General features: G+C 29.4%; 48 protein-coding genes (1 of these 48 running past the window's edge). 8 read left to right on the top strand and 40 right to left on the bottom strand.

Annotated elements, in window-relative coordinates; genetic code table 11:
- Positions 1-980: the 5' portion of a hemolysin family protein gene (locus CHL78_RS11470; RefSeq protein ID WP_094368062.1), read on the bottom strand. It extends 331 nt beyond the left edge of the window; 980 of the gene's 1311 nt are visible here — the first part of the coding sequence; the start codon lies at positions 978-980; its stop codon lies off the left edge, out of view.
- 303 nt (positions 981-1283) lie between these two features.
- Here CHL78_RS11470 and CHL78_RS11465 point away from each other — a divergent pair, with 303 nt between their 5' ends.
- Positions 1284-1643 carry a hypothetical protein gene (locus CHL78_RS11465; protein WP_094368061.1) on the top strand — a complete coding sequence of 120 codons (360 nt, stop codon included), beginning with the start codon at positions 1284-1286 and terminating at the stop codon, positions 1641-1643.
- A gap of 45 nt (positions 1644-1688) precedes the next feature.
- On the opposite strand, the gene CHL78_RS11460 is transcribed toward CHL78_RS11465, so the two are convergent.
- From CHL78_RS11460 to cspBA, 16 genes are all read right to left on the bottom strand, one after another.
- Positions 1689-2984, bottom strand: a complete 1296-nt coding sequence (locus CHL78_RS11460; protein ID WP_094368060.1) for an MFS transporter — start codon at positions 2982-2984, stop codon at positions 1689-1691.
- A 27-nt stretch (positions 2985-3011) separates the two neighbouring features.
- Positions 3012-3632, bottom strand: coding sequence for a DUF4004 family protein (locus tag CHL78_RS11455; RefSeq protein ID WP_094368059.1), 621 nt, complete (start codon positions 3630-3632; stop codon positions 3012-3014).
- Between the two features lie 12 nt (positions 3633-3644).
- On the bottom strand, positions 3645-4415 hold the full coding sequence (locus CHL78_RS11450) for a polymer-forming cytoskeletal protein (protein WP_094368058.1): 771 nt from the start codon (positions 4413-4415) through the stop codon (positions 3645-3647).
- Positions 4416-4472: 57 nt separating this feature from the next.
- Complete coding sequence (locus CHL78_RS11445) at positions 4473-5204, bottom strand: hypothetical protein (RefSeq protein ID WP_094368057.1); 732 nt, start codon at positions 5202-5204, stop codon at positions 4473-4475.
- A 174-nt stretch (positions 5205-5378) separates the two neighbouring features.
- Positions 5379-5927, bottom strand: coding sequence for a DUF2812 domain-containing protein (locus CHL78_RS11440; RefSeq protein WP_094368056.1), 549 nt, complete (start codon positions 5925-5927; stop codon positions 5379-5381).
- A 2-nt stretch (positions 5928-5929) separates the two neighbouring features.
- Positions 5930-6253, bottom strand: coding sequence for a PadR family transcriptional regulator (locus tag CHL78_RS11435; protein ID WP_094368055.1), 324 nt, complete (start codon positions 6251-6253; stop codon positions 5930-5932).
- 201 nt (positions 6254-6454) lie between these two features.
- On the bottom strand, positions 6455-9943 hold the full coding sequence (locus tag CHL78_RS11430) for an AAA family ATPase (RefSeq protein WP_094368054.1): 3489 nt from the start codon (positions 9941-9943) through the stop codon (positions 6455-6457).
- Positions 9930-11150: an exonuclease SbcCD subunit D gene (locus CHL78_RS11425; RefSeq protein ID WP_094368053.1), complete on the bottom strand. Its 1221-nt coding sequence runs from the start codon at positions 11148-11150 to the stop codon at positions 9930-9932. Before CHL78_RS11425 ends, CHL78_RS11430 begins: the two co-directional genes overlap by 14 nt.
- Before the next feature lie 140 nt (positions 11151-11290).
- Positions 11291-13327: an ABC transporter permease subunit/CPBP intramembrane protease gene (locus CHL78_RS11420; RefSeq protein ID WP_094368052.1), complete on the bottom strand. Its 2037-nt coding sequence runs from the start codon at positions 13325-13327 to the stop codon at positions 11291-11293.
- Positions 13317-14126 (bottom strand): ABC transporter ATP-binding protein, encoded by an 810-nt coding sequence (locus CHL78_RS11415; RefSeq protein ID WP_094368051.1) that lies wholly within the window; start codon positions 14124-14126, stop codon positions 13317-13319. Before CHL78_RS11415 ends, CHL78_RS11420 begins: the two co-directional genes overlap by 11 nt.
- A gap of 24 nt (positions 14127-14150) precedes the next feature.
- Positions 14151-14330 (bottom strand): hypothetical protein, encoded by a 180-nt coding sequence (locus tag CHL78_RS11410; protein WP_094368050.1) that lies wholly within the window; start codon positions 14328-14330, stop codon positions 14151-14153.
- Positions 14331-14574: 244 nt separating this feature from the next.
- Positions 14575-15057: a zinc ribbon domain-containing protein gene (locus CHL78_RS11405; RefSeq protein ID WP_094368049.1), complete on the bottom strand. Its 483-nt coding sequence runs from the start codon at positions 15055-15057 to the stop codon at positions 14575-14577.
- A complete protein-coding gene (locus tag CHL78_RS11400; RefSeq protein WP_094368048.1) occupies positions 15050-16417 on the bottom strand; it encodes a zinc ribbon domain-containing protein in 1368 nt (455 codons plus the stop codon). Before CHL78_RS11400 ends, CHL78_RS11405 begins: the two co-directional genes overlap by 8 nt.
- A 269-nt stretch (positions 16418-16686) precedes the next feature.
- Positions 16687-16890, bottom strand: a complete 204-nt coding sequence (locus CHL78_RS11395; RefSeq protein WP_243446424.1) for a CDIF630_02480 family spore surface protein — start codon at positions 16888-16890, stop codon at positions 16687-16689.
- Between the two features lie 80 nt (positions 16891-16970).
- A complete protein-coding gene (gene cspC, locus CHL78_RS11390) occupies positions 16971-18662 on the bottom strand; it encodes a bile acid germinant receptor pseudoprotease CspC (RefSeq protein WP_094368046.1) in 1692 nt (563 codons plus the stop codon).
- Positions 18663-18673: 11 nt separating this feature from the next.
- Positions 18674-21985, bottom strand: coding sequence for a bifunctional germination protease/germinant receptor pseudoprotease CspBA (gene cspBA / locus CHL78_RS21340; protein WP_094368045.1), 3312 nt, complete (start codon positions 21983-21985; stop codon positions 18674-18676).
- Positions 21986-22110: 125 nt separating this feature from the next.
- Here cspBA and CHL78_RS11380 point away from each other — a divergent pair, with 125 nt between their 5' ends.
- Together CHL78_RS11380 and CHL78_RS11375 are read left to right on the top strand one after the other, a co-directional pair.
- Positions 22111-23235: an AI-2E family transporter gene (locus tag CHL78_RS11380; protein ID WP_094368044.1), complete on the top strand. Its 1125-nt coding sequence runs from the start codon at positions 22111-22113 to the stop codon at positions 23233-23235.
- 120 nt (positions 23236-23355) lie between these two features.
- The gene (locus CHL78_RS11375) at positions 23356-23703 is read left to right on the top strand and encodes a hypothetical protein (protein ID WP_094368043.1); all 348 of its coding nucleotides are present in this window, start codon (positions 23356-23358) and stop codon (positions 23701-23703) included.
- Positions 23704-23767: 64 nt separating this feature from the next.
- On the opposite strand, the gene eam is transcribed toward CHL78_RS11375, so the two are convergent.
- The 3 genes from eam to CHL78_RS11360 form a co-directional block, all read right to left on the bottom strand.
- The gene (eam, locus tag CHL78_RS11370; RefSeq protein WP_094368042.1) at positions 23768-25051 is read right to left on the bottom strand and encodes a glutamate 2,3-aminomutase; all 1284 of its coding nucleotides are present in this window, start codon (positions 25049-25051) and stop codon (positions 23768-23770) included.
- 222 nt (positions 25052-25273) lie between these two features.
- Entirely contained in the window at positions 25274-25489 is a 216-nt protein-coding gene (locus CHL78_RS11365) for a hypothetical protein (protein ID WP_408638606.1), read from the bottom strand.
- A gap of 58 nt (positions 25490-25547) precedes the next feature.
- Positions 25548-27089: a hypothetical protein gene (locus tag CHL78_RS11360; protein ID WP_094368040.1), complete on the bottom strand. Its 1542-nt coding sequence runs from the start codon at positions 27087-27089 to the stop codon at positions 25548-25550.
- A gap of 308 nt (positions 27090-27397) precedes the next feature.
- Between CHL78_RS11360 and CHL78_RS11355 the strand changes: the two genes are divergently transcribed.
- Positions 27398-28453 (top strand): PTS transporter subunit IIC, encoded by a 1056-nt coding sequence (locus CHL78_RS11355; RefSeq protein WP_330408622.1) that lies wholly within the window; start codon positions 27398-27400, stop codon positions 28451-28453.
- Positions 28454-28542: 89 nt separating this feature from the next.
- On the opposite strand, the gene CHL78_RS11350 is transcribed toward CHL78_RS11355, so the two are convergent.
- The 10 genes from CHL78_RS11350 to CHL78_RS11305 form a co-directional block, all read right to left on the bottom strand.
- The gene (locus CHL78_RS11350) at positions 28543-30810 is read right to left on the bottom strand and encodes an alpha-amylase family glycosyl hydrolase (RefSeq protein WP_094368039.1); all 2268 of its coding nucleotides are present in this window, start codon (positions 30808-30810) and stop codon (positions 28543-28545) included.
- 31 nt (positions 30811-30841) lie between these two features.
- On the bottom strand, positions 30842-32482 hold the full coding sequence (locus CHL78_RS11345; RefSeq protein ID WP_094368038.1) for a glycoside hydrolase family 13 protein: 1641 nt from the start codon (positions 32480-32482) through the stop codon (positions 30842-30844).
- A gap of 35 nt (positions 32483-32517) precedes the next feature.
- A complete protein-coding gene (locus CHL78_RS11340; protein ID WP_094368037.1) occupies positions 32518-34350 on the bottom strand; it encodes a glycoside hydrolase family 13 protein in 1833 nt (610 codons plus the stop codon).
- 24 nt (positions 34351-34374) lie between these two features.
- Positions 34375-35394, bottom strand: a complete 1020-nt coding sequence (locus CHL78_RS11335; protein WP_094368036.1) for a LacI family DNA-binding transcriptional regulator — start codon at positions 35392-35394, stop codon at positions 34375-34377.
- A gap of 87 nt (positions 35395-35481) precedes the next feature.
- Positions 35482-36354, bottom strand: coding sequence for a sugar ABC transporter permease (locus CHL78_RS11330; protein WP_094368035.1), 873 nt, complete (start codon positions 36352-36354; stop codon positions 35482-35484).
- Between the two features lies 1 nt (position 36355).
- Positions 36356-37345 (bottom strand): carbohydrate ABC transporter permease, encoded by a 990-nt coding sequence (locus CHL78_RS11325; RefSeq protein ID WP_094368034.1) that lies wholly within the window; start codon positions 37343-37345, stop codon positions 36356-36358.
- 131 nt (positions 37346-37476) lie between these two features.
- Complete coding sequence (locus tag CHL78_RS11320; RefSeq protein ID WP_094368033.1) at positions 37477-38688, bottom strand: sugar ABC transporter substrate-binding protein; 1212 nt, start codon at positions 38686-38688, stop codon at positions 37477-37479.
- A gap of 231 nt (positions 38689-38919) precedes the next feature.
- Positions 38920-40260, bottom strand: a complete 1341-nt coding sequence (locus CHL78_RS11315; RefSeq protein WP_094368032.1) for an amidohydrolase — start codon at positions 40258-40260, stop codon at positions 38920-38922.
- 80 nt (positions 40261-40340) lie between these two features.
- On the bottom strand, positions 40341-41882 hold the full coding sequence (locus CHL78_RS11310; protein ID WP_094368031.1) for an AbgT family transporter: 1542 nt from the start codon (positions 41880-41882) through the stop codon (positions 40341-40343).
- A gap of 18 nt (positions 41883-41900) precedes the next feature.
- Complete coding sequence (locus tag CHL78_RS11305; RefSeq protein WP_094368030.1) at positions 41901-43013, bottom strand: M20/M25/M40 family metallo-hydrolase; 1113 nt, start codon at positions 43011-43013, stop codon at positions 41901-41903.
- A 257-nt stretch (positions 43014-43270) separates the two neighbouring features.
- Between CHL78_RS11305 and CHL78_RS11300 the strand changes: the two genes are divergently transcribed.
- Complete coding sequence (locus CHL78_RS11300; protein WP_094368029.1) at positions 43271-44830, top strand: nitrite/sulfite reductase; 1560 nt, start codon at positions 43271-43273, stop codon at positions 44828-44830.
- A 52-nt stretch (positions 44831-44882) separates the two neighbouring features.
- Here the strand turns inward: CHL78_RS11300 and CHL78_RS11295 are convergent, their stop codons facing one another.
- The 3 genes from CHL78_RS11295 to CHL78_RS11285 all read right to left on the bottom strand — a co-directional run bounded on the left by CHL78_RS11295 (position 44883) and on the right by CHL78_RS11285 (position 47621).
- Entirely contained in the window at positions 44883-45185 is a 303-nt protein-coding gene (locus CHL78_RS11295) for a YjgN family protein (RefSeq protein WP_094368028.1), read from the bottom strand.
- Between the two features lie 161 nt (positions 45186-45346).
- The gene (locus CHL78_RS11290; RefSeq protein WP_094368027.1) at positions 45347-46495 is read right to left on the bottom strand and encodes a peptidylprolyl isomerase; all 1149 of its coding nucleotides are present in this window, start codon (positions 46493-46495) and stop codon (positions 45347-45349) included.
- A gap of 112 nt (positions 46496-46607) precedes the next feature.
- Entirely contained in the window at positions 46608-47621 is a 1014-nt protein-coding gene (locus tag CHL78_RS11285; protein ID WP_094368026.1) for a hypothetical protein, read from the bottom strand.
- A gap of 193 nt (positions 47622-47814) precedes the next feature.
- On the opposite strand from CHL78_RS11285, the gene CHL78_RS11280 reads away from it, so the two are divergent.
- Complete coding sequence (locus tag CHL78_RS11280) at positions 47815-49047, top strand: NAD(P)-dependent oxidoreductase (protein ID WP_094368025.1); 1233 nt, start codon at positions 47815-47817, stop codon at positions 49045-49047.
- A gap of 83 nt (positions 49048-49130) precedes the next feature.
- Here CHL78_RS11280 and CHL78_RS11275 read toward each other — a convergent pair whose 3' ends face one another.
- From CHL78_RS11275 to CHL78_RS11265, 3 genes are all read right to left on the bottom strand, one after another.
- Positions 49131-50504, bottom strand: coding sequence for an MATE family efflux transporter (locus CHL78_RS11275; protein ID WP_094368024.1), 1374 nt, complete (start codon positions 50502-50504; stop codon positions 49131-49133).
- Positions 50505-50737: 233 nt separating this feature from the next.
- The gene (locus CHL78_RS11270) at positions 50738-51364 is read right to left on the bottom strand and encodes a GyrI-like domain-containing protein (RefSeq protein ID WP_094368023.1); all 627 of its coding nucleotides are present in this window, start codon (positions 51362-51364) and stop codon (positions 50738-50740) included.
- Positions 51365-51367: 3 nt separating this feature from the next.
- Positions 51368-52168, bottom strand: coding sequence for a MerR family transcriptional regulator (locus tag CHL78_RS11265; protein ID WP_094368022.1), 801 nt, complete (start codon positions 52166-52168; stop codon positions 51368-51370).
- A 113-nt stretch (positions 52169-52281) separates the two neighbouring features.
- On the opposite strand from CHL78_RS11265, the gene CHL78_RS21445 reads away from it, so the two are divergent.
- Complete coding sequence (locus CHL78_RS21445; protein WP_330408621.1) at positions 52282-52428, top strand: hypothetical protein; 147 nt, start codon at positions 52282-52284, stop codon at positions 52426-52428.
- Here the strand turns inward: CHL78_RS21445 and CHL78_RS11255 are convergent.
- The 3 genes from CHL78_RS11255 to CHL78_RS11245 form a co-directional block, all read right to left on the bottom strand.
- Positions 52421-53350: an aminoglycoside phosphotransferase family protein gene (locus tag CHL78_RS11255; protein ID WP_094368021.1), complete on the bottom strand. Its 930-nt coding sequence runs from the start codon at positions 53348-53350 to the stop codon at positions 52421-52423. The genes CHL78_RS21445 and CHL78_RS11255 overlap by 8 nt on opposite strands.
- Before the next feature lie 23 nt (positions 53351-53373).
- Entirely contained in the window at positions 53374-54348 is a 975-nt protein-coding gene (locus CHL78_RS11250) for a helix-turn-helix domain-containing protein (RefSeq protein WP_094368020.1), read from the bottom strand.
- 156 nt (positions 54349-54504) lie between these two features.
- Complete coding sequence (locus CHL78_RS11245) at positions 54505-55335, bottom strand: MerR family transcriptional regulator (RefSeq protein ID WP_094368019.1); 831 nt, start codon at positions 55333-55335, stop codon at positions 54505-54507.
- Positions 55336-55418: 83 nt separating this feature from the next.
- On the opposite strand from CHL78_RS11245, the gene CHL78_RS11240 reads away from it, so the two are divergent.
- A complete protein-coding gene (locus tag CHL78_RS11240; RefSeq protein ID WP_094368018.1) occupies positions 55419-56774 on the top strand; it encodes an MATE family efflux transporter in 1356 nt (451 codons plus the stop codon).
- A 142-nt stretch (positions 56775-56916) separates the two neighbouring features.
- On the opposite strand, the gene CHL78_RS11235 is transcribed toward CHL78_RS11240, so the two are convergent.
- Entirely contained in the window at positions 56917-57534 is a 618-nt protein-coding gene (locus CHL78_RS11235) for an NUDIX hydrolase N-terminal domain-containing protein (RefSeq protein ID WP_094368017.1), read from the bottom strand.
- Positions 57535-57671 lie beyond the last annotated feature (137 nt).

The following is a 57671-nucleotide window of genomic DNA, read 5'->3' as shown; positions in this document are numbered from 1 at the left end:
CCATATTCATCAAATAACAATGCAAGATGAATTTTATTTATTTGAAGAACTTTAAATAATTCATTAGTTCTTTTAGTTTCTGGAACAAAGAATGGCTCATTTAATATTTTTCTGACATCTATTTTATTAAATCCTACCTTTCTAGCTTCGACCATTAAATCTTTAACATATAAGACACCGATTATATTATCTATGCTGTCCTCATACACAGGTACTCTTGAGTAGTTTAGATCCAAAATACTGTCTAATATAGATTCTATCTCATCATCTATATTTATTAAAAATGTATCTTTTCTTGATGTCATAATCTCTTTAGCTGTTCTATCTTTTAGCTCAAATACTCCATATATCATTTGTTTTTCATCATCATCAATACATCCATCATGCTCACACTTTTCTACCATATATCTAATTTCTTCTTCAGATACTTTTTCTTCAATATCTAAAGTATTATTACCTGTTAGTTTTAATACTAACCCAGTAGATACTGTTAATACTTTTATAAATGGCTTTGCAATTATTGAAATAAAATAAATGAATTTAACAGAAAATAAAGCTATACTTTCGGCTTTTTTTAGTGCTATTCTTTTAGGAACTAACTCCCCAAATACTAGTGTAATATATGAAAGTAAAAGTGTTACTCCTATCATTGAAATTTCATTATAATACAAAATATTTAAAGGTCTTATTATATTAGATATATACCCTGATATTCCAGTTGCTGCTGAAGCACTTGAAAAGAATCCTGCAAGTGTTATACCTATTTGAATTGTTGATAGAAAATCGCTAGGTTTGCTTATAAGTTTTTCTAGTAGTTTGGCTTTGGGATTTCCCTCCTCACTTAATTTTTTAACTTTATTCCTATTAACAGAAACAATAGCCATTTCAGCCGATGCAAAAAATCCATTAATAGCTGTAAGTAAAGCAATTAAAATTAACTGAGGGATGATCCTCCCGAGGTCTGAGTCTAGATTATTCATTATTTCCTCCTTGAATAGAATATATTTTCACATTATTGTAGCACAACTTATTATATATTTATGTTAAGCATTAGTTAAATTCCACTATATAAATAAATTTTTTCGATTATAATTTTAAGCTTAAATTACTGATAAAAACACAAGATTTATCCTAAATATAATAAATATTTTAATTTAATATATTACTAATCTCTTTATCTATAAAATATATTAAATACTTATTCTTAATCTGTAGTATAATAAGATTATTATTTTTATACATAATAATAATTAAAAGAAAAAACGATGGAAAAGGTGAAAATAATGGATTTATTACAATTTGATGATTTAAGTTTATTTGGTAAGATTGCTCTTGATGAAGAGAGTCTTATACTACATAGTAAATGTGGAAAATACGCATTTTATATTAATTTCAAGGATGAAATAAGAGGTGTTGACTATTACGATTTAGCAATAGTTACTGAAACTTCAAGTGGATTTATTAATAAATCAGGAACTGCTAGCGTTATTCATAAAGCTATCATGGATACATTATCAAACAAGATAGTTACTGACGATGCTTCAAAGCCTAAAAAAACTTCAGCAAGTAAATCTTTAAAAGATTCTAAGACATCTAATCAAAAAAATGTTCCATTTTATGCAAATAAAAGAGGCCGTAAGTAATAAAATAGCAGGTGAATAATCAAGGTTATTTACCTGCCTTTTATCTTACTCTTTTATTTTAAGACTAGATTGTATCTCATCTAAGGTATTTTTATCTGGGTCATAGTTTAATACTTTCTTAGTTGACTTGAATAAAAATAATGGTGGTACTAAAACGATAGAAATAGCAAAAGCTACTAATATAATATTTCTAGGATGGAAATAATCACCTAGTAATCCTCCAAATAAAATCCCTAATGGCTGTATTGATGTACATGCAGTAACTAAAAGTGAATTTACCTTTCCTCTCATATTTTGAGGTACTATTATTTGAATAGTGGAATTTGTTATAGTATTACTAATTGCCATAAATCCAAAGCATAAAAAATAAAATATACAAATACCATAAAAATTATTGCTTAGTGTTCCTAAAAATGCAGAACTTACAGATCCAAATAATGTTGTCACATATATAATAAACTTCTTATTTGTTTTAATTTTTATTAATGATAATAAAAGCATTGAACATACCATTCCAAAGCTATTTACACCACTCATAATTCCATACTTAACTACACCTAAACTGGCTTCTTGACTAAACCATGGCATAAGGAGTACGCTAAATATTCCAAATAAAAAGTTTAGAATAGTAGCAACACCTATAAGAGCTAATAGACCTTTTAGTTTTGCTATAAATTTGAAACCATCTACAAAATCTTCTTTTAAAGTTAAATGTTTTTTGTCATGCTTTACTTTGGGAACAGATATAAATACTTCTGTAAAAGACGAAATTAAATATGAAACCCCATTTATTAAAAACATAACGGGGGCACCAAGTATTGAAAATAAGAATCCACCGGACATGCTTCCTATTAAATTGGTAGTACTAGTTGCCATTTGATATGCTGAATTGGCTTGAATTAATTTATCTGTTGGAACAATATCTGGCATAACAGACATTACTGATGGATTAAAAAATGCTGATGATGCTCCGCAGATAATACCTACGACTAAAACCATCCATACTTCTAAGAATCCTTGAAACGCTCCATATGCAACAAATATCATTCCAAGTCCTCTTATGAAGTCTCCAAGTAATATTATTTTCTTCCTGTCAAACCTATCTACTATAACTCCAGCAAATGGTCCAAGTATTATTCTAGGTATAGTGATTGATGCCATTACTACCCCCATTATGCCAGATGACCCAGTCTTTTCTAGCACCCAAAATCCAAGTGCTATAGAATACAGAGCATCACCTAGGCAAGATACTAATTGACCTTGCCATAGAAGAAAAAAGTTTTTATTCCATAATTTATTACAGCGCCCCTCTTTTATCTTTTCTAAATTATTCTCTATCAATCCCCAGCTACCTCCTAATCTTACTAACTATATTAACTTTCTACTTATTTCACTTATTTCCTTTATTAAATCTACCTCTATAATCTTTACCATATTTTTATCAAATACCACCTGTTTATAGTCTTTACATCCTATTACAAAAGGTACTCCAAGTTTCCTAAATAAGTATATCTTTCCATTATCATTAAAAATTTCTTTAAAGTTCTCTTCTATCATCGGTATCATAGTTTTTAACTCATCTAAGGTTATAAGTGAGTTTACCAAGAATTTTTCGATTATATTAATTATTAAAAGCTCTTTTTTGCCTATTTCTTTATCATTGTTATATATGTTTAAAAATATATCCTTAGTATATATACCTATAGCTTTTTTCTCAATAAGAAAGTCCATACTAAATTCTCTTTTAACTTCTTTCTTTTCAAACATATTTGCTATATCATCTAAAGATACATCATCCTTCATAGATAAGATTAAATCTATTCTTTCTAATATTTTCTCCTTCGGGAAAAATGTTTCTTGACCAGTAAATGTTGATTTTTTTATGAACCAATCTTCTGGAATTATATTTTTCCTCTTCCATCTATATAGTTGACCATAAGAAATATTAGTTTGTTCCAATAAATCCTTTTTAGATATTAAATCTTCCATTGTCATTCCTCCTTAGCCTATCTTTGTGCTATTTTGTACTATTGAATCACTCGATACTTCTAGATTATCCGTGTATTCTATATTTTCTATTTTGCATTTACTAATTAAAGATATATCCTTACCTCTTAAATCTTTTACCTCTGTATTTTCTAACTTAATAAAGTCACCCTCTATTACCTCACCTCTAAATGTTCCTCTTCCATCCCATGGCAGTTTTATTTTAAAGAAAGATATATTATTAGTTTTTGATATCTCTATATTTGTAGCACCAATTTCTCTACAGTAAGATCTTCCTCTTGGATTAATAAATATGTTCTCTGCATTTAAAAGTCCCTTGCAGTTTATACCTCCATAAACTTTAATATCTTCACACTCTATATTTCCTTCTATTTTTGAATCACCGTATATTTTAATTTCTTTTGCATATAGATTTTTTCTTATCTTCATATCTCCCCTTATTGTAACATTGTTACACCTAATGTCACAGTTAATTTCGCAATCACCATTGACCACCATTGTATCAAATTCACAACTTCCATCAATATCAAGGTTTCCATTTATTTTAATATTCCCTGCTTTTATATTCCCGATTATATAAGCATCTCCATTTACCTTAAATCTACCAAATTCTAATTCCCCATTAAATCTTGCATCTCCATTTACCTTAACTTCTCCAGACTTTATATCTCCACTTGATTTTGCTGACCCCATTATTTTTATACTTTCATAGTCTCCAGAGCTTATAAATCCATCTCCTGCTATAGATATCTTCTGCTTTTCCACTTTGTTACCTCCATTATATTAGTTTTATATACATCTGCATCATTATTAATTAAATGACTACACCTTGTTTATATTTTCTATTTTTGATTTTTTATCTACTTCAATATTTTCGCTGTACTCAACAGTATTAATTTTGCAGTTTTCTCCTATTTTTATATTTTTACCTCTTACAACCTTCGCCTCACAATTTTCTAGTACTATATCATCACCTTCTATAATATTTGCAACCAATTTGTTGTTCTTGTATTTTGCAGGTGTGAATACGTTGAATATCCCTATTGAATTACTTTTACCATTTTCAATTTTTATATTTGATGCTCCTACTTCATTAATATTCGAGGTCCCAACTAATCCAAGTTCTAAGTTTTCACAGTTTAAAAATCCTCTACAATCTATCATTCCATATACATCAACTTGCTCACATTCAATATCTCCTTTTACAGTTAAGCATCCTTCACCTTCTATTCTGTGCGACTTAAGGCTTTGTTCTACTGTAGCCATCCCTGATACTCTTACTTCATTGGAATTAGCTTCTCCTGTACACTTTAACACACCTGATACATCAATCTCTTTTGAGTATAGATTTCCTTCTATCTTACTAACACCAGATGTATTAAATTTTTCACTTTCAACATCTCCAAAGACTTTTGCCATTCCTGACGCATCAAACTTACTACATTTTATATTCCCTTGTATCTTTCCTGTACCTGATATGTTAACTCTATCAAATTCTCCTCCAGAGCATTTACCCATTCCACTAAAATTTAACGAATGTAATTCACTATTCATAATTATCTCCTCTCGTAACAATGTTTTACTTTATACTATGAATTTATCATAACATTGTTACATCGTCAAGGCAAAACTTATTATTTTATTTTTACTAATATTTTCTTTATAACTATAAAAATGGACCTCTATTGCATTTTAGCATATAAGAGGCCCACTCTAATCATACATTTTCTATTCTACTAACTGTTTTTCTTTCTTTAATTTTTTTACTTTCTTTTTATAGCTGAATCTTACACGACCAATTATTAAGGATACTATTAAAGATATTGATGCAAATACTAAATTGCTATATATATTATTATTTATCATGGCCACCAGACCAATATACAAGTTAACAAACATTGCAATTAAATTGACATAGAATATAATAGAAGTCAATTGTAAAATCCGATTATAATGCTTAATTTTAGAATCTAAATCTGAATACAAGTCAAATTCTCCTTCATCTGACTTCTTTCTAAAATATACCCAATTCATATATGAACTTATATATTCTACCCCAGTGTCTTCCATAAATTCTATATATACCCTACTCTCAGTATGATTAGGTGCATTTTCAAGTAATTCTATTCTATAAATATATTTCCCTGGTATATCTTTTTCAAAATAATAGGTTCCAAAAGTATAATTTTTTAACATCATGCCCTTAGCAGCCATTTCATTTAACCACTGCTCTTCTTTTTCATAAGAACAATAAAGCTTGTGTATTTTTTGTAGCAACTCTATTCCCCCTTTAATATAACTTTACCAGTTTGAAGTAATTCTTCTAATCTTTTCATTTCTTCTTTTAATACTTCAATCCCACTTTCGGTAATAACATACTCTTTTTTTCTACTTTTAATTTCAGTTGATACTGATTTTATCCATTGTTTTTCTACTAATGTATTTAACGCGCCATATAATGTCCCTGCACCTAAATTTACTCTATTATTGCTGATTTCAGTTATATATTGCATTATTCCATATCCATGCCTAGGCTCACACAAAGCAAGAAGAATATAGTATGTGGCTTCAGTTAATGCACCTTGTTGGAAACTTTCTCCCATTTTCATACCTCCATATTTTATTACCTTAATCTATATATCACCTATCGATATATCGACTTCCGTAATAAAAGTATATCGTCAACCGTAATAGTTGTCAAGGAATTAAGGTAAAAATGCATAAAAAAGAGCTATTATTAAATAGCTCCTAAATATAGAATTCAAAATATATAAATATTTAGTTGTATTTTCATTTTAAAATCTTTAACTTCTCTCTATTTTAACTTTACTACCGCCCTTTCCAGACTGAGCAGGACTTAAGATAAGCTTTACTGGTACTCTATTTTTTATAGATTCAACATGACTTATTATACCCACTTTTAGTTTATCATTATGAATTCTCTCCAATGAACTCATAACTACTTCCAATAAATTATCATCAAGCGTTCCAAACCCTTCATCTAAGAAGAATAACTCAAGTGGAGCAGTTCCTTTTAACTGAATCTGAGAAGATAAAGCTAGCGCTAAAGCTAATGAGGTTAAGAATGTTTCTCCTCCAGATAACGTAGAAGCATCTCTTTGAGCTCCACCATTTTTATAGTCTCTAATTATAAATTTACCATCTTCATTTACTTCAAGACCATAGTTTCCACCTGTAATTTCCTTAAGTCTTTTTGATGCTTCTATCGATATATATTTAAGTTGATTTTTAGCTACAAACTCTACAAATTTCTTACCTTTAAATAACTTTTCTAAGTCTGAAAGTATTCCAAGTTTTTCATCTAATTTCTTTTTCTTATCTACTAGACCCTCTAGCTCCTTAAGCTTTGTTTTAATTATTTTTACTTCATTTTCTAAATTAACTTTTTCTTCATTGGCCTTTTTAATATCATCTTCTTTTTCAGCCTTCAGTCTATTTACTTCATTCCATTGTTCTTCACTTACTAATCTATTATCTATTTTTTTAAGTGAACTTTCTATTGCACCTGAAATCTTAGCTATATTTTCTTTGTAGTCTTCTACTTTTTTCTTAAGTAAACTTATTTCTTCTTTAGATATTAAATTTGACTTTACTTCATCTTTGTCTTTAAAGTTTTCTTCTTTTATTAATTTATCTATATACTCTTTTTCTTTTGTACTTCTTGAATTTAATTCGTTGTTTTTAGTTACTATAGCTATGTAGTTTTCATTTTGTGCTTTATCAATTTTTTCTATCTCTTCTTTGTCCTTAGTTATTTTATTGAAATTATCTTGTATACTTATTATTTGATTATTTACATTTTGAAGTAAATCATCTAGATTTTCTAAAGTGCCAACTTTCTCATTTATTGATTCTATAATGCTAACTTTATTAACTTCCTTTTCATCTAATAATGTATTTCCTCTAACTAAACTAGCTTTTAAATCGTTTAATTTATCAGCCGCTTTATCTTTATCTATTATAGCTTTTTCTATTGTTTCTCTACATGATTTAATATTATTTTCAATAGCATCTCTTTCTTTTTCTACTTCTAATATCTTTTTGTTTTCCTCAATAAAATTTTCTACCTTTGTTTCTACTTTTATTTTATTTAAATTTAAGTTAATTTCGCTCAATAGTTTAGTCTTCGAATCTAAATCCTTTTTATATTCTTCAGTTTGTAACTTATTTCTTTCAATATTTTTATTTAAGTTTGAAAGATTACTGTCCAAGTTAATCTTTTCTTCTCTTAGTACTTTTATCTTTAGTTCTATAGCTTCCTTTTCTCTATTATACTTTTCAATAGAACCTTTTAATTTTATAAATTCATCCTCTAGTTTTTCTACAGTAGAGTCTTTAAAATCATCTCCTAGATTTTGTATCTCAAGACTGTTTTTGTTAATGGTTTCGTCCTCACCCTTTTTAATAGTCTCATTTTTGATAATATCTTGTTCTATTGTTTTTAGTTTTATTTCTTTTAAATTTATTTCTTCTGATTTATCAGGTGCATCAGACTCTGTAACTTTTAATTTTTCAAATTCATGATGCACAGATCCACAAACAGGGCATTGCTCTTCACTTTTTAAATTTTCTCTTAACTCTTTTGCTAATCTTTCTATCTTTATAGCTTCTTGTTCAAACTTTAAAGTATTTAATTCTTTATTTAATTTTTCTCTTTCTTTAATACCATTATCTATATTTTCATTTAAGCTTACTATTAATTTCTCTGATTTTTCAATTTGTGATAATAAGTTATTAAACTTGTCCCATTTATCCTTATTTATTGATAGTTTTGATTGTAGATTTAATAAAGTATCTTGTGAACCTGGACAATTTTTAATTAAACTTTCTAATTTTTCTCCATCAATTTTTAATGTACAATCTTTTTCATTTAATAAGTTTAAAATAGTATCTTTATCTGTTGATAGCTTTTTAGCTTCAGTATCTAGTTCTTCTATTTTTAAGTTATCCTTATTAACCTGACTAGTCATATCTTCATGTCTTTGATTTAATATTATACCTTCGTTAATCTTAGATTTAAATGATTCATCAATTTTTAATTTATCGTATTTTTCATGAGATATTTTTAGTATTTCATTACTCTCATTTAAAGTATTTTCTTTTTCTTTTAGAAATACTTCACCATTTTTTATTCTATCTTCAACTTGTATTATTTTTGATTTAATTTCATTTATTTCTTTAATCAATACATCTAGCTTTTTCTTTTCTTCTATTGATGATTCTATTCTCTCTTGTTTTTTCAATAACTTTGGAAGTTTATTGTCTTTCTTAAAATTTATTTCCTTATATTTTAAATCAATTTCTTCTTTAGAAGTCTTTATTTTTTCTATATCTATCTTAAGCTTTTCTAACTGTAGTTCGCATACTTCTATTTCTTTTATAGTAGTTTCATAAGATTTTATATAAGGAAATATCTTTTGTGCACTTTCACCTAGAGTTATTTTAACTGAATCTTTATCTATCTCACCTTTTCTTTCATTTAGCTCTTCTTTATATTTTTTATAGTTCTCTAATTCAAGTTGAAGATTCCAAACTTCCTTACTTTCTTCAAAGTTTTTTAATATATTTTGTAATTCATCATTTAACTTATCTAGCTTTATCTTGAATTCATCGTATTCTTTATTTTTATTTTCTAAAGCCTCTTCACTTATATCTTCAAAAGTTTCCAGTTGGCCTAGTAAAAATTGATTCTCACTTCTTTCTTTGCCTATAGCTTTAGATAGTTTTGCTGCTAGGTTATCTCCATATTGTTGAAGATTAAATAATCTTTCTAGCATATCACGCCTTTGCTTACCTTCTAATTTTAAAAACTCACTAAACTTTCCTTGTGGAAGCACTACCGTTCTTGTAAAATCATCTAAACTAAGACCTATAATTTCTCTACATGCCTCTGTAACAGGTTTTACACCACTAGCTATTACTTCTTTTTCTTCAGTTATATCTATTAGCTTAGCGCCTGATGTTCTAGGATTTCCACTTTTATTATCCCTTTTAAACTGCCTATCAACTACATATTTCTTAGTATTTGCACCCGATATTTGAAACTCAAAGCTAACACTTGCTTCATTACAGTTTGTATTTATATAGTTAGAACTTTTTCTAGCTAGTTCTCCGTAAAGTGCTAGAGTTATTCCATCAAGCACTGTTGATTTTCCACTTCCTGTAGGACCGAATATTCCAAAGAATCCTCTATCAGTTAATTTTTCAAAATCTATAGTTTGATCTTCTATAAAACTATTTACACCTTTTATTTTTAGTTTAATTGGCTTCATTTTCATCCCCCTCTTTACAGATTATACTAAGAAGCACATCAACTACATTTTGTTCTACTTCTACATCTCTTTCTTTTTTGTAAAACTCTCTAAACATATCTTCAAAGGACTTCTCAGAAAGACTAGAAACGTCCTCTTCTTCATCTATACCTTTTATTTTAGGCATAATTTCTAATATGTCTTTTTTTAAGTCCTTCATCGTTTTAATTTCATTTTCATTTATATATTTATCTGTAGAAATCTCTAAGTATACCCAGCAATTTCTATCCTTATTTTCTTCACACATTTCTATTGCAGCTTCTATTCCGTCACACTTCCATATTTCAATTGGCTTATATACTTTAAATTCAACTTCTTCTATACTTATATCTTCCTTAGGATGAGCTTCTATTATGAAGCATTTTTTTACATAGTTAATCTCTTTTTTATTGTAATGAATAGGAGATCCTGAGTACCTTGCTCTCTTCTCCGTACCAGGTACAATTTGAGGTTTATGTACATGACCAAGTGCAATGTATTGAGCTTCTTTTGGAAAACAACCTCCATTTACTATATAGCTTCCACCTAACTGTATACTTCTCTCTGATCCTCCTTCTTCACTTCCCATTGCAAATAAATGAGATGCTACAAGATTAATAGTATCTTCCCTATAGTTTTCTTTAAGGTTATCAAATAGAGTATGTATTCTATCGCTATAAGACTTTAATCTAGCTTCATCATCATCCATTTCACCATACAATACTTCATTTAATCTCTTTTCACTTGGGTAAGGTATTGTTAAAACTACTGCATTTTCTCCATTTATCTCCAACTCTACAAATCCTTCTCCAGATTTTACGATTTTATGATTTCCATAGTCTCCTGTTTGCACAACAGTCTTAGGTGTACCTACCATAATAATTCCATGATCTCTTGCAAGAGGTCCTGCTGCTATAAGCCTTTCTGGATTATCATGATTTCCTGCTATTACTAACGTTAATCTTTTTCCATCTGATGATATCTTCTTTAAAGTATCATAAAACATTTTTTCAGCTCTTGCAGGTGGGTTGCTAGTATCATAAACATCTCCTGCTATTATCACTAAATCTATATTATTTACTTCTACTATATTTACAAAATCATTTAGAAACTTCTCTTGTTCATCCATTCTACTTTGACCTTCTAGATTTTTTCCTAAATGCCAATCTCCAGTGTGTAGTATTTTCATAAATCCCTCCACGTTTATATAATTTCATGTTTAAATTATACCATTTTATATATTATCCTCAAACAAAAGTTCTCATTCAATTACAAAAACCTTAATCAAAAAAGCTATGTTTTAAATATATTAAAACATAGCTTCTAATATTAAGCTTCTACTTTTCCTTTCTTTTTCGATCCATTAAATATTAAAGCAGATATACCAATTAACAATACGCTTATCACTATCAGTCCTATAATTTTTATCCAGTTTGGATTACCAAAATCTACTTCTAGTAAGCTATATAACGCTGCTAGCTTACCATTAGGATAATGGCTCACTACCACTGCCAGCCCATTATTTAAGAAATGAATTAACATTGATACATATATAGATCCTGATTTATAAACAGAGTAAGCTAGTGCACTACCTAGTATTGTTATAGGTAATATCTTTATAAATTCTATATGCATAAATGCAAATAAAATCGCACTTCCAAGAATTGCTCCTTTAACTGATTTCTTACCTCTAAATGAAGTAAATAAAAATCCTCTAAAGAATATCTCTTCGCATATTGCCGGCATTATAGCTACTACAAATAAGTTTACTAAGAAGTTGTCTTCACCAAACAATGCTTTACTTAACCCTTCTAAGGCTTCCATATTTTGTGGGAATATATATAACATAATCTGAGTAGTAAGCATTACAAGTATATATGCTCCAATCCAAAGGATTACTCCAGAAATAAGATGACTAATCTCTGGTATATTTAAACTAAATGTCTTTTTAAAATCTGTTTTTATATAATGTGCAAATATCAATGGAAGACCAATAATCATAATTTGAGTAATTCCTAACCCTGTCATCCCAAATTTCATTTGAACAAGACTACCAATATATATAAATAGTAATAATCCTACTCCATATAAAACTACTCCATCGCTTATACCTGGTATTGTTCCTTTTTTTATGTTGCTCCTTTTTTCTAAAAATGAAAAACTCTTGTTGTTTCCAAATAATATATCCTCTGAGTTAAACATTTTAGATAAGAGTAATACTGATAAAAATACGAATGCAAGATTTGATACAAGTACCAAAGCTATTAAACTTAAGTCACTTTTAAATGATAGTACACTCTTAATTAAGAGTGATATATTAACAACAGGAATTGTAGCTGTAAATGTATCCAACTCTATGGTAGGAATCATAGATACATACGATGGTATCATAACTAAAAGCATAACAGGAGTAATATAATTTTGAGCATCTTTGAAATTTTTTGCAAGAGAGCATACACACATAACTACTGCTGATACTACCATTGCAAACAGTCCTATACAAACTATTGTTATTATAATAGGCAGCACTAAACTTTTAAATTTAAAGCTATCTATTCCGAGCTCACCTGATAAACCACTACTCGTTACTAAGAATACCATAGTTAAAAGTATAGAGAATACATTAAGTACTGCCGTAACTATTGCACTAAAAGATACCGCAAGATATTTTCCCATTACAAGTTCTAGGTTGCTTATTGGTAGCGTAAACAATGTTTCTAGTGTTCCCCTTTCCTTTTCGCCAGCCATTACATCTATAGCAGGGTATATAGCCCCTAATAATACACCCATCACTAATATAAATGGAAGTAATTGTCCTAAAAAGCTACCTGCTAACTCTTCATTTTTTGCTAAATCAACAGATTCATATGATATAGGTTCTAATGTTGATTTTACATCTAGCCCTTCTTCGCTTAACTTTTCTTCTACTTTTAATTCTTTATATTTATCTAATGCTTTTTCTATTTTTGATAATGCTGTATTTGAATTATTTTGCGAAGAATTTATGTATATCTTATAGTTTTTATTATCATCAACACTTAAATAAGCATCTATTCTACTTTCCTCAAGTGATTTCTCATAATCCTCTACACTTACAAAGTTTAATTCTCCATCGTTATGACTGTTCTCATTATTTAGTTCATCAACGACTTTTGATAAGTCACCGTCTAGTTCTTTACTTATTCCTACAGTAAGTTCCTGTTGATTCATACTATTCATAGACATAGACATTACTTGAGTCATACCTATTAAAAGTACTGGATACAGTATTAGAGGTAAAATAATCATCATAAATATAGTTTTTTTATCTCTTAGTATATCTAGCAATTCTTTTTTTAAGATATATTTTACAATCTTAGTCCTCAATCAACTCACCTCTTTCGCTCGCAAGTTTTATAAATACATCTCTTAAGTTTGTAGTGCTGGTTTCTTCTTTTAAACTATCTGGTGTTCCTGATGCTATAATCTCTCCTTGATGTATCATCACAATCTTGTCACATAGAGTTTCTGCTTCCTCCATATAATGAGTAGAATATAGTACTGTCTTACCGTTTTTCTTTTCATTTTTCATAAATTCTATAATAGATTTACTGCTTATTACATCAAGCCCTAGGGTTGGTTCATCAAATATGTAAATCTTAGGTGAGTGTATTAGACATCTTGCTATAGATGCACGTTGGGTCTGCCCTGTTGATAGGTTTTCTATTCTATTATCGATAAACTTTTCCATATCCATAACTTTTATTACTTCCTCTATAGACTTTTCTATTTCCTCATTTGACATCTCGTAAAGATTTCCAAATGTAGTTAATAACTCTCTAGGTGAAAGTCTATTATATAGCTTTGTATTTCCTGATAAGTAACCAATTTCTTTTTTAGCTGCATTTTTATCAAGTGCATAGTTATGTCCTGATACACATATATCTCCAGATGTTGGAGTAAGGATTCCGCCTAACATCCTAAGTAATGTAGTTTTACCTGCTCCATTTGGTCCTAATATACCTACTATTTCGCCTTTATCTGCATTAAATGTTATATTATTTACTGCTAGAAACTCCTCTTTTTTAGTCTTTAGTTTTTTATTTTTTAGTATTTTATTTTTACTATCGCTTTTATCTTTTACAACCCTAGTAAAAGATTTACAAAGATTATTAACTTGTATCACTGTGCCACTCTCCCCCTCATTTATTTAAAAGTAATTATCATCATTACTATTTTTACTTCTTTTTACTAATAAAATTGCACAATTTATCATAGCTGCAAGAACTATAGCTGCACCTATAATGTTTCCACTATTCAAAAAAATCGAATATAATATTATACATATTAAAATTAATACTGCCCAAAATATAAGTGCCCTTTTATTCATATAATCCCCTTTCAACTCCCCTGTAATTATATTATAGTATATATTTAGCAATAATAAAGAAGTATTAGCTAATTTTTTAACATTATTTTAATATATATTTTATATTTCATTATATTTACCTTAAGTCATTTATATGAATTTTAATCTTAATGTAAATTATATTTAATAATATTTTTTAAATTTAATTTACTTATAATAAAAAAGATGCTAAAATTTAATAATTTTAGCATCTTTTTTATATTCTCTAATCTATATATGGTTCATCATCATCATTGTCATTATCTCCGATAACATATTCATTTATTTGGTAATCATCATAAGTTGAGTCAACTTTTTTACCACAACATATACAGAATTTTGAATCACTTTCTATTTCTTTATGACAAAAGCTACAAACTATATTGTTGTATTTATTTATATTTAATTCATTTCCACAAGATGGGCAGAACTTGCTTCCAGATTTACATATCTCTCCGCATTCACACACTTCTTTTGAATTTACATTACTAAACTCTTCTATTTTTAGACGATTTTCATAGATATTGCTATCTGCCTCCATAATATAATTACAAAGTTCTTCAAAACTAGAATCGACTATAGTCTTTTCTCTTATTTTTTGATAAGTTAGCTCACCCATTTGTAAGAGTAAGTTAGCTTTTCTCATTTCTTCTTCTTCAATTAATTTAGCCAACTTAAACTTTTCAGATTTTATTTGTATATTATTCATATTTATCCTCCACTGTATTATCAAGCACATTTAGTTTATATCCTAATAACGCAACTATAAAACTGTATATAAAAGAACTTATCATTGCTGAAATCACACTAAATCCTATAAATATGTCTGCATTAATATTTGTTATACTTAATATACCTACACTAGTATTAATTGAAACTTTAGTAAGTAAAGCTAAAATTCCTATTAATATTGAATAAGATATACTTAAAACCAATACTGGCTTAATTCCATCATATTTATATTTAGTTCTTAATTTACATCCAGCTAGTAATAAAGTTAATGCTGTAAGAGCAGTTATTGCATAAATTATAAGTTTAAGATCACCATTACTTGCTATATTTAGTAAACCTATAGTAGAATTATTTATTGTTACAACTGCAAAATTTGCTATAGCAAATATATAAGCAGATACTTGTGATAGTAATACCCCTAAGTTTAAGTCATTAACAAATCTACCTAATCCTAATTCAAATAGGAAATTACTCTTGCCTAACTTCAGTAACATAAGTATAACAAATATCGATATATAGGCAATTATAAGTGTTTTTGCAGCTATTTTAAATATAGCCAAATATGTATTATCTTTTTCATACTTCTTTTTATATCCTACAAAGAAACTACATAAAAATCCTATTATTATACCATTAATTAATACACCTAAGAAATCATATTCAAAACCTACAACAAATCCATAGTTAAACATATCATTTGAGCTTATTCTAGACTTGGTTGATATACTTAAAATTGCTAAAATCAAACCATATGTAATACCAACACCTAACGAGTTTATAAATGTCTCTTTTGCATTTCTATTTTCCTTCTTTAAAAATACAATATTAGATATAGTTAAAGCTATTGCAGGTAATACCAGTAATGCCAATAATCCTACACTTAATATTGTCTGCCCTGTACCTACCATAGAATTTGAATAAGTATTTAGACTACCTAAATTCATTCCTAATAATATATGTATTGGATTTATCATTGAACTAATTTTGCTACCATGCATATATATAGTAATTTTAAGTAGTAATGATATTAAGAATAATATAAAAACAGAACATCCGCTTGTTAACAAAACACTTTTAATATTGCAAATTTCTAGTATTCCTCTTAATCCGTTATCTGAGCTAATTGTCTTTCCTCTTAATGGTACAATTTCATCTAAAGATTCTCCACAAAACTTACAATAATTACTCCCTGTAGTATTTTTCCCACTACAATTACTACAGTCTAAGTTAATTTTTTTCTTCAGTGTAAAATTATTGATTCCTATATTTTTAACTGAACTTCCATCATCTTTGTAATAGTTTCTAAATTCATTTTTGCGCGATTCTGAACTATCCATCTTACTCCTCCGTTTCTTATATATCTATAATTATTGCAACTTTTTGTATATAATAATATTAAATTAAATTTTCCGTTGCTATATTTCTTATATTATTATACAAAAGTTTTCTTAACTGTAGCTTAACTGATAATCAAGTTTTGTATAATTCATAAAATTTTCTAGTTGTATCTATCAGTATTTACTCTAAATTATCTTTAAATACTTTCAAATTAAAAATACCTCAATAAACAAACTATTTATTGAGGTATTTCTAATTTAATTATACTTTATAAACGACTTCCATTGTCTACCCAGTCTTTTGCTTCAATTACATTTTCTAATGATGGTACAGGTGTGTTACTATGCTCTCTCATATTTTCTATATCTGCCCATGCTGCTGTACTATTTTGATCAACAGAAGTTTTAAGTTTTAATCTTCTATTATTTCTTCCACTTAATGGTTCTGCTTTTTTACTTTGCAAAATAATCACCTCTTTATTTTCTTTTATCTTATTTTTAACCATTCTTTTAATTACAATTCATATTATATAAATTGAAAGTAATGGTAAATTTATAGATTATTTGCAATCTGTTGAATAGTATTTTTTAAATTTAAAACTCCATATCCTTGAGATATATTTGGATAAGTATATATTGCTTTTTTTGTTGCACCTAGCATCAAATAACTTTTTAGTATTTCTGTAAATAATGATAGAGAGCTTAACTCTGTTTGTGTTTCTAAATATTCCATTATTAGAGCAAGTACTCCACTAACTATAGAAGCACTTACCCCTGTCCCTGTTCCAGTATTATATGTTGCATTTAGATATGTTGATATTATATCTACACCTGGTGCAGCTATATCTGGCTTAATTGTAGCATCTCTTATCGGTCCCTTTGACGAACCAATCCACATACTATCGGTCTTATTATTATATGCACCAACTGTTATTACTCCCTCCCCTGCGCCATACATTGTTATAGTTGCTACAGAATCTGGATCTAAAAATCTCGTATTTTGGGCTATAAGGTTTTTATTTGGCAAATATATATCATATCCCCCATTTATTAGAAATTCTGGCATTAGTCGAAGTGTCCACACTCCAGGCTTTATATCCCTTAACTTTATTTCAAGTTGTTCTTTTCCAGATGCTATCCAAGGATAAATGAATCTCATAGAGTATGTTGTATTTTCTAAATTAAATTTACCTCTATATACATAGTAATCTGGTGCATACCCTACTTCATGACTAACCTCTCCTGATGGAGATATTATCATTGCTTTTATCTTATCTGGTCCTTGTGTATTTAATACTATATCAAGTGAGTGATCTTCCGCATCTTGAATAATAATGTCCTGTACTTCATTCATACTAGTAAATCTACCTGAATAGTGAATATCAGTGTTTCCTTGATTTCCCGCTCCGCTTACAACAACTACTCCTCTTTGACCTAACTGAATATATGTATCCAAAATAGTTGTTTTCGCAACAGCACCAGACATAGTGCCTACTGTTAAATTAATTATTAAAGGTTTGTTTTCTTTACTTGCTACATCAAGTACATAAGTTATAGCTGAGAGAAAATCTGAAACTGTATAGTTTATCTTTCCCTCATAATATGTACTTTCATATGCTCTTAACTTTACTACTACAAGCTCTGCTCCTAATGCTACTCCTTTGTAAAGTGGATTTATTTTCCCTGAACCTACCAATATCCCAGATACCATAGTTCCTGTTCCAACTGTATCCACGCTTAGGCTATTATCATTTTCACTTATGGCCTTATTCAATTCCGACCGACTAAATTCACTTCCAAATATCATACCTTCTGGAGGAGTATTCGTATTGCTTTCTTGATCCCATAAGCTAACAATTTTACTACTTCCATCCTCATTTATTAAATCTGGATGTAAATAATCGACTCCAGAGTCTATTACAGCTATCAATATTCCACTTCCAGTAACATTATTGTATGGATTATTGTAAATATACTCAGTTCCTGCTGCATTTGTAACAGTCTCTCCATTTTCTAAATTATTGGTGATTTCTATTAGAGAGCTCATAGGTAAAGATTCACTCCACCAAGCAACTTCATATATATTATTTAATTTAGCTTCATCAAAATCCAGTGGGACATATATTGCTGCCAATTGAGTATTTAAAATTACATATCTGTCTATATTATTTAGAGCGAAAGCAGTTACTATATCACCTTGATATATCAAGTAATATGACTTTTCACTTATCCTACTATTTTTCATATTTATCCCTCCTATCTTAGTTGATCAAACATCCCTCTAATATTTAATAGTCCGTATCCGTAAGTATTGTTTGGATAAGCTAAATTTGTACTTCGTGTAGCTCCTGCTTGCATAAAAGTCTTTACCATTTGTACATATGCCTGATGCAGGTATCTCCTATCAGCATATGTATACTGAAGATATAAAGCAGATGCTCCAGTTACATGTGCAGACGCTGCTGCTGTTCCAGTTATGGTTCCATAAGTATTACCTGGATAAGGAGCAATAATATTTACACCTGGAGCAACTAAGTCTGGCTTAGGTCTATTGCTAATAGTAGGTCCTCTTGAAGATGTTGGCCATATGCTATTATTTATAGTATTATAAGCTCCAACTGTTATTAAATCATCTTGCACACCGCTATAAGTAATAGTGTAAAGTGGGTCTGATTCTCTAAATTTTGTACCTGGCTTTAAAAATACTCTGTTAGGTAGATACATATTAAATCTTCCATTGGTTATATAGTTACCTTTTAATCTTATTTTCCATATACCACTTTTCACATTATTAAGAATTACAGCTGTATACTGCTGTCCAGAATAAGAACTTGGATAAGAATATATTATAGAATAAGTAGTACCCTCTAAATCAAATATTCCATTGGTTTCAGAATAAAAACTTACTCCCATACTCCTACTTTCCTCTCCTGTAGGTGATATTATTAAAACATCAGCTTTATCTGGTCTATCCACCCAGATCTCTATTTGTATTTCTTTTTCTTCTTCTGTTATCTCTAACTCTATATCAACTGACTCGCCCACTGCACTTATTCTTCCAGAAGCATGAGTCTCAGTGTTTCCTTCATTCCCAGCTCCTGAGCATAAGCATAGCCCTCTTGCAAAGTATGCCTTTTCAGCATTTGTTCTATTAGTTAATCCAATTAAACTATTACTTCCAACAGATATATTAACTGCTAGTGCCATATTAAGCTCTCTTGATTTTGCATATGCATATTGGGTAGATGCTAATGTCATTGCATTGTTATAATATCCCTCAATCTGACCCAATTTTATAATTATTAGTTCAGCATCTTCTGCAATACCTGCATATTGAGGATTTACATTGCCAAGTCCAGCACATATTCCACTTAACATAGTACCTCTACCAATTTCATCTTTTGACAAACTTGCATCTTTATCTGCTATAGCCTTATTAATATCTTCTCTAGTGTATTCCGTTCCTATATAAAAACCATCAGGTGGATTGCCTTCTTTAGTTTGATCCCATAAATAAGCTATCTTTGACGTACCATCAGAATATATAAAGTCTTCATGTAAATAGTCAATACCAGAATCTGCAATAGCTATAACTACGCCTTTTCCAGTTATAGATATATTTGGATTATTTTTAAAAAAGTTAGCTCCTATTTCTTCAGTTGCTACCACTCCATTAGTTGTACCTTGGCTCACTTCCCCTAGTGGTGCCATTCTTATTAATGATTCAGTTCTTATTACAGAAGGAATCTTCAATATCTCGCTTAATTGCGTACCTACACCATCAGTTGCAAATAGGACAGTTAGACCTTCACTTATTTTAAGAGCTTCGTATTCTAATGGGAAGTTTTGTAAGTCTTGATCAAAATTTGCATTATGATATACAACTATACCTGGTCTTATATTCTGCCTATTCATTAACTTATTATTTATTTGCCTATTATGATATGTTCTTGAAAAAACTTCTAAATCTTGATTCATATCTGTTAGATTCTCTAACTTTAAATTTCTTAAATTTAAAAGTCCATAACCTGAAGAATTATTAGGATATTCTACGCCAGCATTTCTTCTTGCATAAGTAGTTAATAATGCCCTAGTTTTTTGAGAATATAAGTATAAATCATTTCTATTTACTATTCCCCACTGCATCAAAAGACAGCATACTCCTGTCACGTGAGGTGTTGCCATACTAGTTCCTGTAAGTGCTCCAGTTGTTCCTCCTGGTAAATATGAAACTATATTTTCACCTGGTGCTAATAAATCTGGCTTGTATATTCCAGAATTTATATCTCCAACTCCAGAAAATACCGAAACAGTATCTGTTCTAGAATTAAAGCTCCCTACAGTTATCACCCTACTTGCAGTACCTGGTACAGTTACTGTTAATACGTCGCTTGGAGCCAAGAATCTAGTATCTCTACTTAATCCTTCTGATGTAGGCAAGTATATATCAATATTTCCAGTAACTATATCTACTGGAGTAAATACTATTCTCCATATTCCTGAATTAATTTGAGTATTAGAACTTAATTGAATTGTAACTCTTCTAGTAAGTGAGTATGGCTCGATTGGATAAAAATATCCTGTAACTCTAGTTCCATCAATGTTATTATTTATCTGACCAGATGTAATAGAAATCTGCTGAGTCTGTTTATTTGAAGGGCTAATTAGATGCACATTAAAATCATCTACATAATCTGGCCATATATTTATATTTAATATTTTTTCATTTGCACCTACTACAAACTCTACTTCTTGATTTTCATCATTAGTAAGCTTTATTCTCTTGTGCCCACCCTTATCTCCGTTATTTCCTGCTGCTACAACTATATTATTTTTCCAAAATAAGCACATCTCATCTATATACTGTTCAAAAAGTGATTCCCCTCTATGAGACCCCTCATTACTACCATAACTTATATTTATAGAAACAGGCATATTAAGCCTTAATGCAGTATTTAAGATAAATTGAATCGCTCTCATAAATTCTGTACTTCTTGAAAATACATCTGTCTGTCTATTACCAACCCTTACAGCTATAATACTTGCCTCATTGGCTATCCCACAAGCTATTCCACCAACATGAGTTCCATGCATACTTGTAGTTGAAATAGGTATGTAGGTTCCTCCATTAATTGCATTATTTATTTGTTCATTATTATATAATGTTCCCTCCCTAAATCCTTCTGGTGGTGTTCCTTGAATTGACTGATCCCAATAATATAGAATTTTTGAATTGCCGTTACTATCTTTAAATATAGGAAGTGTGTAGTCTATACCGGAGTCAATAAGACCAATAATTGTACCCTTTCCAGTTAAACCAGTTCTATTTTTAAATCCTGTAATTCCCGTACTAGAAAAACTTTGTGTATCTTGTATTTCAAGAATAAATGGCTTTTCAACATATTCTATTTCAGGATAATCTAGTAACCTATCTATATTTTCTTCTGTACTTGATGTTATGATTGCATATCCTGAGCTTAGTATTTCAACATCTACACCGAGTTCTTCTTCTAGTTTCAAAATATCTCCATTATATTTTACAATTACTTCGTAGTCTATAGTAATCACCTCCGTAAGTAAAATTGTTTTTCTTACAAATTTTAAACTTATATTTAATATATATGTACTTATCTTAATTTTATTGTATAATATTCTAAAAGCGTTAAATCAATACGTGAAAAGGATGTGTTACATTGAACGATAGAAAAATTTACTTGCGTATTATAGGCACAGTACTTGTCTCATACATTTTGATTAAATTCATAGACAATTACAAGTACTTCTTTGAGGTGTTTAACTTACTGTTATCATTATTAACACCATTTGTAATAGCCTTTATATTAGCATATGTCTTAAATCCCATAGTTAAATTCTTTGAGGACAAACTTAAACTTACAAGGTTGCCTTCTTTATTTTTAACTTATGGTATATTTATATTTTTAATTTCAACATTTGTAGTATTTACAGCTCCAGCTTTAGTAAATAGCTTGGCAGATATTGTAAATCAATTACCAGTTTATGCTCAAAAAACTCAGGAGTTTTTAATAAGCACTGGTGAAAGTCTTAAAAATATAGACCCTCAAGTTTTAAAGGAAACTGGAGATAAGATAATGAGTGTTATACCTACTCTAAGTACTTTACTAGTAGGTTCTCTTGGGCAGATATTTAATACTACGTTCTCTGTAGGTAAGTTTATAGTTCAACTAGGCCTATCCGTAGTAATATGTTTTTATATACTTAAAGACAAAGAGGGATTTTTATCTTTCTCTAAAAAGTTAGTATATATAATATTTAGAAAAAAATATGGTGACTTTACTATTGAGATTTGTTCAACTTTAAACTCGAATATTGGAAAGTATTTCTCTGGTAAGATTTTAGACTCATTTATTGTAGGTCTACTATCTGCTGTAGGTCTTTTCTTTATAAAATCAGAATATGCATTACTATTTGGTACTTTGATGGGGTTTATGAATATGATCCCTTATTTTGGTCCAGTAATAGGTATGGCTCCAGTTGTAATAATAAACTTATTCTACAGTCCATCAATTGCATTAATTTCTTTGATTTATTTGATGATTGTACAGCAAATTGAAGTAGCAGTAATAGAGCCAAAGATAGTTGGTGACCAGCTTGATTTAAGTCCATTTTTAACTATTCTTGCAGTTACAGTTGGTGGTGGATTCTTTGGTATACCTGGTATGATTTTATCAGTTCCTATTATGGGAGTTATTAAGATATATCTTGGTGCTTATGTAGAATACAAACATAGTGACTTGATGTCTAGATTAAATAGTAATATTGAATCTGATGAAGAATAAAATACAAGCTTAGCATATAATATGCTAAGCTTTTTTATTTTAAATACCTATTAATGTATAAAACATTAATATAGTGCCAAAATAAATAATGATTCTTACTTAAATAGAAAGAGGTTATATATGAAAAAAGCTTTTATTACTTCACTTATTTTATTTGTTTTTATGTTCTCATTAGTGTATTTATACAATCCAATTAATGCTTATGATACTGAATTTTGTTCTAAAAACAATATTCATTTAACTCAAGAAGAAGCAAAGGAAATATTATTAAAATATAATAATAAGGTTGATTACATATATAAAGGTGATGCTAGCGAATATCCATCTTTAAAATCAAAGAATTTAGAAGGGTATGTATTTCTGCCAAATGTTCCAACTGATATTGGTTATTTTGTTGATAAAAATAATGGTAATATTTACTTCTTCCACCCAAGCGGATATTTAAAGCAAGTTCCAATTAAAGAGTAAATTCCAAACTTGCAATAAAAAAACTCTTAACTTTGGGTATATGTTCAAAGCTAAGAGTTTTTATTTAATTTATAGCATCTAATATCATCTTTTTAACGTCCATTGCTGGCTCATCTTCAACCTTTATTACTTCACCTTCCCAAGTTCTTATCTTTATATAATCTGTTCCCTTAGAAATCAGATATTGAGGAAGAAGTGGAGTCTTGCCTTTTCCTTTTGGTGCGTTTATTATATAAGTTGGTATTGCCATTCCTGAAGTATATCCTCTTAAATATTCCATTATTTCCATTCCATCATCTACTGATGTATTGAAATGCTTAGTACCCATAACGTGCTTACTGTGGAATATATAGTATGGCTTAACTCTTATTTTTAATAATTCATGATTTAAACATCTCATAACGAATTTATCATTATTTACACCATTTAAAAGAACTGCTTGATTTCCAAGTGGTACACCTGCATTTGCAAGTTTTGTACAAGCTTCTTTAGTTTCTTCAGTTATTTCCATTGGATGATTAAAGTGAGTATTTATATATATTGGATGATACTTCTTAATCATTTCACAGAATTCATCAGTTATTCTTTGTGGCATAGTAACTAAAGTTCTAGTACCAAGTCTTATATAATCGACATGTTCTATTTTTCTAAGTTCACTTATTATCCACTCTAACATATCATCCTTTAATGTTAATGGGTCTCCTCCAGTTATTAAGACATCTCTTATTTCTTCGTTATCTCTTATATAGTCTATAGACTCTTGTATCATTGCTCTTGAGTTATGGCAATCTTCTTGTCCTATATTTCTTCTTCTTTGACAATGTCTACAGTACATTGCACATTCATTTGTTACATTTATTATTAATCTATCTGGGTATCTTCTAGTTATAGTACCTGCTGGATTAGTAAATTCCTCTCCCATTGGATCTAAATCATTTTGACTATCATCTAACTCTACTATAGAAGGTATAGACATTAGTTTTATTGGATCACATGCATCTTCAGGATCAATTAGACTTAAATAATATGGCGATATAGCCCATCTAAATTGACTTTGCACTTCTCTTATATGATTTATTTCTTTATCTGTTAACTTTAATACTTTTGCTAAAGTATCAGCATCGCTTATTCTATTTGATAACTGCCACTTATATTCGTTCCAATCTTCTTCAGTTGCACCTAACACTTCTAATATTCTTGCTTTTCTTGCATTTATTTCTTCTTTTCTCTCTATTCCTTTTGGAATTGATGGCTTTATTTGAATATAATCTTCTATCCTTGACTTTAGTTCTTCTGCCCTTTGTAAAGATATTTTAGTTTGCTCACTTACTACTTTATTTTTTATCATTTACTTTCTATCAAAGCATTTATAATGCTTTGATATTCCCCCCTTCTTAAGTAATATTTTATTGAATATAATTTAACAGTTTTTTCTCTTTATTTTATTTTAAAATTAATCATAACATAAAAAACGTTTTTTTGCAACATTATAACTTTTTTCGTAAGTTATATTGCATTATATGTAAAAAATAAAGTCTCGCATAAATTGAAATTTATACGAGACTTTATATTAAGCATTATCTTCGATTTTTTTACTCAATCTTGCAAGCATTGTTTTAGAAAAATCACCTATATCTTTTGGCACACATATAGATTCTGATAATATACAGTAAATTGCTATCGCTTTTTTATAATCCTTTTTACCTGTATATGCTTTAAATGCTTGCTCAGCTAGATCCTTACAGACCTCACTTATGCGATTATATCTTCTTAACAATACAATCACTCCCTTAATATAGTTTATATAATTCTCCCGTATAAACTATATTAAGATAATTAATTTTTTATTCCTTATTAGTTAAAGGTAATGTGTTACTCATCTCAAGTGTAGTTCCTTCGCCCTCAGCAATAATATGAATTTCCATATCTACACTATCTCCATCTATAGGAATTGTAATTTGAGTCTCTTTTATTCCTTGCTTATAAACTGTAGATATAGTTTCACCTTTCTCTTTGTCTTTTATATAAACACTATAGGTAGTATTTTCATTTCCTACTTGGTTCCAGCTAAGGTTTATAACTTTATTTTCACTATCAATACCTCCAGATAAAACTAATGGTGTATTTTCACCCTCGTCTTCTGGCGGAGCTTCAGGCTCACGTTTTAAATGTACTAAGTTACTTCGTTTTGTTGGCCCAAACTTAGTAATTCCTTCTACGTATAATGAAATATCAGGATATTCAATACCCGTTATATCTAGTTCTATAATTGTTTCTACCCTTGCTTTTCCATTTAATTCATTTGGGTTTACTTTGACTTCTAGATATTTCTTAAATTGTTTTTCATCTAATGAATTATTTCTTAAGAATATATTATAGTCATTTATGCCTTCAATATAATCCCAGCTAATATTTATTCTCATTATATTATCTATTATCTCAAAGTCTGCATTAATATTTTCTATACCTTGACTAGTAATTGAGTTTTCAACAACTTTTATAGTTACTATTTTTTCTTTGTTTCCACAAGTTATTTTTATTCTATCTTCTCCTAATCTTATTCCAACTACTGTTCCATCTTTATCTAAGTCTACTGCTCTTTCTATTGGTTCTTTTTTATCAAGGTAATTATATTTTACTTTAGGATGGGCTAGATTTTTAGGTGATGTAATTATATTCGGTCTTAATTTTTTAGATTGTTTAAGCTCAACTTCAATAACATCACTAATTTCAATACTATCAATCCTTGCCTCAATATTAAAACTTAATTCTTCTTCTTTATCTTTTGATTTTGCAATGATAGACGCTTTTCCTACACCAACTGCAGTTACTATATTATCTTCAATTCTAAGCACTTCATCATTACTACTTTCATAAGTCACCTGACTCTTTTCCTTAAACTTAGTATAATCTTCCTTTACAATACTACTTATAGTTGTTGCATCATCTACATATTTTAGTTCTCTATCTACAGACACTATAAGACTTTCAACTGAAGGATCAATAACTCTAACAGCTACCTGCTTTAATACTCTAGATCCTTTCATAACACCAATAGATGAATATCCTTCCTTTACTCCTACTAATTGGTTGTTATTCTCTATTTTTAGTATTCCTGAATCATCTAATATATTAAACTGTAAGTCAGGATCTTTAGCATAGGATGGCATTGTAACAAAGTCACCCATGGATAAGGCTACTGGCTCGTCTAATTTTAATACATATTTGTCTATGTCTTTTACATAGTCACCACTTGATACTTTAATATCTACCCCCTTTACTAAGGGACTTATAGCTCCTACTTTAAATAAGTAAAACTGAGCAATAATCAGTATAGGAATAGATATTATTAAAGCTATTATATTTTTATTTTTAGTAAATTTCATATATCCACTTCCTTTTAATTACTGGTAATAGACATTACTCTTCTACATTCTTACATTTATACCCAAATGTTTAAATTTATATACTCTAATTATAAACTATATAGGACAAGTTTTAAACAAAATTACTTCTAAATTTAAGTATGTTAATTATTATCTTATATAATTATATTTACAATTTTGTAACAATATTAAATGAATACAATATATTTATATTTTTTCTAAGTGAAATAACATTTGTCTTGTCACCTAAAAAGATATATAATAATCTTAAATCATATAAGTTTATTTTTAAGGGGGGAGATATTGAATTGATTGCTACTCAAAATAATAAAAAACGGAACTTTAAAGAATTTTTAAGAAGTAAAAACATAGAAATATCAATACAAAGATATTTAATAGATGCTCTTAGCTATATGGCACTTGGATTATTTTCTTCATTATTAATCGGGACTATATTTAACACAATAGGCGATAAATTTGGTATAACTCTTTTTACTGATGTAATAAACCCTTTGGCTAAGCAAGTCACTGGACCTGCTATAGCAGTTGCTATATCTTATGGTCTTCAAGCCCCTCCACTGGTTATGTTTTCATCGGCTTTAGTTGGAGCTTGTGGAAATGAGCTAGGTGGACCTGTAGGTGCTTTTATAGCTACAGTTATTTCTGTTGAATGTGGTAAGTTTATATCTAAAGAAACAAAAATAGATATATTAGTTACACCTGCCCTTACTATATTAGTAGGAGTACTTGTTGCTCAGTTTGTAGGTCCTGGAGTATCTTCATTTATGAGTGCTTTTGGAAATATTATCATGAGTGCTACAGACATGCAGCCAGTACTTATGGGTGCTTTAGTTGCTTCAATGGTAGGTATTGCACTTACACTTCCAATAAGCAGTGCTGCTATTTGTATGATGCTTAGTCTAGGTGGACTAGCAGGTGGTGCAGCAACTGTTGGATGTTGTTGTCAGATGGTTGGATTTGCTGTAATGGGCTATAAAGAAAACGGAGTTGGCGGGTTAGTTGCACAAGGTCTTGGTACATCAATGTTACAAATGCCAAACATTATTAAAAACTGGAAAATATGGATACCACCAACTCTAGCTTCTGTAATACTCGGACCTCTATCTACTACTGTATTTAAGCTAGAAAATATACCTATAGGCTCTGGTATGGGGACTAGTGGTCTTGTAGGTCAGTTTGGTACTGTAACAGCAATGCAAGCATCAGGCACGACAGGAATATCTATGTGGATTGGTATACTATTATTGCAATTTGTATTACCAGCTATTTTAACTCTTCTTATCTCATCAGTTATGAGAAAAAAAGGACTTATAAAAGACGGAGATTTAAAAATCAACTTATAGTCTTCCTATATTTAATAAGTATAAAAGCTATGAAAACAGAGTTTAATTACTCTATTTCATAGCTTTTTGTGAATTATTTTAAAATATAATTATTTTACATAACAATCCTTAAAATATTTCTTCTTATCTTCTTCATTAATTTCTCTTATTACCTTACAAGGATTACCACCTGCCACAACATTTTTAGGTATGTCCTTAGTAACAACACTTCCTGAAGCTATTACAGAGTTTTCTCCTATCGTTACCCCTGGGTTTACAGTAACGCCTCCACAAATCCAAACATTATCTCCTATAGTAATAGGCTTAGCAAATTCAAGTCCATCTACCCTCATCTCAACATCTACCGGGTGACCTGCTGTAAATAAATTTACATTTGGACCAATAAGTACATTATTACCTACTCTAACAGTAGTACAATCAAGTACTGTTAAATTATAGTTAGCATAACTATTATCTCCCCATGTAATATTGTATCCATAATCACATCTAAATGGAGGTTCTATAAAAAACTTATTTGTAGTTGACCCAAATAGATTTTTGATTATTTCATTTCTTTCATCCACCATACTTGGTCTTAAGTTATTATAGTCAAATAGTACTTCTTTTGCATACTGTCTTTCATCAAATAACTCTTTTTTAAATGCTAAGTATAACTCACCATCTATCATTTTTTCCTTTTCTCTTTTTGGATAATCTGCTTTATACATTCTAGACTCCCAAGGCTTTAAATAAAATTTATTTAATTCCTTATGTTGTCCTACATCATGAGTCGATAAAATTAAATTATCTCTTTGTAGAATTATTTCATCATGATTATATACTGCTTCTTCATCACTAAGATTACATATAATTACAAACTTTTCATTGTCTAGTACTCTCTCATAAGCATATATTTGCTCATCATACTTCATAAGAATCTCACATTTACCATATATTAATGCTTTATTTTCTTTTCTTATTCTTATCATACTTTTATAGAAATTAAGTACTGAGTTTTCATCTTTTTCTTGTGACTTAACATTTATATCTACATAGTTTGGATTTAAGCTAAACCATAGATTATCTGAATTACTAAATCCAGCATTTTTAGAATCATCCCACTGCATTGGAGTACGAGAATTATCTCTAGAAGACATCCAAACTTTCTTTAGTGCATCCTCTTCACTTATTCCTTTTTCTATATCTTCATAATAAGCATTTATTGTTCCAACATCATCATAGTTGTTAATGCTTTCAAGCTGAATATTTGTCATACCTATTTCTTGTCCTTGGTATATAAAAGGTGTACCTTGTTGCATAAAGTATGATAAAGCCAATGATTTTGCACTTTCAGGTAAATATTCATTATCATTTCCCCAGTTAGATACTACCCTAACCTGATCATGATTTTCTATAAATAGTGCATTCCACCCCTTATTATGTAGTGCTTCTTGCCATTTATTCATTTCTCTTTTATATTTTAATACATCAAATGATTTTTCTTTTTTATAATCCCATAATGATAAGTGACCGAATTGGAATACCATATTAAATTTTCCTTCTTCTTCTCCTACCCATTCATGACAATCGTTAGTTGTCACACCATTGGCTTCTCCTACTGTCATTATGTCATATTTAGAAAAAGTCTCTTCTTTTAACTCTTTTAAGAATTTCTGTATACCATTTACATTCATATGCTTATCAAAAGAAGGAACGTACTCAAGACCTTCAGGATTATCCATATCTTTTAATCCCTCTTCTTTTTTAATATGACTAATTGCATCTACTCTAAATCCATCTATCCCCTTGTCTAACCACCAGTTAATCATTTCATAAACAGCTTTTCTTACTTCTTCATTTTCCCAGTTTAGGTCTGGTTGCTTTTTAGAGAATATATGTAAGAAGTACTCATCAGTATTGTCATCTTTTTCCCAAGCTGAACCTCTAAATATACTTTCCCAGTTATTTGGCTCTAGTCCATTTTTTCCTTCTTTCCATATATACCAGTCTCTCTTTGGGTTATCCTTTGATGATTTTGATTCTATAAACCACTCGTGTTCATCTGAAGTATGGTTTACAACTAAGTCTATTATTAGCTTCATATCTCTTTTATGAACTTCTTCTAATAATTGATCAAAGTCACTCATTTTTCCAAACTCATCCATTATATCCTTATAATCACTTATATCATATCCATTATCATCATTAGGTGATTTATACATTGGACATATCCATATTACATCTACACCTAGATTTTTTATATAATCAAGTTTTTGGATTATTCCTTGTAAATCCCCTATACCATCATTGTTGCTATCCATAAAACTTCTTGGATAAATTTGATAACCTACTGCTTCTTTCCACCATATTCTTTTCATTATTATCTCTCCCTGAAATTATGTTTATAAATTATTTAAGCTTGTATATAATAGCTTCATAAGGTCTTAAATTTAGTTTTTCTATATCTTCACTAGAATCTTTATAGTTACTTAAGAGAATTTCTACCCCTTCGAATTTAATGTCTTTTCCAAGTATAAATTCTTCATTGTTTACATAAAAGTTTGCCACTATAAATAATCTTTCATTATTTAATTCTCTAATATATGCAAATATAGATTTGTGATTTCTATCTAATAATTTAAAATCACCATAAACAACTACATCATTTTCTTTTCTTATACTGATTAATTGTTTATAGTGATTAAATACAGAATCACTATCTTTTAAATTATTTTCAACATTAATATCTACATAATTTGGATTTACTTTTATCCATGGCGCTACATTACTAAATCCTCCATTTATGCTACCATCCCAATGCATAGGTGTTCTTGCATTATCTCTTCCTTTAGCATAAATAGATTTCATTATATCATCTTTTTGATATCCATTTTCCATACGTTCTTTGTACATATTTAATAATTCTATATCTCTGTAGTCCTCTATGCTATCAAACTTCACATTAGTCATACCTATTTCTTCACCTTGGTAGATATAAGGAGTTCCTTTTTGCATATGTAATACAGTTGCCAGCATCTTTGAACTTAATTCTCTGTATTCTTTACTATCATTTCCCCATCTAGATACGATTCTTGGTAGGTCATGATTATTCCAGAATAAACTGTTCCATCCATCATTGCTTAGCTCGGTCTGCCATTTATTAAATACTTCTTTTAGTTTTATAAAGTCAAGTGGTGCTAAATCCCACTTACTTTTTCCTGGTATTTCATCTAAGCTTATATGTTCAAATTGGAATACCATGCTAAGCTCATTTCTGTTAGGATTACTATATAATTTTGCTATCTCAGGAGTTGCTCCCCAAGTTTCTCCTACCGTTAATACATCTTTATTCCCAAAAGATCTTAAGTTCATTTCTTGAAGATAGTCATGAAGTTTTGGACCGTTGCCTGTTATACATTGGTCTGGTTGTTTTCCTACTAGGTCTATTACGTCTAATCTAAACCCTCCAACTCCTTTATCAAGCCAGAAGTTTATCATGTCATACACTTCATTTCTCATATCTTCATTTTCCCAGTTTAAGTCAGGTTGTTTCTTCGAGAATAAATGTAGATAGTATTCTCCACTTTTCTCATCCAACTCCCATGCACTACCACTAAATATTGAACCTAAATCATTAGGCACTTTACCATCTACAGCCTTTCTAAAAACATAGTAGTCTCTATACTTACTATTTTCATCTCTTACTGCATTTTTAAACCATATATTCTCATCAGATGTATGATTTACAACTAAGTCCATCAAGATCTTTATTCCTCTACTATTCGCTTCACTTAAAAGATTATCCATATCTTCCATAGTTCCAAACTCATCCATTATATCTCGATAATCACTTATATCATATCCATTATCATCGTTTGGAGACTTATACACTGGAGATAACCATATAACATCTATTCCAAGTTTTCTTAAATAATCTAATTTAGATATTATACCTTTTAAATCTCCTATACCATCATTGTTACTATCATAAAAACTTCTTGGATATATTTGATATACCACAGAATTATGCCACCACTTTTTTTCTAACATGTTGTTTCCCCCTTAATGCCATCTATTTATTAACCTTATTGATTTACTTTAAGTAAAAGGTAACCATAAGGTTTTACTTTAATTTCCTTACTAAGATTTATATCTATTTCTTTGTATAAATCAGTTACAGTTTTATTTTGTAAAAACTTAGGTAGATCTATTATTGTTTCTTTATCACTATTATTAATAATTATTGCTATATCTTCTTTTTTTATTATAATAGTGCTACTCTTATCATCAGCTTCTATCCATTCATTCTCAACTGATCTAAATTCTTCATTTTCTTTACGTAATCTTACGAGCTTTTGTACAAATTTAAACATTTCTTTATCTTGCTTTTCTTCTTCCCATACCATACATCTTCTATGTAGCTCTAAACCTTCTGCATGTAATCCATCCATACCAATTTCATCTCCATAGTAAATACATGGACTTCCACCTTGAGTTAGCATAAATAAAAATGCCAACTTAACCTTGTCTTTATTGCCTTGTGCTATAGATAGTACTCTACTAGTATCATGGCTTCCTAATAAGTTAAAAGCAACTTCATTGATTTGCTTAGGATAACTTACTAATACATCATTTATCATATATTTAAATTTACTAGCACTTATTTTATTAGTACAGAAGAAATCATTAATTGCATCAGTTAGTGGATAATTCATTACAGCATCAAATTGATCTCCCATTAACCATTGTAAAGAGTTATGCCAAATTTCACCTAATATATATACATCTGGCTTTATAGATTTAACTTCTTGTCTAAATTTTCTCCAAAATACTCTATCTACTTCATTTGATACATCTAATCTCCAAGCATCTATATCAAACTTCTCTATCCAATACTTACCTACTTCTATTAGATGACTAATAACTTCAGAATTTTCTGTATTTAGTTTGGGCATGTATGGTGAAAAAGCAAAAGTTTCGTAAGTCAAATTATCTTTATTTATCTTATCTACTGGGATTTTTACATCATTAATATCACTTATATAAAACCAATCTATATACTTTGAACTATCTCCATTTTCTATTACATCTTGCCACTCTTTTGAGTGATATCCAATATGATTAAATACAGCATCTAGCATTATTTTTATATTTCTTTTGTGTGCTTCATCTATTAATCTTTTTAGTGTATCCTCATCACCTAAATATTCATCGATTTTCATATAATCTACAGTATCATACCTATGGTTTGAGCTACCTTCTGTAATAGGACAAAAATAAATTCCGTTTATTCCTAATTCTACTAAGTAATCTAAATTGTCGATTACACCTTGTAAATCTCCTCCCATAAAGTTCTTCCATGTAGGTTCAGTTCCCCAAGGCTCAGTGTTCTCTGGGTTTATGCTAGAATCACCATTTGCAAATCTATCTGGAAATATCTGATACCATACTGTATCCTTAACCCAAGCTGGTACTGTTGCCACATCGATATTGTTCAAATATGGAAAACAGAAGAAGTTTCCCATATTAGTTAAATGTTTTTCATCATCTTTATTTCCTAAGCCTACTATATCTTTTTCTCCGTACAATAACTTTTCTTCATCATCTTCTAGTATAAAAGCATATCTAGCACGTTTGTATTCTGGCTTGCATTTAGCAAACCAGTAATCAAAATATGCTGTTTCCGCCTCTTTTTTCATTGATATATTTCTTGATCCAGTCCAATTGCTACCAGATGCATTTAAATTTCCGCCACCTGCACCACCTTCTTGCCAATCATAAGGGTCTCCTATTTTTAATATAACCTTATTAACTTCTCCCTTTTTACTTCTTATACGTATATTTAAAGTGTCCTTATCATATCCATATGAATAATTACTATTTGGTGTATGCAGTATAGCTTCTTTTGTTATTCCCATACTTATTCCCCCTTATGATTTTTATTACTTAATTCTTATCTTACAAGACTCTCTTACAATAAGCTCTGTATCCAATACTATATGTTTGTGTTCACTTTTGTTATTCATTAAATCAAGTAGCAGTTCAATACTACTGTTTGACATTAGTTCTTTGGGCTGCTTTATAGTACTTATTGGAGGATTATAAAATTCGCTAATATCCATACCATCAAACCCTATTAGACAAATATTTTTTCCTATTTCTTTACCACTATCAACTATAGCTTTTGCACATCCTATTGCCATAATATCTGATGTAGCAAATATGGCTGTAATATTTTCATATCTTTGTAATAACTCTTTGGTTTTCGTATAAGAAATATCGCTTCTGTAATGACCTTCTAATAAATTACATTCATCAAACTCTATATTGTATTTTTTTAAGGCTTGCTTAAAACCGTCTAATCTTCTTTCATTTAGACCTTCCTTGCTATAACTATCTGCAACCATTAAGGCTATATTTTCATGACCATTTTTTAATAGAAACTCGGTCGCTTCATATGCAGCTTTTCTGTTATCTATAGATATGCATGAATATCCATCTGTAAACTCTTCGTTATAATTATTTACAGATGTTAAAACTATTGGTACTTCAATATCCTTAATATACTGCTCATTAATATCTATAAAGTTTCCTCCTAGACATATAACTCCTTGTAGCCTCTTATCATTAATAAAAGCTTTAAGAACATCAATATCTTTATAATCTTCAATATAACTTTGTTTAAGAATCATTGTATACCCTGATTCATTTATTTTACATCCTATAGTATTTACCATTTCCGAAAAAAAAGGGTTGAACATACCTTTTACTAATATTCCAATATTTTTAGTGTTATTTTGCTTTAATATTCTTGCACTGCTATTTGGAATGTAGTTACTTTCTTCTACAATCTTTAATACCTTTTCTCTTGTAGATGCCTTTACATCTGGGTGATTATTAAGCACTCTAGATACAGTACTAACCCCTACCCCTGCTAATTTTGCAATATCCTTTATATTCATACTCACTAACTCCTCTTTAGAATCTTTTGTTCATATAAATATAGTATACAACAGGATATTTATATTTATATTATTTTTTCTTATAAATTATCCTTTTACTGATCCTGATACTAAACCATCTGCTATATACTTTTGAGAAACTCCAAATAGACATACTATTGGTATACATGCCATAATAGCTGCTGCTGAATATTGTGTCCAGTTTGCTGAGAAGTTACCTGTGATAAATCCTTGAAGTCCTGTTGCTATAGTTTGACTTGATGGATCTTTTAAAAGTGCTGATGCAAATACGAATTCTCCATAAGAACCTATAAATGAGAATAAGAATATTACTATTAACATATTTTTTGTAAGTGGTAATATAACAGTTACAAATGTTTGAAGTGTAGTTGCACCATCCATATAAGCAGCTTCTGTAAGCTCCTTTGGAATGCCATCTATAAACCCTTTCATAAGCCATATGTTATAAGCACTTCCACCACATTGTATAATAACAAGTGCCCATATATTATCCATTGCACCTATTTTATAAGCAATACCAAGTATAGCTGGTAGAGCCATAGCCGCAGGGAACATTTGAAGTAAAAGTAACATCATAAGACCTTTTTTTCTCCCCCAAAACTTAAGTCTTGAAAAAGCAAATGCCGAAGGTATTGTTAAAATTAATTGTATTGTAGCTACTACTAAAGATATTATTAAAGTGTTCTTAACCCATAGTAAGAAATCTGTTTCGGTTAAAACTGCCGCATAATTTTTAAGTGTCCAAGTCTCAGGGAATAAGCTAGCTTGTGTAAATGATTGACCATCTGCCATAGAAGCTGACACCACTGCTATTATAGGGAACAATACTATCGCTATCATTATCCAAAGAATAATTCTTGAAAGAAAAGCTATTCTTCTCTCTGATCTTGTTAATTTCTTTTTATATACTTGTTTTTTAGCTATTTGTAATTGAGTCATATTATTCTACCTCCTCAAATTGACCTGATTTTTTCATTTGATAATAAGATATACTTGCTATTAGTATGAATATCATTATACTTATTGCTGAAGCTATCTCATATCTACCAAATTGAGTTGATAGTTTATAGTTAACAGAAGCTAGTATATCTGTGTATCCAGCAAATTGAGTTGCAACTCTTGCAGGTCCACCCTGAGTAATTAAAAATGCTGCCCCGAAGTTATTAAAATTAAATGCAAATGAAGAAATAACTAATGGATAAGCAGTTTGAGCAATAGATGGTATAGTTATTTTTGTAAACTGCGTAAATTTACTTGCTCCATCAACTTCTGCTGCCTCATAGTAACTCTTTGGAATTGCAGCTAGTGCACCTGAGCAAACATTCATCATATAAGGGAATCCTAACCATATTGTTACCATTAATATTGCTACTCTAGCCCACATAGGGTTTGTTAACCATTGTATCGGCTCTGCTATAATATGTAAGTTTAAAAGTGCATTATTTATTGCTCCATAGCTACCATTTAAAAGACCTTGCCATGAAAGGATTGCTATAGTTGCTGGTAATGCCCAAGGTAGAACTAATATTGCCTTATAAATTCCTCTTTCTTTTATATTTTTATTATTTAATATTATTGCAGTAAATAGACCTACAAAGAAATTTCCTAGAGTTCCTAGTATTGCAAATATTAACGTCCACGCAAATACCGGGAAAAATACTTTACTAAATGGCCCTGTTAATACTTCTACAAAGTTAGCTAATCCAACAAATGTAACTTCTTCTGATGGAGTATACATTGTGTAGTTTGTAAAAGATATATATATTGTGTAAAGTATTGGAAATACAGTAAATATTAAAATAGAAATCATAGATGGTAGTAAATAAGGTGCAGATTTTAAAGTATCTTTAATACCTACTCTACTTTTTGATTTAGGCTTATTTAAGGGTCTTTGCTTGTGTTTATTTTTACTTCCTTCAGTAGCTTGCATAAATATCTCCCTTCACGAAACTTTTTATTTATATTTTTATTAAGTCATTAGCTATTTTTAATTTATTTTAGATAATAAGGTTTATAAAATATTGTTTATATCATATAAACCTTATCAAATAGAATTAGAGTTTATTTTTGTTGTGATATTCCTTCTTCTATTTGCTTAACTGTTAGTTCAGCGCATTCTTTTGGAGATAATTGATTAGTCATCATTAATCTTATATTCTCTCCTGCAGGTCCCCACATAGCTTGAACTTCTGGTATATTAGGCATTGGTTCTGCTACTTCTGCTTGCTTAGCAAATTGTAACATGTATTCGTTTTTAGCAAATTCTTCACTATCAACAACAGATTTTAAAACTGGTATTCTATTTCCTTCGTTAAGTAATATATCACTAGTATTTTCAGATAAATATTTAGTTAATTCCCAAGCTAAATCTTGTTTTTTACTATTTGCACTTACAAATGCAGTTTGTACACCCATAAATGATTTAATAGTATTTCCATTCAAAGTTGGAAGTGGAGCTACTCCAAAATTAACACCTGCATCTTCAAATGATTTTACATCCCATGGACCAGATATATAAAATGCAGCATTACCTGCCATAAATTCACCACTAGCTATATCTCCAGTCATATCAACAGATATTAATTTATCTTTAACTACTAAATCTTGTAGGAACTGATAACCTTTTATAGCACCTTCATTTCCTAAACCAATATCTGTACTATCTAAAGTTCCATCGTTATTTTTATATACATATCCACCATTAGCAGCTATAAATCCGTATGATGGATAGAAGTTTGCAACGTCAAATATAAATCCTTTTTCTTTACCTATCTTAACTACTTCTTCCATAGTTTCAGGTACTTCTTTAACTAAATCTTTATTATAAAATAATGTAGTTGTCTCTTGTGCTATTGGAACTCCATATTGCTTTCCATTTAAAGTTACTGCATCTACTAATTGTTTTGATGCATAATCATCTTCATTTAATACTCCCTCTGGTACTTCTGCAAGTAATCTAGCCTTTTCAAATGTACCTAAGTTATCGTGAGGTAAACCAAACATTATATCAGGTCCCTTAGAACTATTAGCTGCTTGTATGTATGCTTGCATATCTCCTTTATCTTCAAGTACCTTTACTTTTACTCCGTTTTCTTCTCCCCATTTTTGCGCCACTTCATTTACTTTCTTAACTTCTGCTGGCGTTAAATGAGACCAAACTGTTAATTCTTTTTCATTAGATGATTCAGATTTTGAAGAACTACATCCAACTAGAGATACTGCTAGCATTGAAGTAGCCATTATCATGGCTATTGTTTTTCTTAACTTGATCATTTTTTAAACTCCCCTTTTTAATTGATAATATTTGTTAATATTTTTTTGGAATCGTTATCGGAATCGTTTCCAATTTAAATTATATATCCCTTTGGATACGTTTGCAAGTTTTTTATTTTATTTTTATTAAAAAATAAAAAATGAACTCTGATTACCAGAGTTCACCTTAAGTGTTAGTTTATCTTATTTGATATATATTTACTTTTATACCACTAATATTTAGCTTAATAATTATATCATATCAGTAAAATCATACTTGTAAGTTTTTGTATTTTCATCCATAAACTTTAAATAATCATCTTTAGTAAGATTTGGCTCAAAGTCACTTATTACTTTACCTGCAAGTTTTGCATTATCAAATAATAAATCTATTACAGTAATAGCAATAGCTTTTGCTGGTAATAGATATGCTATTTCATCATTACTTATACTATAATCCTTCGTATGTAGACTTCCAGAAACTCCACCTATCCAAGGATGTAAACAAGGGATTATTTGAGATAAGTCTCCAAAGTCTGTTGATCCAGCTTCTCTTACAACATCAATAATATTATCTTCTTCTCCATCAATAAGCTCAAGTATGTTATTTCTAAATATACTGTCCATATTTTTATCTGAGTCCATTGGTAAGTATCCTATACAATCTTCTATGATTACATCTGCTCCTACTGCCATTGCTCCGCATTGCAAAGCTCTATTTACTTTTTTATTAGCATCAATCATAGCTTCAACTGTGGCTGCTCTTACCATAGCTTCCATTTTTACATTAGAAGGTACAACATTGACTATGTCTCCACCATGAGTTATTATAGCACTCACTCTTACCTTATCTTCATCCTTGAAAGTCTCCCTCTGTGCATTAATGTTATTTATAGCTAAGGTAGCTGCATTTAATGCATTTATTCCTTCATGTGGTGCTGCACCTGCATGAGATGATACTCCTTTAAATGTAATCCTCTTTGATATAAAGCCATTTGTATATGATTTTACTATACATTTTTTATCATTATCTAAATTTATTGTGTGAAACATCATAGCCATATCTACATCGTCCAATAAACCCCTATATAATAGCTCTTGCTTTCCACCAAAGAATTTTATTTCTCCTTTTTCTTTTAACCCTTGCCTATACTCTAGGTCAATGCACTCTTCTGCTGGTACTGCAATAAAATCTACTTTACCAGATAGCCATTTTAATGCATTTGACTTTATTAATCCAAGTGCAGTTCCAAGCATACCAGCTACTTGAATATTATGCCCACATCCATGTATATTCCCGATTTCATTACTATCTTTATGTTCATGACAAACTATAGAATCTAGCTCTCCCATAACTGCAATCTTAGGTCCTGTAATATCTTTATTAACAGAGACCTTACACCCAGTAACAGCAATATTATCTTCTACATCTAGTCCCATATCTTTAAAGAAATCTGCTACTATTTTCGTAGATTTGACTTCCTTATATCCTAATTCAGGATTTTCATAAATCTTTTTACCTGCATTTATTATCAACTCTTTATTTTTTTCAATTTCTTCTAAACATAACTTTTTAATTTGATTTTTATCCATAATTATTTTCCCCTTATTGTATGTATTAAATATATCTAAAAATAAAAGGCTCAAGCTTTACGCTATCGCCTTTATAGTTTTTATATTGTGTATGAAGGTAATATTCCAGGTCCTAGAGGAATATTGAATACCATAAATACAATTAATAATAAAGTCCATACAACTAAGAATGCTAATGAGAAAGGTATCATATTTGCTATTACTGTACCCATTCCAGCTTCTTCGTCATACTTTCTAGTAAATGCCAATATTATTGGGAAGTATGGGAATAATGGACTTAAAGGATTTGTTATACAATCTCCTATACGATATGCCATTTGTGTTAAGGCCGGATTGTATCCTACTAACATAAACATTGGCACAAATATCGGAGCAAGTATCGCCCATTTTGCTGAAGCACTTCCTATAAATAAGTTTATACAACAAGCAAGTAATATAAATCCAATTAGTAATAATGGACCTTGTATACCTGCAGTCTTCAAGAAGTCTCCTCCTTTTACAGCTATAATTAATCCCAAATTACTGTTGGTAAATAACTGTAAAAACTGTGATGCTGCAAATGCAAGAATTATATATCCTCCCATATCACTCATTGCACCAGACATAAGTTTGACTACATCCTTATCTTTCTTTATCTTTCCTGTAGCTCTACCAAAAACTAATCCTGGTATGAAAAAAGCAAGAGCAATTATTGGTACCATACCTTTCATTAAAGGAGCTTTATTTGATAGTAAGTCTCCAGTTTCAGGATCAGCCAAGAAAGGAGATTCTCCTACTATACTAAGCATAACTATTACCGCTATATATATTAAAACACTTATTCCAGCTTGTTTTAATCCTTTTTTCTCTGCATCTGAAAGACTTCCATCTACATCTAATTTTGCATCTCCTTCATATTTTCCAAATCTAGGAGCTATAACTTTTTCAGTTATTATTGTTGCAAGACCTATTAAAATAAATGTAGATACTATCATAAATATTAAGTTCATAGTTGCATTTGCTTCAAAACTCGGATCTATCATTTGCGCTGCTGGCACTGTAAAACTAGCAGCTAGTATATCATTTACACTTATCATTATATTTGCAGCAAATCCTAAACATACTGCTGCATAACCTGAGAATAAACCAATAAGAGGATGTCTACCTACTCCTAAGTAGACCAATGCTGCTAATGGTGGAAACAATATTGTTCCTGCATCTGATGCAATATTAGCAAGCATACCTATAGTCATTACAACTATCGTAACTTTTGATTTAGGTATTTTACTTGTAGATGCTTTTATTGTTGCAGTCATTAATCCTGATTTATCACATACTCCTGCACCGATCATTGTTACAAGTACTAACCCTAGTGGAGCAAAACCTTGGAAGTTACTAACTATACTTCCTAACAATATCTGTAATTGTTCCTTAGTAAGTAAGTTAACCACTTGTATAGTCTCTCCAGTTCCAGGATGCACTACTGATACTCCTTTGGAACCTATAATATATGATGCTATAATTACTAATACACATAATGCTAAAAATATTGTAACTGGATCAGGTAATCTGTTACCTACTACCTCTACAACATTTAACGCTCTATTAAAGAGACTTTCTTTTTTCACTGCCTTAGTGCTCATATTGATATATTCCCCCTTCTAAACGTCTAGTGTCATCATGTTAGCGACAGCTTTAGTTGTTAAATAAAGCTCGTCTATATTTAAATACTCTTCTAATGCATGAGGTTTGTACATTCCTAGAATTATAATTGCACAATCATATCCTTTTTGAGCAAGTATATTTGCATCACTTCCTCCGCCTATAACCATAGGATTAGGCTCTATACCCGCATTCTTTATACATTTTTCACTTAGTCTATATATGTAACTTTCTTTTGATAATTCAAATGATGGATAAGAATTATTATGATTGATTTCATATGTTGTATTAAACTTACTAGCAGCTTCATCACAACATCTTTTCATATGATTAATTTCATTTTGAAGCTTTTCCATTGAATGAGACCTTATCTCTGCATTAAAAGTAACCTCATCTGTTACTATATTAGTTGGCCCCCCACCATTAATACCTCCAATATTTGAAGTTGTCTCTGAATCTAATCTACCTACATGCATGTTTGATATTGCATGGCTTGCCGCTACTACTGCGTTTATACCTTTTTCTGGTTCAATTCCTGCATGTGCTTTTCTTCCATTAAAAGTTATTTCGACATGTTCTTTTGAAGGAGCTTTATATGCAATAGTGCCTGGCTTTCCTTCTGCATCAAGTATTACTATATTTTTAATAGGTAAATCATTTGTATCAAAATGCTTACATCCATACATTCCAACTTCTTCACATACTGTAAACATTAAATATATATCTCTGTGTGGGATATTTTCTTCTTTAATATGTTCTAATGCCTCTAGTATTGCAGCTATTCCTGCTTTATCATCTGCACCTAAGGTTGTTGTACCATCCGTTTTTATTATATTTCCTTCTACAACAGGCTTTACCCCTATACATGGTACTACTTGATCCATATGTGCTTGGAAGCATATTGGCTCTATATCTAAACTCCCCTTAATATAAGCTATTACATTTCCACTATTACCATCAAACTTACTATCAACATTATCTATCTTTGATTCTATACCTCTAGCCTCTAGATATTTAACTAACCAATTTGCCATTTCAATTTCATGCTTTGGCGGACTATCCACCTTCACAATATTTATGAAAGTATCCTGTAATCTTTCTTTTGAAATCATTATATTTTCCCCCTAGTCTTACTTCTTTTTTATGAATACTTAATATATTAAATATAAAATTCTAAAATCCTCTATTTTTTTACAAATTTAGTTGAATTTTTGTAAAATAGTATATTTTCTGATTTTAAATTTGATAGTAATATAAAATTTTAATTATTATTTAATTATGTTATATATAAATTAAATTGGATTTTAATGCACATAATTGTAAATAATATATTTTAGATGAACAATAATCAAACAGGAGTGATATTATTTTGGAAAATTTCAAGCAAATTTTATTAGATGAAATCCCTAACTTTAGAGAAAAATCCCTTGCATTTGAAAATGGAGAAATCTCTAAGATGGAATACAAAGGATTCTCTGGTGGATACGGTGCTTATGCGCAAAGAGATCAAAAATCATTTATGCTAAGACTTAGAGTATCTTCTGGAGTATTATCAAAAAAGCAACTACATACTATTTATCACCTTGCTTATAAATGTAATTTAGATAAAATACATCTTACAACTAGGCAAGCTATACAATTACATGATCTTTCTGTTGATCAAGTTTGTAATGTTATGAAAGAAGGTATAGAAAAAGATATATATACTCGAGGTGGTGGAGGTAACTTCCCAAGAAATGTAGCTTTATCTCCTCTTTCTGGTATAGATAAGGATGAATCATTTGATGTGGCTCCATATGCCGTTGCTACTGATTGGCATTTTATCAGCCAAATTACATCTTATCATCTTCCAAGAAAACTTAAGGTTTCTTACTCTAGTTGTGATTTTGATTCTTCACATTGTACAGTGCAAGATTTAGGATTTATTGCTACTATTAAAGATGGTAAAAAATATTTTAGAGTATTTGCAGGTGGTGGACTAGGTAAAAATCCTAGAGAAGCATTAGAACTCGATAAACTTATAGATCCAAGTGATGCCCTTTACTATGTAGATGGAATGGTTGAGTTGTTTAAAACTTACGGTAACTATGAAAATAGAAACAAAGCACGGGTAAGATATATGGTAGAAACTCTTGGTGAAGAAGAGTTTAAGAAAAAACTTGTAGAGCTTGCTAAAGCTGAAAAAGCTAAAGGTGGTAGAGATTTAAATCCAGAACCAATAGATTATTCAAAAAAAGGTGTAGAAATAGATATAAAAAATCCTAGACTTATACCACAAAAACAAAATGGTCTTTATGCAGTAGAAATACATCCAGTAGGAGGACAGCTATTGCTTAAAGATTTAAAAGCTTTACTTTATGAATTAGATAAAGTTAAAAATCCTATGATTAGGCTTGCTATGACTGAAGGGATATTCATACTAAATTTAGATGGCAATGAAGCTAAGAAAATTTTAGAAGTAAGTGAATCTATAAGTGGATATTCTTTATTAGAAAGAAGTGTATCTTGTATAGGTGTTCCAATCTGTCAAGTAGGTATACAAAATAGCCAAAAAATGTTACATGAAATAATAGACTTCTTTAAAGAAAATGATACAGCTAAGGAAATCATTAATGTTATGCCAGAAGTTCATATTTCAGGATGTCCAAACTCATGCGGTGTACATCAAATAGGTACAATAGGGTTAGCTGGTAAACTAAAAAAAATAGATGGTATATCAACAGATGTATTTGAACTATTTATGGAAGGTTGCTGTAAACTAGGAGAAACAAAGCTTGGTGAATCTATCGGAGATTATAAAGCTTCTGATATACCTAAAATGCTATTTGAAGTTGGTCAATCTGTAAAAAATAGTAATAAAGAATTTTATACTTGGGTAAAAGAAGATAAATCAACTTTATCAGATATAGTATCAAAATATAAAATATAATTAAATTAAAAGGAACTTCAATGTGAAGTTCCTTTTTATAATTCTACTTATTTTAATCTTCAAATACAGTGTTTTCAGTTTTCCATTGTAGTAATTTAATATATAACCAAAATCCATATATACCTAAAGTGACTATAGTTAATATCCACCATTTAATGTAATGTAGAAATAAACTACCACCCGTACCTATGAATCTAAGTCTTCTACCTTCTATTGCTGTGTTTTCTATTTCCCATCTATATTTAATACACATAGCCCATGGAACTGCTAGACCAAAAGTAAAAAATGATATTAGTACAGCTAATATATTAACACCTATAAGACCTAATAAACTTCCTTCAAATCTTGATTTCATTATGATTTCCTCCTAGATGACTTATCTCTATATTCTATTATATATTTATTCTTTAGTCCATTAATAAAAAATTAAATATATCTTAAGTAAACCTTAAATATTTTAATATGAAAATTCTCTAAATAAAAAAAGTTGCCTCAAAATTTGAGACAACCTTTGTTTTATTTATTTACTTTTACTCCATATTTTTCTGTTAAATCATCTAATATTTTACTTTGTTTTTCATAAGATAAAGTACTTTTTAACTCTTCTTTTACAGTATCAAAGTCATCTGTCTTTTCATCTGTCTTTTTAATTATATGGTAACCATAGTTAGTTTCAACAAGTTTATCACTTATCTCTCCAGACTTTAATGCAAATGCAGCGTTTTCAAAAGCTTCTACCATCTGACCTTTACCAAAGAAATCTAAGTTTCCTCCATCTTCAGCACTAGCATCTTCTGAGTACTCTTTTGCTAGCTCTGCAAAATCAACACCAGACTTAGCTTTTTCTAGTATTTCCTCTGCCTTAACTCTATTTGCTTCTTTTTGCTCATCATCTAAAGCATTACCTTCTTCATCCACATTTTTTATTAATATATGAGATGCCTTAACTTGAAGGAACTCATCTTTATTTTTATCATAGTAGTTTTGAGCTTCTTTATCAGTTACATCTGATTCTTTTGAAATATATTCAGCAGCTGCTAGTTCTTTCTTTAGCTCCGCTTTTATATAGTCAGGTGTTAAAGAAAATTGCTTTAAGAACTCTTCTTCTGACATTTGATACTTAGAAGTTATACTGCTCATTAAATTTTTATACTCACTATCAACATCTTCATCTTTAACTTCTACCTTGTTCTCACTAGCTGCTTTATATAATACTTCAGTAGTAGTCATATAATCTATAAAACTTGATTCATAAGCTGCTATTTCTTCTTCTGTCATAACAGTATTACCCTTTGAATAAAATAGTGGGTCCATCTTCTTTTGCATTTGCTCTCCAGTTATTTTAACATCACCAACAGTAGCTAATACTTTGCTAGATGAGTAATTTTTAGCCGTTGCAGGAAGTCCTCTTCCAGCATCCTTACCTAACATGTATCCTCCACCTAAGCATAATACACCAACTACACCAGCTATTATAGCTGTTTTTATATTTTTGTTAATACCTTTTTTCTTTGTCTCTTTAGCTTCTACATTATCGTCATTTGCTTTATCCATAGGCTCTGCACTTTGAGTTACTTCTTCTGTAGTCTCTTTTTGTTCTATTTCTACCGCAGGCTCCTGATCTTCTACTTTTTTGTCATCTCTTAAGTTATTATCCTCTGACATTATGTTCCTCCTAAAATTTATAATTGCATATAATATATATTTTATATTCTACCTTATAACTGCGTATATGTGTGTGAATAAAAAATGAAAGTCATGTGAATTTTTTATGAATTTAAATACTTCTTAGACTATATCTTATTTCATATCTTCCCGCTTTTGTATTACCATATTTTAGCATATCCACCACTTCTTCTCTATCTTTATTTAAATAGTTAGCACACTCATCAATAGATTTGAAAATTTCTATCGCCTCTCCATTCTTGGAAACCAACTCAATTTTCTTTTTCCCACCTCTTAGGATTATAGACTTATATTTTTCAAAATAATCATTATATTCATTATCAATGCATTCAAAAGTATAGTGCATCTTTACTGGCTCGATTTTTATGCTTGATAGTATTAAATCTCTTTTACTTTCACTTATTCTAGCTTTAAAAATCTTATCATTTAGTATACTAAATTGTTCCATAGGTGTTTTACTACTTTCTAGATAAGCAAATTCGTCAAACTCTACTCCATCTTCTAAACTCGTATGTAGTTCTTTAGTTAAAAAGTTTATAGCTTCTCCTAGGTAATCTGTATGACCATACTTTAAATTTTCTTTTATATAACCTAATGGTAATTTAAGCTTTTTGCTACACTCTTTATGTGTTTTAAAAATTTGTTCCTCTTCAGTATATAGGTCTCTTACCTTTATTCCTTTTCCTCTTTTTATTTTAATATCTAGTATGTATAATTCCTCTTCTATTGCATTATTTGATAAAGCTTCTTCTTCTGTTTCTTCTGTTGTATCAATATCTTCAGTAATTTCTATTTCTTCATCTTCAACTTTATTAGTCAGTATATCCTCTAGTATTTCTTCTACATCTAAAACTCCTTCAGTTAAATCTTCTAAAACTATTGTATTATTGCTTGTTGAAGTATTTTCTATATCTTCATTAGTTTTAGTAAATGATACTTTCTCAAAGATGCAATCTTCATCTTTTATATTTTCTACTGTTTCTTCCCTAACTAAACTTACTTCGTCAAAATCTACTTCTAAAGTATCACTTTCTTTTGTTAAATTTTCATCAACTTTATTCTCTAATTCCTTATCTTTCTTTCGCTTAAAAAACCTCTTAAACAATTATAATTCCTCCTAAAGCTAGTTAATATTATTATGATATAAATTATTGTTATATTATTATTCTACTAAAATATCCAGTATTAGTAAATAAAGGTTATCGTTATAAATATAACTTATTAAAATAAAAGTATTTCTATGATTATTTTTGGTATAATATAAAAAATGTCTTAATTTGTCATCAAAGAGGTGTATCATGATTAATATTTTAAATGAAGCAAACAACTGCATACTTTGTAAAAACGCTAGATGTCAAAAGAATTGTCCAATAGATACTCCAATTCCTCAAATAATCAAACTTTATAAAGAAGGTAATATTGAGGAAGCTGGAAAAATACTATTTGAGAACAATCCTTTATCATCAATATGCGCAATAGTATGCCCTCATGAAAATCAATGTAGAGGGAATTGTATTAAGGGAATAAAAGGCGAGCCTGTTCACTTCCATGCAATAGAGGAAGAAATTTCTAAGATATACTTAGAAAGTATGAATCTAGAAAGACCTAAAAGTAACGGTATAAAAGTTGCAATAATAGGTTCAGGACCTGCTGGTATAACTGTAGCATTTGAACTTGCTAAAAAAGGCTATGATGTTACTATTTTTGAAAAAAATGAAAGAATTGGTGGTATATTAACTTATGGTATACCAGATTTTAGGCTTCCTAGGGCACTTATAGACTTATTAGGAAAACACCTAACTTCAATGGGAGTGAAAATAAAAATAAACTCAATGGTTGGTCCTGTAATTACTTTAGACAAACTTTTCGAAGATGGATATAAATCAATCTTCATAGGCACTGGAGTATGGAATCCTAAAAAACTAAACATAAAAGGTGAAACTTTGGGCCATGTAAACTATGCTATAGATTATTTAAGAAGCCCTCAAAACTATTACCTAGGTAATAAAGTGTTAGTAATAGGCGCAGGAAACGTTGCAATGGACGCTGCTAGAAGTGCTAAGTACTATGGTTGTGAAGAAGTTTATATTGCTTATAGACGTGACTTTGAAGATATGACTGCTACTCATCATGAAATTCATGAAGCTAAAGAAGAAGGTGTATTATTTAAAACATACGAAACACCAGTAGAAATAGTTGACGAAGGAATAATACTTGCTCGTACTGAAAAAGTAGAACTCGAAGATGGTAGAAGTTCTTTAGTTACTATTCCTAACAGCGAACATGTTTTTGAGTGTGACTCTGTTTTAATCGCAGTAAGCCAGATACCTAGAAACACTATTGTTTTAAATAATAAAGGGCTTGATACTAAGTATGGTGGCCATCTTGCAACAGATGAAAGTGGTAAAACTACTCGTGAAGGAGTTTTTGCCTGTGGAGATGTTGCTCATGGTGCTAGTACCGTTATTGAGGCTGTAGTTGCAGCTAAAATAGTTGCTAACTCTATGGATGAATATTTACAACAAGTATAAATGTAAAATATAAATTCGAATATCAAAAGCTATAAGTCAGTTAATTATGTACTGTCTTATAGCTTCTTTATTGAATAATTTATCTAAATCATATCTGTATTATCAAAATCTCTGGTAACATTATTTACCCATTTTCCACTTATAATTCTTATTACGCTTGCAATTACTTTTAGTATTTCGTCACTTTTAATTATTAAAAATAATAAAACAATAGGTAGTTTCCATACAAATGCCCCTATAAATCCAAATGGTATGGCAATTAACCACATGTATATAATATCATTTATAAGAACAAATTTATTATCTCCTCCACCTCTTAATATACCAAGCATAGTATTTACTGAAATTGATTGGAATACTACTATAATTGCGGTTGTAGTCATAATATCCATGGCTATTAATTTTGTAGATTCTGATATGTTATAAAAATCTACTATTATCGGTCTTATAGAATATACCACTATTCCTGAAATTAACCCCATAACAACACTAAGGATACTTATAGTCTTTGCATACTCTTTAGCTTTGCTATATTTGCCTTCACCAATTGTATTTCCAATTACGACAGAAGATGCACTCCCTACTCCAAATATAAATACTGTTACAAACTGACTACATACATTATTTATACTGTTAGCAGCCACTACCTCTGTACCCATTCTTCCTACTATTATGGAGTTCATAGTTGCACCTAATCCCCATAAAAGTTCATTAAAAAGTACTGGTGTACAATTAGTTATAAAATCCTTTACCATTAGCTTATTAGTATTAAGAAAATGTTTTGGTCTAAGTTTTACTTTCTTTTCAAAGAATAGCATGAATACTAATACAACAATAAACTCAACTATCCTTGCAATTACAGTAGCTATTGCTGCACCCTGTACTCCCATAGGCTCAGCTCCTAAGTTCCCAAATATAAACACCCAGTTGAAAAATACATTTACAACTAGTGATATACTATATACTACCATTGATATTTTAACTGTCTGAACAGATCTTAACACATTTATTGTACAGTTTGTAAGTGAGTAAAAAACATATCCGATAGCAACAATTCTAAGGTACTTAACTCCCTCTGATATTACAAGCTTATCTGTTGTGAATATACTTATAAATTCTTTTGGTACCAACATAGCTATAATTACAAATAAAATAGATATCATAATACATACCTTATACATTATTGCAAATATTTGATGTATTGCATTTGTATCTTTTTTACCATAGTATTGAGCCGTCATAACGCCTGCTCCGCCACCAAGACCAAACATCAATACCATCATTATAAAAAATAGATTATTTCCTATTGATGATGCTGATAGTTGCACTTCACCTAAAGTCCCAAGCATCATAGTATCTGCCATACTTACTGTAAATGTTATAAGGTTTTGGATTCCTATTGGAAGTGCGATACTAAACATTAACCTATAAAATGATTTGTCACGTGTTATCATCATTTTTATTTATCTCCTTTCTTAATTATTAATTTAAAATTAACCTACATAATTACTTTATCACATCTGTTCACTCTTTTTAAGTATCTGCAAAAAATGTTTATAATAAATCAAATAATAAAACCGTACTCATTTATTTTGTGTACGGTTTTATTACTTCTGGTTCAAGTATTGAAAATATTTTATTTTTACAATCAATCTAATTCATAGAATTCTATGGTACTGTAGTTAATTTATTAATTATTGTCCATCACCATATATCTAAGTACTGTTTTAAGATTTTCTGTTTTAGTCCTCCTAAAATCTGAAATATATATTTCTCTATGTACTTTACTTTTAATTTCTAAGTTATTGTCTTCACAAAACTTAGTCATTACTTCAAATGTTTTTGCTTCTTCATCAAATGAACCTATATGCATCATTTGAACACACTTTCCTTCTGATATACTTGTAAATTCTAAACTATCTAATAAGTCATTAGGCTTTTTCTTTTTAACAATATCTAAAGCCAATTCAAATAATTCAGGTGTTACAAAATCTGGTTGTCTAATCATTATAGTGTAAACTAGCTTATCTTTATCTAATACTTCTTTGTTTCTAGCTTCTTCTTTTAAATCCCATACTCCCTCTAGCGGATACACTACATAATCATAATATCCTTCTGGGTTGATACCATTTCTAGGCATCATCTTAATTGTATATGCTAATGAGTATAGTACTCCTATTCTATCAGCAAACGCTGGTTCATTAGGATTTCCTTCTCCTTTTATTGTTATAAAATTGAATTTCTCAATATTTACTATCTCTGGTTTAGCTTTTGGCATATAGTATTGTTTTTCTTTTTTCTTCCATTCGTGTTTCATTTTTTAATCCTCCTCTATAGAAACCATAACTTCTGTAATGTATTTTTTAGGATTTCCCTTAAATATCATACCTGGGCCTTTAATATATACTTCTCTCGATGGCACAACACACTTTATATTATTTTTATTTGCATAATCAAAAATTGCCTTATACGCATTGCCAATCTTATTGTACTCTCCATAATGAGTAGTAGATAAAAGTTTTGAAGATGGCAATTCTTTGCAAGATATTTTGGTACTACTTATAAACCTATTTATCACAACTCCTACCTCTATATCTGCATCTTTTTTATATCCTTCATCATGATATATACTAAACGGATATCCATTATAATTTCCCTTCACAACTTTGTAAATAAGTCTTAGGTAACTTCCACATTCCTTATATCTTCCTTTATATCTTATCGATGCAACTTTAATTTTGGGGCTATCTTTTATTCCTATCTCATAAACTATTTTTTTATTTTCAGTTGAATTTTTAATATTATAATCATCAAATTTTTTTAACAACTCTTGTTGTCTTTTTATGTTCTCTTCAATCATAGTTTTCTTTTCTATAAAAACATAATTTAAGTCTTCTTCATTCTTACATAAATTTAATACATCTTTTATTTCAGATATAGTAAACTCTAGATTTTTTAAGAGAATTATTAATTTTGCTTTATCAAAATCACCTTCGTTGTAGTATCTATATCCATTATCTTGATTTCTATATGATGGCTTCAGTATATTCTCATCATCGTAATATCTTAAAGTTTTTATGCTAAGGCTTGTTATTTTTGAGAATTCACCTATTTTGTACATTAATTCCTCCTACATCTTATACTTTAATCTATCCCCTATATAGGAGGGTCAAGTCAAATATAATATTTAATACAATTATACTATATAAATTTTATTAATTAGAAAGGTTTTGTATGGAAAAGATAGGATTAATATTAGAAGGTGGCGGTATGAGAGGTATTTATACTGCTGGTGTATTAGATTTCTTCATAGAAAAAAATATAGATACGCTAACATCTATCGTATCTATATTTTATATACTTTTATCAACTATTACTTGATTATCATGTAGTCCTTTGAATTTTCCTCATACCACCTTGGTATAATTTTTTTAAAGTCATCATAATCATAAAATGCTTCTAAGCAACGCTTTGTCATTCCATCTACATCCTCTTTCCCAAACTTCTCAGCCCACTTTATTGAATATAGGGAAGCATGAGCCACATATACAGCTTGAACTTCCCAAAATTCATTAGGTGGCTCTCCGTTAAAATATCCATGAATTTGTCCAATACAATAAGGTATACTTTCTTCTACATTAAAAGATTGGAGTTTGTAGAACTCTCCATACCTATCTCCGCATCTCCACCTATTAAAGTCAATAACTCCAACTTGCTTATTATTGGTATATATTAGATTCCCCAAATGAAAATCACCATGTTTATATACAGCAGGTAATTTACATATCCTATTTATTTTATTTTTTACATAATTAATTGCAATTTCGTCATTTGGAATGCGTACAGCTGAGTTTTCATAACTTTCTAGTTGTAATAGTTTTTTAGATATTTTTGTTTCAGTTGGTATGTCTTCTTCTTCAACTGAAATAGAGTGTATACGTTTTAAAATTTTACCAGCTTCAATACCTAATTTATATTGTTCGTCTTTTGGTAAAGTCGAAATAATCTCCCTCATTGACTCTCCTTCAACCCAGCTTAGTAGTATATATACATTTTTATTATTATTACAAACTCCAATTTCTATAGCTTTAGACATTGTTATATCAAGTTGATTAAATTTCTTTATAATACTAAATTCCTTTTTCTTATTTTCTAACTCACATATATCTGAGATTCTAAGTAAGTATTTTGCACCATACTTATTTTCTATATAATATTTAGTGTCAAAAGACCACCCATAATCAATTTTTTCTATTTTACTCCATAGACTATAATCCTTTATATCTCTAAATTCTAAACCCACTCTATACCCCCATATTTGTATATTTATAAATACTTCAGTGCTAAATCATCTAGTTCAGTTTTTATTTTTGAAATTTTTAGTCTAGTTGCTATTGGTGAAAATATATCTATTGTCTCCTTAGCCTTTTCTCTATATCGCTCTGGCTCCATATACTTAATAGTACGCATATTATGAAGTCTATCTGCTAATTTAATTAATATTGCTTTACTATCTATATTGTACTCATTTTCACTAAGCATTTCCTCATTTATTTTACTAAGATTTGTAACTTCATATACTAAGTTAGCTATTTCTTTTGAAAAATCTTTTTCAATTTGTTCTATTGTACAATACGTACACTCTTCTATTGTATCATGTAAAAGTCCTGCAATTATAATATCTCGATCAGAAGTTATCTCAGATAATATTATAGATACACATAATGGATGAGTAATATATTTTTCCCCCGACTTACGATACTGACCTTCATGAGCTTTGTAAGCTATACTATATGCCTTTTCAATCATACATAAGTCTTTCTGTGATAATGTATTTTTAATACTTCTAAGCAATTGTCTATATAGCTCTTCTGGCAAAGTAAAATCTATGGATGATTTTAAGAATGGATTAGCATTTTGGCTATTATCTATCATTTCTAAATTACCTCCCTCATAATTGTTTAGATATCTTAACATATTAATTGCATATACTAAATGATCTGTTGGCGTAAAAGCAAACTTTTTCTTAAATGCCTTTGAAAATCCACTGTGTGTTTTATATCCATATTCATTTGATACATCTATTATCTTTTTTCCTTGAAATATCTCTTTTGATGCACAAATAAGTCTTCTTTCTTTAACATATTCCATAGTAGAAATTCCCATTTGATCTTTAAATATTCTTGAAAAATGATACTCTGAATATCCAACTTCATTAGCTATAAGTTCTAAATTCAAATCTTCTTTAATGTTCTTTTCTATATATTCAAGACTCCTAAAAATAGCATCTTCATATTTCAATTAATCTCCCCCCATTCATTTTATTGGATAATTATAATGTATCAAAATATATTCTTATTTGCTGTTCCATGCTTGCTAAATAGCAATATTATAATATTTATATAATAAAAACTATACCAATTTTGTTGAGGTATAGTTTTTATTTTGTTATTGATACTAATTATTTATTTTTCCAACTTCTATACATATCTTAATTATATATTCATCTCTATCTATAACTGCAACCTCGTCAATTAATACTTCTTCATAGGAACATCCCTTAATATATAAATTATTTTTCTCTATATAATCTACTATTTTTTTGTGCAATATATAGGTTTTATCATAATACCCTTTCATATATCCAACAACATATAATCCTTTGGGCTTTATCGTATAATCAATGTTATTTATCTCATTATCAATCTTAGTAAAGAAATAGCTATAATTAGTATAATCTTTATTTTTCAAACTCTCTTTACTTATTATAGAACCAGGTTGCTGACTCATCAATATATTATTCTCAGTACAATAATCTAAGTGCTTTGTATAAGTTTCTATATCATAATATTCATCAGTATCCTTGGTTGGATTACTTAAAATAATATGCTCTTCCTCTTGTTCTTCTATAAAAATTCCCTTAGTTTTATTTATTCCTTCTTTAATAAGTTCTACCTTTTTGTACATCAGCTCCTGTTTTCTTCTTAAATCCCTTATTTCATTTTCAATTTTATTTGTCTCTTCTTCAAATAAATCTATCATATTTTTAGGACTTCTCTTATCTATAACTTCCTTAATTTGTTTAAGAGGCATACCAACCTCTTTTAATATATGTATTACATTAAATGATTCTAGTTGATCTTGAGAATAATATCTATATCCATTGTCTTCAACCTTCTCAGGCTTAAAAAGATCTATATCATCATAATGAAAAAGTGTCTTTTTATGTACACCACATAATCTAGCAAACTCGCCAGAACTAAAGTACTTTATTTTATTTTTACTCATTTTTTTATTCTCCTTATTGACTATCCTGTAACAGGATACTTTATTATATGTTAAGTCAATAAATTTATCAAGGAGGTTTTTTAATGAGTAACTCTTTAGGAAAGAAAATAACATTTTTTTCACTTATAAAGTATACATTACCAACAATAATAATGATGATACTATCTTCACTTTACACAATTATTGATGGTATGTTTGTATCTAGATTTGTAGGTTCAAATGCACTCTCTGCTATAAATATTGTATATCCTGTTATATATTTAATATTGGGAATTAGTATAATGTTAGCTACTGGCGGTAGTGCTATAGTAGCTAGATATATGGGAGAAATAAAAAGTCAAGAAGCTAAAGAAAGCTTTACGCTTATTACAATAGTCGCTATATTGCTAGGTATTGTTATTTCTATAGTATCTATATTATTTATAGAGAAAATAATTTATGCTTTAGGATCTACAGATGTACTATATGAATATAGTTATTCATATTTATCTATTATGCTATTATGTTCTCCTGTTATAATCATGAAAACATATTTTGATTATTTCTTAGTAACATCTGGTGCGCCCAAATTAGGTCTAGCTAGTTCAATCTTAGGCGGTATTGTTAATGTAGTTTTAGATTATATATTTATAGTTCTATTAAATATGGGTATAGCTGGAGCTGCACTTGCAACTTGTATAGGATATGCTCTTCCTTCAATAATAGGGCTTATTTACTTCTTAAAAAAAAGCAATACACTACACTTTGTCAAGCCAAAGTTTGATTTTAAGGTTATAAAAGAAAGCTGTAGTAATGGTTCATCTGAAATGGTAACTCAACTATCATCATCTGTAACAACTATTTTATATAACCTAGCTATGATAAAGATGTTAGGTGAAAATGGTGTTGCTTCAATAACAATTATATTGTATATACAACTGTTATTGAACTCTGCATATTTAGGATTTACATCTGGTACGTCCCCTCGTATAAGTTACAACTATGGAGGTAATGATGAGAAACAGGTTCAAGGGTTAGTTAAATATAGCTATATACTTATAGGTATATTTGCTATTTGTTCATTTATTATATCAAGACTATCCTCTCATACTTTAATCTCTATATTTGTATCTGAGGGCTCAAATTTATATAATATATCTTTAAATGGATTTAATATATTCTCATTTAGCTTCTTAATATGTGGATTTAATATATTTACTGCTGGAATGTTTACAGCTTTTTCAAATGGTAAGGTGTCAGCTTTAATTTCACTACTTAGAACATTTATATTCTTCGTAATAGGAATGGTGATTTTACCAAATTACTTTGGTGTAGATGGTGTATGGCTTGTGGTTCCATTTGCTGAAGTAGCTACGTTATTAATATCAATAATATGCGTTTATAAGTATAGACATATTTATATGTATAGCAATCTATTCTCAAAAGAGGTTTTATCATAATTATTTTATAGAAATTTTATAATTTTATTAATAATAAAATAAGCCGTATCGCAATTAAGCAATACGGCTTATTTACTTTATTTACTATTTACCGGGATCTGTATTTCTGTTAACCAATCTTTTATATTTTGAAATATACTATCTAGTCAAATATTGTTTCAAAACTTTTTTTATTAAATGCGTCAAAGCACATTTCAATTTGTTCCTTCGTATTTCTTTCTATAGAAAGCTTTGGTAAACCATTTATATCAAAGAATTTACTTTCTTCTGTTTCTGTATTACATTCAAATTTAATATCTACTAAATCACATAATACAAATATTTTATAAATACTCTGTAAACTAACTGGCTTATTATGTCTGTTTCTATCTTGAATAGCTATAATTTTTTTCGGTATAACATTTGCCCCAGCCTCTTCTTTAGCTTCTTTAATTATATTTTCTGATACAGACAGATTTATGTCTGCCCATCCACCAGGCATACTCCAGCATCCATCTATACTTTCCTTTACTAGTAAAATCTTTTGATTCTTTATAACTGCTCCCCTAATATCTACCTTTGGTGTAAGATATCCATAGTCGTTATTTAGCAGGTCTTTTACCTTTTCAATTTCAACCTCAGTGTATTCACTTATTATTTGAGCTGATAAGTTCTTTAACTGCTCAAATCTCTCTATATCATATTTATCTTTAGAATAAGTCAATCCTGCTTGTACTATTGATTGTATTTCTGTCACCCATTTTAACCACTTCTGATGCATAAGCTCCCCCCGATTTATATTAATAATATAATTTAATAAAATTTAGTCATATTATATATATTATCATATAAGTATAGCTCAGCATATTTTAAGATTGTTTTACTGAACACTTATATAACTGTCTCTTATACACATCT

This window comes from Romboutsia weinsteinii (assembly GCF_002250835.2).
In the GTDB taxonomy this organism is placed as follows: Bacteria; Bacillota; Clostridia; order Peptostreptococcales; family Peptostreptococcaceae; genus Romboutsia_A; species Romboutsia_A weinsteinii.
Note: the sequence above shows the minus strand (reverse complement) of the source record. Positions and strands in the feature narration are given on the sequence as shown.

Coding starts and splice junctions, on each gene's coding strand:
- CHL78_RS11465 (WP_094368061.1), top strand. CDS start 1,284: ATGGATTTATTACAATTTGATGATTTAAGTTTATTTGGTAAGATTGCT.
- CHL78_RS11455 (WP_094368059.1), bottom strand. CDS start 3,632: ATGGAAGATTTAATATCTAAAAAGGATTTATTGGAACAAACTAATATT.
- CHL78_RS11445 (WP_094368057.1), bottom strand. CDS start 5,204: ATGAATAGTGAATTACATTCGTTAAATTTTAGTGGAATGGGTAAATGC.
- CHL78_RS11435 (WP_094368055.1), bottom strand. CDS start 6,253: ATGGGAGAAAGTTTCCAACAAGGTGCATTAACTGAAGCCACATACTAT.
- CHL78_RS11430 (WP_094368054.1), bottom strand. CDS start 9,943: ATGAAGCCAATTAAACTAAAAATAAAAGGTGTAAATAGTTTTATAGAA.
- CHL78_RS11425 (WP_094368053.1), bottom strand. CDS start 11,150: ATGAAAATACTACACACTGGAGATTGGCATTTAGGAAAAAATCTAGAA.
- CHL78_RS11410 (WP_094368050.1), bottom strand. CDS start 14,330: ATGAATAAAAGGGCACTTATATTTTGGGCAGTATTAATTTTAATATGT.
- CHL78_RS11405 (WP_094368049.1), bottom strand. CDS start 15,057: ATGAATAATATACAAATAAAATCTGAAAAGTTTAAGTTGGCTAAATTA.
- CHL78_RS11400 (WP_094368048.1), bottom strand. CDS start 16,417: ATGGATAGTTCAGAATCGCGCAAAAATGAATTTAGAAACTATTACAAA.
- cspC (WP_094368046.1), bottom strand. CDS start 18,662: ATGAAAAATAGTAGGATAAGTGAAAAGTCATATTACTTGATATATCAA.
- CHL78_RS11375 (WP_094368043.1), top strand. CDS start 23,356: ATGAAAAAAGCTTTTATTACTTCACTTATTTTATTTGTTTTTATGTTC.
- eam (WP_094368042.1), bottom strand. CDS start 25,051: ATGATAAAAAATAAAGTAGTAAGTGAGCAAACTAAAATATCTTTACAA.
- CHL78_RS11360 (WP_094368040.1), bottom strand. CDS start 27,089: ATGAAATTTACTAAAAATAAAAATATAATAGCTTTAATAATATCTATT.
- CHL78_RS11350 (WP_094368039.1), bottom strand. CDS start 30,810: ATGAAAAGAATATGGTGGAAAGAAGCAGTAGGTTATCAAATTTATCCA.
- CHL78_RS11345 (WP_094368038.1), bottom strand. CDS start 32,482: ATGTTAGAAAAAAAGTGGTGGCATAATTCTGTGGTATATCAAATATAT.
- CHL78_RS11340 (WP_094368037.1), bottom strand. CDS start 34,350: ATGGGAATAACAAAAGAAGCTATACTGCATACACCAAATAGTAATTAT.
- CHL78_RS11335 (WP_094368036.1), bottom strand. CDS start 35,394: ATGAATATAAAGGATATTGCAAAATTAGCAGGGGTAGGGGTTAGTACT.
- CHL78_RS11330 (WP_094368035.1), bottom strand. CDS start 36,354: ATGACTCAATTACAAATAGCTAAAAAACAAGTATATAAAAAGAAATTA.
- CHL78_RS11325 (WP_094368034.1), bottom strand. CDS start 37,345: ATGCAAGCTACTGAAGGAAGTAAAAATAAACACAAGCAAAGACCCTTA.
- CHL78_RS11320 (WP_094368033.1), bottom strand. CDS start 38,688: ATGATCAAGTTAAGAAAAACAATAGCCATGATAATGGCTACTTCAATG.
- CHL78_RS11315 (WP_094368032.1), bottom strand. CDS start 40,260: ATGGATAAAAATCAAATTAAAAAGTTATGTTTAGAAGAAATTGAAAAA.
- CHL78_RS11310 (WP_094368031.1), bottom strand. CDS start 41,882: ATGAGCACTAAGGCAGTGAAAAAAGAAAGTCTCTTTAATAGAGCGTTA.
- CHL78_RS11305 (WP_094368030.1), bottom strand. CDS start 43,013: ATGATTTCAAAAGAAAGATTACAGGATACTTTCATAAATATTGTGAAG.
- CHL78_RS11295 (WP_094368028.1), bottom strand. CDS start 45,185: ATGAAATCAAGATTTGAAGGAAGTTTATTAGGTCTTATAGGTGTTAAT.
- CHL78_RS11290 (WP_094368027.1), bottom strand. CDS start 46,495: ATGTCAGAGGATAATAACTTAAGAGATGACAAAAAAGTAGAAGATCAG.
- CHL78_RS11280 (WP_094368025.1), top strand. CDS start 47,815: ATGATTAATATTTTAAATGAAGCAAACAACTGCATACTTTGTAAAAAC.
- CHL78_RS11275 (WP_094368024.1), bottom strand. CDS start 50,504: ATGATGATAACACGTGACAAATCATTTTATAGGTTAATGTTTAGTATC.
- CHL78_RS11270 (WP_094368023.1), bottom strand. CDS start 51,364: ATGAAACACGAATGGAAGAAAAAAGAAAAACAATACTATATGCCAAAA.
- CHL78_RS11265 (WP_094368022.1), bottom strand. CDS start 52,168: ATGTACAAAATAGGTGAATTCTCAAAAATAACAAGCCTTAGCATAAAA.
- CHL78_RS21445 (WP_330408621.1), top strand. CDS start 52,282: ATGGAAAAGATAGGATTAATATTAGAAGGTGGCGGTATGAGAGGTATT.
- CHL78_RS11245 (WP_094368019.1), bottom strand. CDS start 55,335: ATGAGTAAAAATAAAATAAAGTACTTTAGTTCTGGCGAGTTTGCTAGA.
- CHL78_RS11240 (WP_094368018.1), top strand. CDS start 55,419: ATGAGTAACTCTTTAGGAAAGAAAATAACATTTTTTTCACTTATAAAG.
- CHL78_RS11235 (WP_094368017.1), bottom strand. CDS start 57,534: ATGCATCAGAAGTGGTTAAAATGGGTGACAGAAATACAATCAATAGTA.